General features: G+C 66.3%; 55 protein-coding genes, 1 tRNA gene and 2 pseudogenes (2 of these 58 running past the window's edge). 35 read left to right on the plus strand and 23 right to left on the minus strand.

Features of this window, described 5'->3' with window-relative positions; genetic code table 11:
* The 15 genes from holA to folD form a co-directional block, all read left to right on the plus strand.
* Window positions 1-485: the 3' portion of a DNA polymerase III subunit delta gene (gene holA / locus JF542_RS10990; protein ID WP_207075875.1), read on the plus strand. Its footprint begins 544 nt before the window's first position; only the last 485 of its 1,029 coding nucleotides appear in the window; its start codon lies beyond the left edge, outside the window; its stop codon occupies window positions 483-485.
* Between the two features lie 92 nt (window positions 486-577).
* Window positions 578-967, plus strand: coding sequence for a tol-pal system-associated acyl-CoA thioesterase (ybgC, locus tag JF542_RS10995; protein ID WP_007794373.1), 390 nt, complete (start codon window positions 578-580; stop codon window positions 965-967).
* 158 nt (window positions 968-1,125) lie between these two features.
* Window positions 1,126-1,821: a protein TolQ gene (gene tolQ, locus JF542_RS11000; RefSeq protein WP_007794370.1), complete on the plus strand. Its 696-nt coding sequence runs from the start codon at window positions 1,126-1,128 to the stop codon at window positions 1,819-1,821.
* Between the two features lie 3 nt (window positions 1,822-1,824).
* Window positions 1,825-2,307 (plus strand): protein TolR, encoded by a 483-nt coding sequence (gene tolR, locus JF542_RS11005; protein ID WP_040544365.1) that lies wholly within the window; start codon window positions 1,825-1,827, stop codon window positions 2,305-2,307.
* Window positions 2,308-2,317: 10 nt separating this feature from the next.
* Window positions 2,318-3,481 carry a cell envelope biogenesis protein TolA gene (locus JF542_RS11010; RefSeq protein WP_207075876.1) on the plus strand — a complete coding sequence of 388 codons (1,164 nt, stop codon included), beginning with the start codon at window positions 2,318-2,320 and terminating at the stop codon, window positions 3,479-3,481.
* A gap of 125 nt (window positions 3,482-3,606) precedes the next feature.
* Complete coding sequence (tolB, locus tag JF542_RS11015; RefSeq protein WP_207075877.1) at window positions 3,607-4,947, plus strand: Tol-Pal system beta propeller repeat protein TolB; 1,341 nt, start codon at window positions 3,607-3,609, stop codon at window positions 4,945-4,947.
* A gap of 153 nt (window positions 4,948-5,100) precedes the next feature.
* Window positions 5,101-5,625 carry a peptidoglycan-associated lipoprotein Pal gene (gene pal / locus JF542_RS11020; RefSeq protein WP_007794358.1) on the plus strand — a complete coding sequence of 175 codons (525 nt, stop codon included), beginning with the start codon at window positions 5,101-5,103 and terminating at the stop codon, window positions 5,623-5,625.
* A gap of 5 nt (window positions 5,626-5,630) precedes the next feature.
* Complete coding sequence (gene ybgF, locus JF542_RS11025) at window positions 5,631-6,461, plus strand: tol-pal system protein YbgF (protein WP_207075878.1); 831 nt, start codon at window positions 5,631-5,633, stop codon at window positions 6,459-6,461.
* Between the two features lie 10 nt (window positions 6,462-6,471).
* Window positions 6,472-7,818, plus strand: coding sequence for a tRNA lysidine(34) synthetase TilS (gene tilS, locus JF542_RS11030; protein ID WP_207075879.1), 1,347 nt, complete (start codon window positions 6,472-6,474; stop codon window positions 7,816-7,818).
* Window positions 7,819-7,904: 86 nt separating this feature from the next.
* Window positions 7,905-9,818 carry an ATP-dependent zinc metalloprotease FtsH gene (gene ftsH, locus JF542_RS11035; RefSeq protein WP_007794349.1) on the plus strand — a complete coding sequence of 638 codons (1,914 nt, stop codon included), beginning with the start codon at window positions 7,905-7,907 and terminating at the stop codon, window positions 9,816-9,818.
* Entirely contained in the window at window positions 9,815-10,591 is a 777-nt protein-coding gene (locus JF542_RS11040; protein WP_224886724.1) for a methyltransferase domain-containing protein, read from the plus strand. The genes ftsH and JF542_RS11040 overlap by 4 nt, the downstream gene beginning before the upstream one ends.
* Before the next feature lie 94 nt (window positions 10,592-10,685).
* Window positions 10,686-11,285, plus strand: a complete 600-nt coding sequence (locus JF542_RS11045; protein ID WP_207075880.1) for an MOSC domain-containing protein — start codon at window positions 10,686-10,688, stop codon at window positions 11,283-11,285.
* An 84-nt stretch (window positions 11,286-11,369) separates the two neighbouring features.
* Window positions 11,370-13,046, plus strand: coding sequence for a formate--tetrahydrofolate ligase (locus JF542_RS11050; protein WP_207075881.1), 1,677 nt, complete (start codon window positions 11,370-11,372; stop codon window positions 13,044-13,046).
* A 129-nt stretch (window positions 13,047-13,175) separates the two neighbouring features.
* Window positions 13,176-13,472, plus strand: a complete 297-nt coding sequence (locus tag JF542_RS11055; protein ID WP_007794335.1) for a chorismate mutase — start codon at window positions 13,176-13,178, stop codon at window positions 13,470-13,472.
* A gap of 11 nt (window positions 13,473-13,483) precedes the next feature.
* The gene (gene folD / locus JF542_RS11060; RefSeq protein WP_207075882.1) at window positions 13,484-14,386 is read left to right on the plus strand and encodes a bifunctional methylenetetrahydrofolate dehydrogenase/methenyltetrahydrofolate cyclohydrolase FolD; all 903 of its coding nucleotides are present in this window, start codon (window positions 13,484-13,486) and stop codon (window positions 14,384-14,386) included.
* A 46-nt stretch (window positions 14,387-14,432) separates the two neighbouring features.
* Here folD and JF542_RS11065 read toward each other — a convergent pair whose 3' ends face one another.
* The 3 genes from JF542_RS11065 to JF542_RS11075 form a co-directional block, all read right to left on the minus strand.
* Entirely contained in the window at window positions 14,433-14,840 is a 408-nt protein-coding gene (locus JF542_RS11065; RefSeq protein ID WP_007794328.1) for a PaaI family thioesterase, read from the minus strand.
* A gap of 40 nt (window positions 14,841-14,880) precedes the next feature.
* The gene (gene pdeM / locus JF542_RS11070; RefSeq protein WP_207075883.1) at window positions 14,881-15,543 is read right to left on the minus strand and encodes a ligase-associated DNA damage response endonuclease PdeM; all 663 of its coding nucleotides are present in this window, start codon (window positions 15,541-15,543) and stop codon (window positions 14,881-14,883) included.
* A gap of 304 nt (window positions 15,544-15,847) precedes the next feature.
* The gene (locus JF542_RS11075) at window positions 15,848-18,277 is read right to left on the minus strand and encodes a ligase-associated DNA damage response DEXH box helicase (protein WP_207075884.1); all 2,430 of its coding nucleotides are present in this window, start codon (window positions 18,275-18,277) and stop codon (window positions 15,848-15,850) included.
* 174 nt (window positions 18,278-18,451) lie between these two features.
* Here JF542_RS11075 and yghU point away from each other — a divergent pair, with 174 nt between their 5' ends.
* From yghU to JF542_RS11090, 3 genes are all read left to right on the plus strand, one after another.
* On the plus strand, window positions 18,452-19,312 hold the full coding sequence (gene yghU / locus JF542_RS11080; RefSeq protein ID WP_207075885.1) for a glutathione-dependent disulfide-bond oxidoreductase: 861 nt from the start codon (window positions 18,452-18,454) through the stop codon (window positions 19,310-19,312).
* Between the two features lie 91 nt (window positions 19,313-19,403).
* Window positions 19,404-19,898 carry a 5-(carboxyamino)imidazole ribonucleotide mutase gene (gene purE, locus JF542_RS11085; protein WP_207075886.1) on the plus strand — a complete coding sequence of 165 codons (495 nt, stop codon included), beginning with the start codon at window positions 19,404-19,406 and terminating at the stop codon, window positions 19,896-19,898.
* 73 nt (window positions 19,899-19,971) lie between these two features.
* On the plus strand, window positions 19,972-21,042 hold the full coding sequence (locus JF542_RS11090; RefSeq protein ID WP_207075887.1) for a 5-(carboxyamino)imidazole ribonucleotide synthase: 1,071 nt from the start codon (window positions 19,972-19,974) through the stop codon (window positions 21,040-21,042).
* 44 nt (window positions 21,043-21,086) lie between these two features.
* Here the strand turns inward: JF542_RS11090 and acpS are convergent, their stop codons facing one another.
* From acpS to JF542_RS11105, 3 genes are read right to left on the minus strand one after another with little or no spacing between them, the layout of a single operon-like run.
* A complete protein-coding gene (gene acpS / locus JF542_RS11095; protein WP_207075888.1) occupies window positions 21,087-21,491 on the minus strand; it encodes a holo-ACP synthase in 405 nt (134 codons plus the stop codon).
* Window positions 21,488-21,946 carry a nucleoside deaminase gene (locus JF542_RS11100; RefSeq protein WP_207075889.1) on the minus strand — a complete coding sequence of 153 codons (459 nt, stop codon included), beginning with the start codon at window positions 21,944-21,946 and terminating at the stop codon, window positions 21,488-21,490. The genes acpS and JF542_RS11100 overlap by 4 nt, the downstream gene beginning before the upstream one ends.
* Window positions 21,943-22,695, minus strand: a complete 753-nt coding sequence (locus JF542_RS11105; RefSeq protein WP_007794304.1) for a pyridoxine 5'-phosphate synthase — start codon at window positions 22,693-22,695, stop codon at window positions 21,943-21,945. The genes JF542_RS11100 and JF542_RS11105 overlap by 4 nt, the downstream gene beginning before the upstream one ends.
* Window positions 22,696-22,938: 243 nt before the next feature.
* Between JF542_RS11105 and JF542_RS11110 the strand changes: the two genes are divergently transcribed.
* A complete protein-coding gene (locus JF542_RS11110; protein ID WP_207075890.1) occupies window positions 22,939-23,400 on the plus strand; it encodes an NUDIX hydrolase in 462 nt (153 codons plus the stop codon).
* Between the two features lie 7 nt (window positions 23,401-23,407).
* Here the strand turns inward: JF542_RS11110 and JF542_RS11115 are convergent, their stop codons facing one another.
* Both JF542_RS11115 and JF542_RS11120 read right to left on the minus strand, forming a co-directional pair.
* Window positions 23,408-23,911: a flavin reductase family protein gene (locus JF542_RS11115; protein WP_007794297.1), complete on the minus strand. Its 504-nt coding sequence runs from the start codon at window positions 23,909-23,911 to the stop codon at window positions 23,408-23,410.
* 950 nt (window positions 23,912-24,861) lie between these two features.
* A complete protein-coding gene (locus tag JF542_RS11120; protein WP_007794294.1) occupies window positions 24,862-25,464 on the minus strand; it encodes a GcrA family cell cycle regulator in 603 nt (200 codons plus the stop codon).
* Window positions 25,465-25,585: 121 nt separating this feature from the next.
* On the opposite strand from JF542_RS11120, the gene JF542_RS11125 reads away from it, so the two are divergent.
* On the plus strand, window positions 25,586-26,395 hold the full coding sequence (locus JF542_RS11125) for an ABC transporter permease (RefSeq protein ID WP_007794290.1): 810 nt from the start codon (window positions 25,586-25,588) through the stop codon (window positions 26,393-26,395).
* On the opposite strand, the gene JF542_RS11130 is transcribed toward JF542_RS11125, so the two are convergent.
* A complete protein-coding gene (locus tag JF542_RS11130; protein WP_207075891.1) occupies window positions 26,316-27,275 on the minus strand; it encodes a DMT family transporter in 960 nt (319 codons plus the stop codon). The two genes, JF542_RS11125 and JF542_RS11130, sit on opposite strands and share 80 nt — an antisense overlap.
* Before the next feature lie 337 nt (window positions 27,276-27,612).
* Between JF542_RS11130 and leuC the strand changes: the two genes are divergently transcribed.
* Entirely contained in the window at window positions 27,613-29,034 is a 1,422-nt protein-coding gene (gene leuC, locus JF542_RS11135; RefSeq protein WP_007794282.1) for a 3-isopropylmalate dehydratase large subunit, read from the plus strand.
* Between the two features lie 37 nt (window positions 29,035-29,071).
* On the opposite strand, the gene JF542_RS11140 is transcribed toward leuC, so the two are convergent.
* Window positions 29,072-29,287, minus strand: coding sequence for a hypervirulence associated TUDOR domain-containing protein (locus JF542_RS11140; RefSeq protein ID WP_207075892.1), 216 nt, complete (start codon window positions 29,285-29,287; stop codon window positions 29,072-29,074).
* A gap of 76 nt (window positions 29,288-29,363) precedes the next feature.
* Here JF542_RS11140 and leuD point away from each other — a divergent pair, with 76 nt between their 5' ends.
* Window positions 29,364-29,969: a 3-isopropylmalate dehydratase small subunit gene (gene leuD / locus JF542_RS11145; RefSeq protein ID WP_007794277.1), complete on the plus strand. Its 606-nt coding sequence runs from the start codon at window positions 29,364-29,366 to the stop codon at window positions 29,967-29,969.
* 216 nt (window positions 29,970-30,185) lie between these two features.
* On the opposite strand, the gene JF542_RS11150 is transcribed toward leuD, so the two are convergent.
* Together JF542_RS11150 and JF542_RS11155 are read right to left on the minus strand one after the other, a co-directional pair.
* Window positions 30,186-30,866 (minus strand): 3-oxoacid CoA-transferase subunit B, encoded by a 681-nt coding sequence (locus JF542_RS11150; protein WP_007794274.1) that lies wholly within the window; start codon window positions 30,864-30,866, stop codon window positions 30,186-30,188.
* Window positions 30,866-31,519, minus strand: a complete 654-nt coding sequence (locus JF542_RS11155) for a CoA transferase subunit A (protein WP_007794271.1) — start codon at window positions 31,517-31,519, stop codon at window positions 30,866-30,868. The genes JF542_RS11150 and JF542_RS11155 overlap by 1 nt, the downstream gene beginning before the upstream one ends.
* Before the next feature lie 173 nt (window positions 31,520-31,692).
* On the opposite strand from JF542_RS11155, the gene JF542_RS11160 reads away from it, so the two are divergent.
* The 4 genes from JF542_RS11160 (at window position 31,693) to leuB (ending at window position 34,835) form a co-directional block, all read left to right on the plus strand.
* A complete protein-coding gene (locus JF542_RS11160) occupies window positions 31,693-31,887 on the plus strand; it encodes a hypothetical protein (RefSeq protein ID WP_207075893.1) in 195 nt (64 codons plus the stop codon).
* An 8-nt stretch (window positions 31,888-31,895) separates the two neighbouring features.
* Window positions 31,896-32,714: a hypothetical protein gene (locus tag JF542_RS11165; RefSeq protein ID WP_207076011.1), complete on the plus strand. Its 819-nt coding sequence runs from the start codon at window positions 31,896-31,898 to the stop codon at window positions 32,712-32,714.
* A gap of 26 nt (window positions 32,715-32,740) precedes the next feature.
* Window positions 32,741-33,646, plus strand: a complete 906-nt coding sequence (locus JF542_RS11170; protein ID WP_207075894.1) for an endonuclease/exonuclease/phosphatase family protein — start codon at window positions 32,741-32,743, stop codon at window positions 33,644-33,646.
* A gap of 85 nt (window positions 33,647-33,731) precedes the next feature.
* On the plus strand, window positions 33,732-34,835 hold the full coding sequence (leuB, locus tag JF542_RS11175; RefSeq protein WP_007794263.1) for a 3-isopropylmalate dehydrogenase: 1,104 nt from the start codon (window positions 33,732-33,734) through the stop codon (window positions 34,833-34,835).
* An 81-nt stretch (window positions 34,836-34,916) separates the two neighbouring features.
* On the opposite strand, the gene JF542_RS11180 is transcribed toward leuB, so the two are convergent.
* Entirely contained in the window at window positions 34,917-36,527 is a 1,611-nt protein-coding gene (locus JF542_RS11180) for a Na/Pi cotransporter family protein (RefSeq protein ID WP_207075895.1), read from the minus strand.
* Between the two features lie 137 nt (window positions 36,528-36,664).
* Between JF542_RS11180 and JF542_RS11185 the strand changes: the two genes are divergently transcribed.
* Both JF542_RS11185 and JF542_RS11190 read left to right on the plus strand, forming a co-directional pair.
* Window positions 36,665-37,642 (plus strand): DMT family transporter, encoded by a 978-nt coding sequence (locus tag JF542_RS11185; protein WP_207075896.1) that lies wholly within the window; start codon window positions 36,665-36,667, stop codon window positions 37,640-37,642.
* Window positions 37,643-37,686: 44 nt separating this feature from the next.
* Window positions 37,687-37,763 (plus strand) — tRNA-Pro (locus JF542_RS11190).
* Between the two features lie 71 nt (window positions 37,764-37,834).
* On the opposite strand, the gene JF542_RS11195 is transcribed toward JF542_RS11190, so the two are convergent.
* The 4 genes and pseudogenes from JF542_RS11195 to JF542_RS11205 form a co-directional block, all read right to left on the minus strand.
* Window positions 37,835-38,818, minus strand: a complete 984-nt coding sequence (locus JF542_RS11195) for a tyrosine-type recombinase/integrase (protein WP_207075897.1) — start codon at window positions 38,816-38,818, stop codon at window positions 37,835-37,837.
* A 17-nt stretch (window positions 38,819-38,835) separates the two neighbouring features.
* A pseudogene (locus JF542_RS24600) lies at window positions 38,836-38,970 on the minus strand (excisionase family DNA-binding protein); the annotation flags it as partial.
* Window positions 38,971-39,606: 636 nt separating this feature from the next.
* Window positions 39,607-40,953: an ATP-binding protein gene (locus JF542_RS11200; RefSeq protein WP_340689154.1), complete on the minus strand. Its 1,347-nt coding sequence runs from the start codon at window positions 40,951-40,953 to the stop codon at window positions 39,607-39,609.
* Between the two features lie 35 nt (window positions 40,954-40,988).
* Window positions 40,989-41,711: a response regulator gene (locus JF542_RS11205; RefSeq protein ID WP_207075899.1), complete on the minus strand. Its 723-nt coding sequence runs from the start codon at window positions 41,709-41,711 to the stop codon at window positions 40,989-40,991.
* A gap of 173 nt (window positions 41,712-41,884) precedes the next feature.
* Here JF542_RS11205 and JF542_RS24405 point away from each other — a divergent pair, with 173 nt between their 5' ends.
* The 6 genes from JF542_RS24405 (at window position 41,885) to JF542_RS11235 (ending at window position 47,616) form a co-directional block, all read left to right on the plus strand.
* The gene (locus tag JF542_RS24405) at window positions 41,885-42,592 is read left to right on the plus strand and encodes an EF-hand domain-containing protein (protein WP_242533713.1); all 708 of its coding nucleotides are present in this window, start codon (window positions 41,885-41,887) and stop codon (window positions 42,590-42,592) included.
* A gap of 1,219 nt (window positions 42,593-43,811) precedes the next feature.
* Window positions 43,812-44,030, plus strand: a complete 219-nt coding sequence (locus JF542_RS11215; protein WP_207075900.1) for a hypothetical protein — start codon at window positions 43,812-43,814, stop codon at window positions 44,028-44,030.
* Complete coding sequence (locus tag JF542_RS11220; RefSeq protein ID WP_207075901.1) at window positions 44,027-45,430, plus strand: TolC family protein; 1,404 nt, start codon at window positions 44,027-44,029, stop codon at window positions 45,428-45,430. Before JF542_RS11215 ends, JF542_RS11220 begins: the two co-directional genes overlap by 4 nt.
* Window positions 45,427-46,779 carry a multicopper oxidase family protein gene (locus JF542_RS11225; protein ID WP_207075902.1) on the plus strand — a complete coding sequence of 451 codons (1,353 nt, stop codon included), beginning with the start codon at window positions 45,427-45,429 and terminating at the stop codon, window positions 46,777-46,779. The genes JF542_RS11220 and JF542_RS11225 overlap by 4 nt, the downstream gene beginning before the upstream one ends.
* Window positions 46,780-46,838: 59 nt before the next feature.
* Window positions 46,839-47,135 (plus strand): copper-binding protein, encoded by a 297-nt coding sequence (locus JF542_RS11230; RefSeq protein WP_207075903.1) that lies wholly within the window; start codon window positions 46,839-46,841, stop codon window positions 47,133-47,135.
* Between the two features lie 175 nt (window positions 47,136-47,310).
* Window positions 47,311-47,616 carry an SHOCT domain-containing protein gene (locus tag JF542_RS11235; RefSeq protein WP_207075904.1) on the plus strand — a complete coding sequence of 102 codons (306 nt, stop codon included), beginning with the start codon at window positions 47,311-47,313 and terminating at the stop codon, window positions 47,614-47,616.
* A 94-nt stretch (window positions 47,617-47,710) separates the two neighbouring features.
* Here JF542_RS11235 and JF542_RS11240 read toward each other — a convergent pair whose 3' ends face one another.
* Window positions 47,711-48,145, minus strand: coding sequence for a c-type cytochrome (locus JF542_RS11240; RefSeq protein ID WP_207075905.1), 435 nt, complete (start codon window positions 48,143-48,145; stop codon window positions 47,711-47,713).
* Window positions 48,146-48,283: 138 nt separating this feature from the next.
* The gene (locus JF542_RS11245) at window positions 48,284-48,721 is read right to left on the minus strand and encodes a c-type cytochrome (protein ID WP_207075906.1); all 438 of its coding nucleotides are present in this window, start codon (window positions 48,719-48,721) and stop codon (window positions 48,284-48,286) included.
* Window positions 48,722-49,357: 636 nt separating this feature from the next.
* Here JF542_RS11245 and JF542_RS11250 point away from each other — a divergent pair.
* Window positions 49,358-49,792: pseudogene (locus tag JF542_RS11250) on the plus strand (DUF305 domain-containing protein); the annotation flags it as partial.
* Window positions 49,793-49,834: 42 nt separating this feature from the next.
* Here the strand turns inward: JF542_RS11250 and JF542_RS11255 are convergent.
* The 4 genes from JF542_RS11255 to JF542_RS11270 all read right to left on the minus strand — a co-directional run.
* Complete coding sequence (locus tag JF542_RS11255) at window positions 49,835-52,306, minus strand: heavy metal translocating P-type ATPase (RefSeq protein ID WP_207075908.1); 2,472 nt, start codon at window positions 52,304-52,306, stop codon at window positions 49,835-49,837.
* A 309-nt stretch (window positions 52,307-52,615) separates the two neighbouring features.
* On the minus strand, window positions 52,616-52,885 hold the full coding sequence (locus JF542_RS11260; RefSeq protein ID WP_207075909.1) for a hypothetical protein: 270 nt from the start codon (window positions 52,883-52,885) through the stop codon (window positions 52,616-52,618).
* A 127-nt stretch (window positions 52,886-53,012) separates the two neighbouring features.
* Window positions 53,013-53,792, minus strand: coding sequence for a recombinase family protein (locus tag JF542_RS11265; protein ID WP_207075910.1), 780 nt, complete (start codon window positions 53,790-53,792; stop codon window positions 53,013-53,015).
* Between the two features lie 978 nt (window positions 53,793-54,770).
* Window positions 54,771-55,145: the end of an MFS transporter gene (locus JF542_RS11270; RefSeq protein ID WP_207075911.1), read on the minus strand. 942 nt of this gene lie beyond the right edge of the window; the window shows 375 of its 1,317 coding nt (coding positions 943-1,317); its start codon lies off the right edge, out of view; its stop codon occupies window positions 54,771-54,773.

The raw sequence follows: 55,145 nt of genomic DNA on the forward strand, positions 1-55,145 counted from the left end.
TCCGGCAGGTGCTCGAGAAGGTCGCGCTCTACAAGCTCGACGATCCCGAGCCGCTGACCCCGGACGAGGTGGCGCTCTGCGCACCGGCCTCGATCGAGGCCGAGCTCGACGACATCCTCAACGTGGTGGCCGAGGGCCGAAGCGCCGAGATCGGGCCGCTGGTGCAGCGGCTCGAGGGGCAGGGGGTCAACCCGGTGACGCTGCTGATCATGGCGATGCGCCACTTCCGGGTGCTCTACGCGCTGGCCTCGGCGCAGGGCGGCCCGCAGGCGGGGGTGCAGCGCCTGCGCCCGCCGCTCTTCGGGCCGCGCCGCGACCGGATGCTGCGGCAGGCGCAGAACTGGTCCGCCGACCGGCTCGAGGCGGCGTTGGGCATGCTGATGGACACCGATCTCTCGATCCGCTCCGCGGGCCAGCGGGCGCCGGCGATGGCGCTGGTCGAGCGCGGCTTCGTGCGCCTCGCGTGGCTCAGCAACCGGCGCTAAAAGCCCTTGCCCTCCCGATGCTTGCCTGCCCGATGCTTGCGTGAGGGGCAACCTGAGCATAGGGTCGCGGCGCGAGCCAGGGGAGCCGACAGATGCAGCATGAGTTTCCGGTCCGGGTCTATTACGAAGACACCGACATGGCGGGGATCGTCTACCACGCCAATTACCTCAAGTTCATCGAGCGCGCGCGCTCGGAATGGGTCAAGGGCATGGGCATCGACCAGAACGCCCTGCGCGAGCACGAGGGCGTGGTCTTCGTGATCCGCCGCATCGAGGCCGATTTCCGCGCCTCGGCCCGGTTCGACGACGAGCTGGTGGTGCAGACCCGGGTGCAATCGGTCAGCGGCGTGCGGCTGGTGCTTCACCAGGAGGTACAGCGCGCCGGCGAGGCGCTGTTCACCGCCGAGGTGACGCTGGTCTCGATGACGCTGGACGGCCAGCCGACGCGGCTGCCTCAGGAGCTGCGCCGCAAGGTGCACTAAGGCCGCCCGCTCGGCGGAGATGCGCCGTCAAAACCCTGTTACAAAGGGCTTTCATGGCCCTGATGACGCCAATGTGTTGGCGTTCTCCCTGCAAATCCGCTAGAATCGTCGCTAACGAGAGCCCAGTGCACACGGGCCCGATGAGGAAGAGCAGGCTAATGGATCCACAAACCCTCCAGCTCGCGCAGGAGATCGACTTCTCCATGTGGGGGCTGTTCGCACGCGCCACCCTGACGGTGAAACTGGTGATGCTGATGCTGGTGCTGGCATCGGTCTGGGGCTGGGCGATCATCGTCGAAAAGATCGTCAGCTACCGCGCCGCTCGCCGCGAGGCGGCCAAGTTCGACCGCGCCTTCTGGTCCGGCGAACCGCTCGATGAACTCTATGACCAGATCGGACCCGAGCCCAAGGGGCGCGCGCAGCGCGTCTTCGCCGCCGGCATGACCGAGTGGCGCCGCTCGCATCGCGACGATGGCGGGCTGATCGCCGGGGCTCATGCCCGCATCGACCGCTCCATGGACGTGGCGATCCAGAAGGAATCCGAGGATCTGCAGCGCGGCCTGCCGGTGCTGGCCACCGTCGGCTCCACCGCGCCTTTCGTCGGCCTGTTTGGCACCGTCTGGGGCATCATGCACGCCTTCATCGAGATTGCTGCCCAGCAGGACACCTCGCTGGTGGTCGTGGCGCCCGGCATCGCCGAGGCGCTGTTTGCCACCGCGCTGGGTCTCGTCGCGGCGATCCCGGCGGTGATCTTCTACAACAAGCTGTCGGCCGATGCCGACCGCATCATCTCGGGCTACGAGGCCTTCGCCGACGAGTTCTCCACCATCCTCTCGCGCCAGCTGGACGCCTGATCCATGGGCGGAGGGGTGATGAAATCGGGCGGAGGCGGCGGCGGACGCCGGCGGCGCCGCAGCGGCGGCAGATCGCAGCCCATGGCCGAGATCAACGTCACGCCGATGGTCGACGTGATGCTGGTGCTGCTGATCATCTTCATGGTCGCCGCGCCTCTGCTGACCGTGGGTGTGCCGGTCGAGCTGCCCAAGACGGCGGCCAGCTCGCTGCCCTCCGAGACCGAGGAGCCGCTCGCGGTGACGATCACCGCCGACGGCACCGTGACGATCATGACCACCGAGGTCGAGATGGACGAACTGGTCAACCGCCTGCGTGCCATCGCCGTGGAGCGGGCCGACGACCGCATCTTCCTGCGCGCCGACGGGGCGGTGCCCTACCAGACGGTGGCGCAGGTCATGGGCGCGCTGAACCGCGGCGGCTTTTCCTCGATCGGACTTGTCACCGATAGCGGTGGTCCGGCGCTCGACGGCGCGGACGGCGGCTGAGGGGGCCTGATTGCGCAGGAGTTTCTCCATATCCGCCGGGGCGCACGCCCTGGTGCTGTTGTGGCTGCTGGTCGGCAACGTGTTCCGTCCGGATCCGCCGGAGTTCGAGGTCTCGAATGTGTCGGTGATCTCGGAGGCGGAGTTCTCGGCCATGGTCGATGCCGCGCAGGCGCCCGAGGTGCAGACCGAGGTGACCGCCCCGGTCGAGGCGCCGGAGCCTGCGCCCCAGCCCGAACCGACTCCGGAACCCGAACCCCAGCCGGAGCCGGAGCCGCAGCCTGCGCCCGAGGCGCCGGCCCCCGAACCCGCGCCGCAGCCCGAACCCGAGCCTGCACCGCAGCCGGCGCCAGAGCCAGAACCCGTGCCGGACCCGCTGCCGCCCGCCGCCGAAGCGGTGCCGGAGGTCTCTGCGCCCGAAAGCGCCACCCGCCCGGTGCCGCGCCCGGCCCCCCGCGTGGCGCCCGAGCCGGTCGCTCCGTCCGAGCCCGACGTGACCGAGGCCGAAGAGGTGCAGGAAGCCGCGCAGGAAGAGGCCGACAGCCCCGACGTGGCCGAGGAGGCGCAGGAAGCGACCGCGCCGCCCGAAACCGCGACCGAGATCGTGACCGAGGCCGAAGAGCCCGCCTCGGCGCCGCCCGCCTCGGTGCGTCCGCGCCCGCGTCCGCGCGACATCGCCACCGCGCAGCCGGCCCCCGAGCCGGAACCGGAGCCGCAGCCTGCGCCCGCGACACCGAGCGCGCCCGAGGCTGAGCCCGAGCCTGCGCCGTCGCAATCGACCGACTCCGCCGTCGACGCCGCCATTGCGGAGGCGCTGGGGGGCGGGGCCCCGACGCAATCCGACACGCCCGCTGGTCCGCCGCTGACCCGTGGCGAGCAGGATGCGCTGCGCATCGCCGTTCAGCGCTGCTGGATCGTCGACGTGGGCAGCGAGGCGGCCAGCGTCACGGTGACCGTGGGCATGGAGATGGAGCCCTCGGGCCGCGTGGTGAGCTCGAGCCTGCGCCTGATCGGCTCAGAAGGCGGCAGCGCCTCGGCTGCCGACACCGCCTTCCAGGCGGCACGGCGCGCGATCCTGCGCTGCCAGGGCGACGGCTACCAGCTGCCGCAGGACAAGTACGACCAGTGGAAGCAGATCGAGATGACCTTCAATCCCGACGACATGAGGCTGCGATGATCATGCGACCGGCAAGGTCTCGCCCATGGCGGCGGCGGAACTTGGCTGTTCCCGCCGCCGCAACGCACTATCCTGACCACATGGACGGCACGAGCAGAGGCCGGTCCGGCAAGGGGAGCTTTGGAATGAAACAGGTTTTGGCGCAGGCAATGGTCCTGGGCCTCGCCCTCGTGGCGGCGCTGGGACTGGCGCTGCCCAATGCGGCGCAGGCGCAGGGAGGTCCGCTGCGGATCGAGATCACCGAGGGCACCATCGAGCCCATGGCCTACGCGGTGCCGAGTTTCGTCGCCGAGACGCCGAGCGCGCAGCAATATGCCGAGCAGATCACCCAGGTGATCGCCGATGACCTGACCGGCACGGGCCTCTTCCGCGAGATTCCGCGCGACGCCCATATCAGCCGCATCACCTCGTTCGAGAGCCCGGTGCAGTTCGCCGACTGGAAGGCGATCAACGCGCTGGTGCTGCTGACCGGCGCGGTCTCGGAGCAGAATGGTCGGGTCACGGTGAAGTTCCGCATCTGGGACGTGTTCGCCGGCACCGAGCTTGGTGACGGCATGCAGTTCGCCGCCACCTCCGACGGCTGGCGCCGGCTGGCCCACAAGGTGGCCGACCAGGTCTATTCGCGCCTCACCGGCGAGAGCGGCTATTTCGACAGCCGCGTGGTCTTCGTCTCCGAGAGCGGCCCCAAGGATCAGCGCGCAAAACGCCTCGCGATCATGGATTATGACGGCGCCAACGTGCAGTACCTGACCGACAGCCGCTCGATCGTGCTGGCGCCGCGCTTCTCGCCCAATGGCGAGCGGGTGCTCTACACCAGCTACGAGACCGGCGAGCCGCAGGTGCACGTGCTCAATGTGGGCGCGGTGCAGAGCCAGATCATGTCGGCGGGTGGCGGCATCATGAGCTTCGCGCCACGCTTCTCGCCCGATGGCAGCAAGGTGGTCTACTCGGTGACCTCCGGGTCCAACACCGACATCTACATGCGCGATCTCGCCAGCGGCAGCACCACCCAGCTGACCTTTACCCCCGCGATCGAGACGGCGCCGAGCTTTTCTCCCGACGGCAGCCGCATCGTGTTCGAAAGCGACCGCTCGGGCAGCCAGCAGCTCTACGTCATGCCGGCCAGCGGTGGTGAGCCGACCCGGATCAGCTTCGGGCAGGGGCGTTACGGCACGCCGGTGTGGTCGCCGCGCGGCGATCTCATCGCCTTCACCAAGCAGAACCAGGGCCGTTTCCACATCGGCGTGATGCGCACTGACGGCAGCGAAGAGCGCCTGCTCACGGCCTCGCATCTCGACGAGGGTCCGACCTGGGCGCCCAATGGCCGGGTGCTGATGTTCTCGCGTGAGACCCAGGGCGCAAGCGGCACCTCCTCGCTCTACAGCGTCGACGTGGCGGGGCGGAAGCTGACCCGGGTGCGCACCCCCGATGGCGCGTCGGACCCGAGCTGGGGCCCGCTGCAGTGACCAAGGCGCCCGAAAAATCTTCTTCGAGAGATTTTTCGGGTCGGAAGACCGCGGACCAGGATTTTTCGGACGAAAAATCCTGGTCTTCGCACGACATTTGCAAGCCAACATGCCTGTGATAATTTGCCGGCAAGAAACGAGCAGGACAGTTCCATGACATATCTTTCCAAGGCCCTGATGATCGCCGCCGCGCTTGGCCTGGCGGCCTGCACCAGCGGTGACCGTTTCGGTGCCGGCAGCGGTGCTGACGGCTACGGCGCGGGCGCCGGCGCCAATGCCGGCATCGTGCCGGGCAGCGCAAACGATCCCCAGTCGCCGGCCTATTTCAACCAGACCATCGGCGACCGCGTGTTGTTCCTCGTCGACCAGTCGTCCCTGACGCCCGAGGCGCAGGCGACCCTCGACGCGCAGGCCGGCTGGCTGATGACCAATTCCGACTACCTCGCGGTGATCGAGGGCCACGCCGACGAGCAGGGCACCCGCGAATACAACATCGCGCTCGGCGCGCGCCGCGCCAACGCAACGATGGAGTACCTGATCTCCAAGGGCGTCGCGCCGAACCGGCTGAAGATCATCAGCTACGGCAAGGAGCGTCCGGTCGAGATCTGTTCGGAGGAGTCGTGCTACGCCAAGAACCGCCGCGCCGTCACCGTGATCTCCATGGGTCTCGGGAGCTGACCACCATGCGTCTCGCCGTTCTTGCCCTCTGTTTCGGTCTCGCCGGGGCCACTTCCGCGCCGGCCCAGGACAGTGAAACCCTGGCCGACATCCGGCAGGATCTCTCTCTGCTCAAGGGAGAGCTCCTGCGCCTTCAGCAGGAGCTCAACACCACGGGCACGAGCGGCGTACAGGTGAGCGGCAGCACGCTCGACCGCGTCAACATCATCGAGACCGAGCTGCAGCGCGTCACCGCGCTGGCCGAGGAACTGCAGCACCGCGTCGACGTGGTGGTGCAGGACGGAAGCAACCGCATCGGCGATCTCGAGTTCCGCCTCTGCGAGCTCGAGCCTGCCTGCGACATCGGCAGCCTCGGCGACACGCCGCTGCTTGGCGGGCAGGCGCCCTCGACCGGTGCCCCGGCGCCGGCCCCGCTGCCCGCACAGCCTTCGAATGGTGGCGGGGCCGAGCTCGCAATCGGCGAACAGAACGACTTTCGGCGGGCGCAGGAGGCGCTCGCCAGCGGTGACTTTCAAGGCGCCGCAGACCAGTTTGCGACCTTCCGCGAGACCTTTCCCGGCAGCCCGCTAGAGCCTGACGCGCTTCTGGCCGAGGGCAAGGCGCTGGATCAGACCGGCGACACCCGCACCGCGGCGCGCCGGTTCCTCGACGCCTATGCCAACTACCCCGAGAGCGACGCCGCGCCGGAAGCGCTGTGGCGGCTCGGCACCGCGCTTGGTGCGCTGCAGAGCGTCAAGGAGGCCTGCGTGACGCTGGCCGAGGTCGGCGCGCGCTATCCCGGCACCCCGGCGGTGGCCGAGGCCGAGGCCGAGATGGGGCGCCTCGGCTGCCAGTGAGACTGCGCGGGTGACGGCCGGAGCCGACAGCCTCGACCAGCGCTTCGCCGAGGCGATGGGCGCGGCGCTGGGACCGGATTTCCCTTCCGACATCGTGCTCGCCGTCTCGGGCGGGGGCGACAGCATGGCGATGCTGACGCTGGCGCACAACTGGGCGCATGTCTGGGGCACCCGGCTCTGGGTGGTGACCGTCGATCACGGGCTGCGCCCCGAGGCCGGGGACGAGGCGGCGCTGGTGCGCGACACCTGCGACGAGCTGGGCCACCCCCATGCCACGCTGCGCTGGCGCTGGGACGGGCAGGGCAACCTGATGGATGCCGCCCGCCGCGCCCGGCTCGACCTCATCGGCCGCTGGCGCGGCGGGCTCTCGCACGTGCTGCTGGCCCACACCCGCGACGACGTGGCCGAGACCTTCCTGATGCGGCTGGCCCGCGGCTCTGGAGTCGACGGGCTCTCGGCCATGACGCCCCTGCGCGAGGTCGCGGAAGCCGGGACCACGCCGCTTGACCCAGAGGCGTGCGACGGCGCCCGCCCGCCGGAGGCCGCCGTTCCAAGTGCGCTCACCATCGTGCGCCCCTGTCTCGACATGCGCCGTGCGGAACTGCGCCACTACCTGCGGGTGCTCAAGGGCCGCTGGGTCGAGGACCCCACCAACGAGGATGATCATTACGAGCGCGCCCGCATCCGCAAGCTGCTGCGCGGCCTTGAGGCGGAGGGGCTCGGGGCCGAGACCCTCGCCGCCACCGCCGGGCGCATGGGCCGGGCCCGCGAGGCGCTGCGCGCCCGGGCAGTCTGGGCTTGGGAACAGTGCGGGCAGGAGGGGGGCGCCGGCGACCTCGTGTTCGAGCGCGACCGGTTCGCGGCGCTCGAGCGCGACACCCAGCTGCGGCTGCTCGCGGCAGCGCTGCAATGGGTCGCCTCGGCGGAGTACCGCCCGCGCGCCACGGCGCTCGAGGGGCTGCTCGAGCGGCTGCTGTCGGGCGGGGCGGGCACGCTGATGGGGTGCGCGGCGCGGGCCGAGCGCGACCGACTGCGGGTCTGGCGCGAATACGCGGCGGTGGCCGGCACATCCGTCACGGTCGGCGATACGGCGCTCTGGGACGGGCGCTGGCGGGTTTTCCACCCCGATCTCAGGGGACACACGGTGCAGGCGCTTGGCGAGGAGGGCTGGCGTCAGGCCGCCCCGGCACGTGAGGCGCACGTGCCGCACGCATTGGCGCTGTGCTTGCCGTCGGTCTGGCAGGGCGAGACCCTGCGCGCCTGCGATGCGCTCGGGGTCGGGCCCGGGGGGACGACGACGTTGGAACAGGGCGAAACACAGGGCGCAGGTTTCAAAGGCTTCCTGCTTTCGCACTGAATTCGCATTGAACGTGCCGCCCTGATCCTTATGTTAGGCACATCGTGCTCTGATCGGGGCACGCGACGCATGTTTGGAGGCATTCCTTGGGCAACGCACGTAATATCGCCTTCTGGGTGGTCCTGTTTCTTCTGATCCTCGCCCTGTTCAACCTGTTCTCGGGCGGTGGCAGCACTCTGCAGAGCCGCGAAATCAGCTACTCGGATTTCGTCTCGGCGGTGGAAGACAACAGTGTCAGCTCGGTCACGATCGACGGTGAACAGATCCGCTACCGCAGCAGCGACGGCACCGACTACGTGACGGTGAAACCTCAGGATGCCCAGGTCACCGACCTTCTCATCGACAACGGCGTCACGGTGCGCGCGGAACAGCAGGAACAGTCCGGCTTCCAGGCCTTCCTGCTTTCGCTGCTGCCCTTCCTGCTGCTGATCGGCGTCTGGATCTACTTCATGAACCGGATGCAGGGCGGCGGCAAAGGTGGCGCCATGGGCTTCGGCAAGTCCAAGGCCAAGCTGCTGACCGAGAAGCATGGCCGGGTCACCTTTGACGATGTCGCCGGCATCGACGAGGCCAAGGAAGAGCTGGAAGAGATCGTCGAGTTCCTCCGCAATCCGCAGAAATTCTCGCGCCTCGGCGGCAAGATCCCCAAGGGCGCGCTGCTCGTGGGCCCTCCGGGCACCGGTAAGACGCTGCTGGCGCGCGCCATCGCGGGCGAGGCCGGCGTGCCGTTCTTCACCATCTCGGGCTCTGACTTCGTGGAAATGTTCGTCGGCGTCGGCGCAAGCCGCGTCCGCGACATGTTCGAACAGGCCAAGAAGAACGCCCCCTGCATCGTCTTCATCGACGAGATCGACGCCGTCGGTCGCAACCGTGGCTCCGGTTATGGCGGCGGCAATGACGAGCGCGAGCAGACCCTCAACCAGCTTCTGGTCGAGATGGACGGCTTCGAGGCCAACGAGGGCGTGATCATCATCGCCGCCACCAACCGCCGCGACGTGCTCGACCCGGCGCTGCTGCGCCCGGGCCGCTTCGACCGGCAGGTCATGGTCGGCAACCCCGACATCAAGGGCCGCGAAAAGATCCTCGGCGTGCACGCCCGCAAGACCCCGCTCGGACCGGATGTCGACCTGCGCATCATCGCGCGCGGCACCCCGGGCTTCTCGGGCGCGGATCTTGCCAACCTCGTGAACGAGGCGGCGCTGATGGCCGCCCGTGTCGGTCGCCGCTTCGTGACGATGGAAGATTTCGAGAACGCCAAGGACAAGGTCATGATGGGCGCCGAGCGCCGCTCCATGGTGCTGACCGCCGACCAGAAGGAAAAGACCGCCTATCACGAGGCCGGTCACGCGGTGGTGGGCCTCGCCCTGCCGCAATGCGATCCCGTCTACAAGGCGACGATCATCCCGCGCGGCGGTGCCCTCGGCATGGTGGTCTCGCTGCCCGAGATCGACCGCCTGAACTGGCACAAGTCCGAGTGCGAGGAAAAGCTCGCCATGACCATGGCCGGCAAGGCCGCCGAGATCATCAAGTACGGCGAGCCGAATGTCTCGAACGGCCCGGCGGGCGACATCCAGCAGGCCTCGGCGCTGGCGCGCGCGATGGTGCTGCGCTGGGGCATGTCGGACAAGATCGGCAATATCGACTACTCCGAGGCCCACGAGGGCTATCAGGGCAACACCGCGGGCCTCTCGGTCTCGGCCCACACCAAGGAGCTGATCGAGGATGAGGTGCGCCGCTTCATTCAGGACGCCTACGAGCGCGCCTACCAGATCCTCAGCGACCGCAAGGAAGACTGGGAGCGTCTGGCGCAGGGTCTTCTCGAGTACGAGACCCTCACAGGCGAAGAGATCAAGCGCGTGATGAACGGTGAGCCGCCGCATAGCGGTGACGGCGCCGACAACTCGGACGACGATACGCCCAGCGTCACCGCGATCCCGAAGACCAAGCCGAAGCCCAAGCCCGCCGGCGAAGGCGGCATGGAACCCGAACCGACCGCATGAGCGCTTCGCTGCAGAACGACTGGGACCCCGGACTCTATCACAGGTTCCGGGGTCTTCGTTTGCGCCCCGCCATCGACCTGCTGCGCAGCGTCGGCCCGCTTCCCGAGGGTGCGGTGATCGACCTTGGTTGCGGCAGTGGCGCGGTGGGACCGGCGCTGCAGCAGCTTGGTCGCAAGTTGATCGGCGTGGATCTGAGCCGTGCGATGCTGGATCAGGCGCGGCGCACCGGCTGCTACGACGAACTGGTCGAGGACGACGTGTCGCTCTGGCTCCCCTCGGAGCAAGCGGCGCTGATCTTTTCCAACGCCGCGCTGCAATGGGTCGGCGATCATGCCAACCTGTTGACGCTGCTGGCCGCCAAGCTTGCCCCCGGCGGCACGCTGGCGGTGCAGATGCCGCATCAGAACAATGCCCCGTCGCACCGCTTCTGGCTGAGCCTCGCCGAAGAGCTGTTCCCGGGCCGCATCGACCATGACGCCCAGCCCGAGGTCCTGTTGCCGGCGGAGTATCACCGTCTGCTCAGTCCGCTCGGCAAGGTGGCGATCTGGGAGACGGAGTATTATCAGGATCTCGCGCCTGACGGCGAGGGCCACCCGGTGCGGCGCTTCACCGAGGCGACCTTCGCGAGGCCCGTGCTCGCAGTGTTGAACGAGGACGAGCAGGCCCAGCTCATCACCGCCTACGAGCGGGTGATCGGCAGCGCCTATCCCACCGGTCCCGATGGCCGCGTGCTGTTCCCGTTCCGCCGCCTGTTCCTCACCCTCACCGTCTGACCTCTTCCGCGAATTATTCGTGAATTCGCATGAAAGCGGTTGAGGCTCCCGGCGCTTTCCGCAACCTCCTCGCACTTCCAAGGAGATGCCACGCATGCCCGCTTTGAAGACCACCGATTTCCACGCCAAGATCCTCTGGCTGGGCCGCGTCCCGCTTGAGGGCGACGGGCTGCGCTCCGAGCCGGTCGAGGCGCTCGACCTGCGCTTCGAGGGCGCCTTGGGCGAGCGGCATTCGGGCCTGACGCGGCCGTCCTGCAGCCGGGTGCTGTCGCAGCACCAGCGTGGCACCGAGATCCGCAACGTGCGCCAGCTCGCCATCGTCTCCGTCGAGGAGCTGGCGGCGATCGCGGAGCGCATGGGGCTCGCGCGGATCGAGCCGGAATGGATCGGCGCGTCGATGGTGGTCGAGGGTCTGCCCGATTTCTCGCATATCCCGCCGTCGTCGCGCCTGCAGGGCCCCGATGGCACCACGCTTGCGGTCGACATGGAAAACCGCCCCTGCGTGCTGCCAGGGCGTGAGATCGAGAAGGAGCGCGACGGCTTTGGCGCGCGCTTCAAGCCCGCCGCCGATGGCCGGCGCGGGGTCACGGCGTGGGTCGAGCGGCCCGGGCGGCTCGCGGTCGGCGAGACGCTGCAGCTCAGCATTCCCGACCAGCGGGTCTGGGCGCATATCGAAGCGGTGCGCAGCCGCTGAACGCGACCGATTTCCAGGTGTTCTCCGCGCCCGCGATGCGGCACAGTTGCCGCAAACATCGCGAAGACCGAAGGGACCCACGTCATGGCCGCAAAACCCGATATCGAGATCGCCCGCGAGGCCGATAAACGGCCCATCCAGGAGATCGGCGGCAAGCTGGGCATTCCGCCGGAGCATTTGCTGCCCTACGGCCATGACAAGGCGAAGGTGGCGCAGGACTTTATCGCCGGGCTCGAGGGCCGCAAGGACGGCAAGCTGATCCTCGTCACCGCGATCAACCCGACGCCGGCGGGCGAGGGCAAGACCACCACCACCGTGGGGCTTGGCGACGGGCTCAGCCGGATCGGCAAGACCGCCGCGATCTGCATCCGCGAGGCCTCGCTGGGGCCGAATTTCGGCATGAAGGGTGGCGCCGCCGGCGGCGGCTATGCTCAGATCGTGCCGATGGAGGAGATGAACCTCCATTTCACCGGCGATTTCCATGCCATCACCAGCGCCCACAACCTGCTCTCGGCGATGATCGACAACCACATTCACTGGGGCAATGAGCAGGAGATCGACCTGCGCCGCGTGGTCTGGCGCCGGGTGCTCGACATGAACGACCGCGCCCTGCGTCACACGGTGACCTCGCTCGGCGGTGTCGCCAACGGCTTCCCGCGCGAGACCGGCTTCGACATCACCGTGGCCTCCGAGGTCATGGCGATCCTCTGCCTTGCCGATGACCTCGCCGACCTGCAGCGCCGGCTGGGCGAGATGATCGTCGCTTATCGCCGTGACAAGACGCCGGTGTTTGCCCGCGACATCAAGGCCGACGGCGCCATGACCGTGCTGCTGCGCGATGCCATGCAGCCCAACCTCGTGCAGACGCTCGAGCACACGCCGGCGTTCGTGCATGGCGGGCCGTTTGCCAACATCGCCCATGGCTGCAACTCGGTGATCGCCACGCGCACGGCGCTCAAGCTTGCCGATTACGTGGTGACGGAGGCCGGCTTCGGCGCGGATCTCGGGGCCGAGAAGTTCTTTGACATCAAGTGCCGCAAGGCCGGGCTGCATCCGGACTGTGTGGTGCTCGTCGCGACCATCCGCGCGCTGAAGATGAACGGGGGGCTGGCAAAAGAGGAGCTCTCGGCCGAGAACGTCACAGCCGTGCGCGAGGGCTGCGCCAACCTTGGCCGTCACATCCAGAATCTGAAAGGTTTCGGTGTGCCGGTGGTGGTGGCGATCAACCATTTCACAGGAGACAGCGAGGCCGAGATCGCCGCCGTTCAGACCTATGTCGAGGGGCAGGGGGCCGAGGCGCATCTCTGCACCCACTGGGCCGAGGGCGGCAAGGGCACCGAGGTGCTGGCCACCCGGGTCGCCGAGATCGCCGATGCCGGGCAGTCGCAATTCGCCCCGCTCTATCCGGACGAGATGTCGCTCTGGCACAAGATCGAGTGCGTGGCCGAGCGTATCTATCACGCCAGCGAGGTCACCGCCGACACCCGCATCCGAGCCCAGCTCGAGGAGTGGGAGGCGCAGGGCTACGGGCACTTGCCGGTCTGCATGGCCAAGACGCAGTACTCCTTCTCGACCGATCCCGGCCTGCGCGGCGCGCCCGAGGGTCACGTGGTGCCGGTGCGCGAGGTGCGGCTCTCGGCCGGGGCGGGCTTCGTGGTGGCGATCTGCGGCGATATCATGACCATGCCGGGCCTGCCGCGGCGGCCGGCAGCCGAGGCGATCCGGCTCAACGCGGCGGGCGAGGTCGAGGGCTTGTTCTGATCGGCGCCACGCGGCGCCTATCGGAACGGCTTTTGCCGCATCGAGACTGCATTGCGCCGCTTGGGGACGTTGATCATTCGCAGCCGTCGCGGCATTAGGGGCGTGACGGACTAGCTGGAGAGCACGGTAATGCGCGACCCCGCCACCCTTGGTGACATGACCGAACTGCGCGCCGAGGTGGATGCCACCGACGCCGCGCTCTGCGATCTGCTGGCGCATCGCGCGCGGCTGATCTCGCGCGCCGCCGAACTCAAGAAAGCCAACGGATGGCCCGCCCGCATCGGTGGCCGGGTCGACGAGGTCATCGATAACGCGCGCCGCAACGCCGAAGCCCAGGGCTGGGATCCGGAACTGGCCGAGGTGCTTTGGCGCGAACTTGTGGAGTGGTCGATCGAGCGCGAGAAAGCCGCGCTCGGGCGCGAATGAAGGAGAGCTGCATGGCGGCGAAGATCATCGACGGCAAGGCCTTCGCGGCCACGGTGCGGGAACAGGTTGCAGCGCATGTTGCGCGTCTCAAGGACGAGCACGGCATCACGCCGGGGCTCGCCGTGGTGCTGGTGGGCGAGGACCCCGCCAGCCAGGTCTATGTCCGCAACAAGGGCAAGCAGACCGTCGAGTGCGGGATGCAGAGCTTCGAGCACAAGCTTGACGCCAGCGTCTCCGAGACCGAGCTTCTGGCGCTGGTCGAGAGCCTCAACGCCGATCCGGCAGTGCATGGCATCCTCGTGCAGTTGCCGCTGCCGGATCACATGAACTCTGATGCGGTGATCAACGCCATCGACCCGGCCAAGGACGTGGACGGCTTCCACATCTCCAACGTCGGTCTGCTGGGCACCGGCCAGAAGAGCATGGTGCCCTGCACCCCGCTTGGCTGCCTGATGATGCTGCGTGACCAGCTCGGCTCGCTGTCCGGGCTCGACGCGGTGGTGATCGGGCGCTCCAACATCGTCGGCAAGCCGATGGCGCAGCTGCTGCTGGGTGAGAGCTGCACCGTGACCATCGCGCATTCGCGCACCAAGGATCTTCCCGAGGTGGTGCGCCGCGCCGATATCGTGGTGGCGGCGGTGGGCCGGCCCGAGATGGTGCCGGGCGATTGGATCAAGCCGGGCGCCACGGTGATCGATGTCGGCATCAACCGCATCCCGGCGCCCGAGAAGGGCGAGGGCAAGACCCGGCTGGTGGGCGATTGCGCCTATGAGAGCTGCGCCGAGGTTGCCGGTGCCATCACCCCGGTGCCGGGCGGCGTCGGTCCGATGACCATTGCCTGCCTGCTGGCCAACACCGTCACCGCCTGCTGCCGTGCCAATGGTCTTGCAGAGCCGGAAGGCCTCACCGCCTGATGAACGCAAACCCGCCGGGGCGCCCTGCTTGTCCCGGCGGTTTCGCTCAGACCGGAACCATCGTCCCGGTGAGCAGCGCCGCGTGGGTCTCGACCCCGGCCGTCACCGCGTAGACATCCGCCGTCACGATCACCAGCCTCCGCCCGGGCTTCACCACCCGACCGCGGGCGATCAGCCGCGCGCCGCGCGCCGGGGCAAGCAGGTGGATCTTCATCTCGGAGGTCACCACCTCGCGGTCCTCTGGCATCACCGTAAGCGCCGCGTATCCCGCCGCGCTGTCGCCGAGCGCGAAGGCCAGCGCTGCGTGGGCGAAGCCATGCTGCTGCGAGGTTTCGGGCGTGATCGCGGCCTCGATCTCGACGGCGCCGGGCGTCACGGCGACCAGCCGGGCGCCGAGCGTGGTCATCATGCCCTGCCGGGCAAAGCTCTCGCGGATGCGGGTGTCGATCTCCATGCCGCCCAAGGGGCCACGGCAAGGCCCCCTTGGCAAGCCCTCAGCGCGGCATCGGGATGGCGACGGGGCGCGGGCCGGTGAGGATGGCGCGGGCATCCCTGGCCATCAGATCGCAGAGCGCCGCGCTGTCGCTGCGCAGACCCCCGGTATAGGCGCCATAGGCCGGCAGGATCAGCCGGACGGCGTCGAACAGGAAACAGGGACGCGACAGCGTCCTCCCGCGCAGCTTCAGCCGTGCCTTGGGATGGTAATGCCCCGAGACCTCGCCTGCCGCGCCGTGCGTGGCGATGTGCCGGAACAGCAGCCCTCCGATCCGCAGCTCGGCCAGATGGGCACCGCCAAGCGCCACCGGTCCCGGATCGTGGTTGCCCTCGATCCACACCCAGCTGCGCCCTGCCTGCAGGCGGGCGATCCACACCCGGTCCGCCTCGGGCAGTTCGCCCTCGACCTGCGCGGTGTCGAAGCTGTCGCCGAGGCAGATCACCCGCTCGGCCCCGGTGGCCTCGAGATCCGCCTCGAGCCGCAGCAGCGTGTCGCGGGTCTCGTAGGGTGGAAGGGCGGCACCGCCCACGGCCGAGAGCCGGGCGGATTTGCCGAAATGCAGGTCCGAGACCACCAGCAGCCGCTCATCGGGCCAGTGCAGCGCTCCCGAGGGCAGCGCCGCGAGCATGGCGTCGCGAAACCGGAAGGGAAGGGTGTTCATGGCCTGTTCCATGGGGCCTGAATGGCCGAACCGTTCGCACGAAGCAAGGGCCGGGGACGCTCAGTTCAGCCGGCGACGAGGTGGACGAGGGCGATCACGCCCTTGATGATGAAGAACCACAACAAGCCTCCGATCAGCAGACCGGGGGCGATCCACCAGCCACGAGGCAGCTGGCGCTTTTTTTTTCTCTTTGTGGCTGTTCTGCGTCATCGCTTTTGTCTTCGATCCACTCGGCTGATACAGCCGCAAGCGTCGCGGGGTAAACCCCGATTGCAGAGTTTCCCCCCTGTTCGCGCAAACCCGGCTAGGACGCGACCATCGAGCCGGGTAGCTGCGACAATCCTGCCTCATTAAGCAGCGCCGAGACCTCTTCCTGCAGCAGCCGTTCATCGGCCATCCCGGCGATCGGGATGCGCCCCGGCTCGAGGAACAGCGGCGCCGAGAGTGGCGAGACGCGGCTCAGGCGCAGCAGGTCGATGCGATCCTCGACCCGTTCGCACATCTCGCGGATGCGGCTGAAATCCACCAGCCCGCGCATCGCTTCCTCGCGGGTGATCTGCAACAACAGGTGGTCAGGGTCGTATTTCACCAGCGTGTCATAGAGGATGTCCGAGGACATCGTCGCCTGCCGTCCGCTCTTGCGCTGGCCGCCGGTGTTGCGCTCGATCAGCCCGGCGATGGTGGCCGAGGCGCGGAAGGTGCGCTTCATCACAGCGTTGCCCTGCAACCATGTCTCGAGTCCGGCCTCGAGCTTGGCGAGGTCGAAGAGCGGCTTGGGATCGGTGACCGCATCGAGCCCCCAGATCAGCACCGCGTAATCCGAGGCGACGAAGCCCATCGGCGCCAGCCCCTCTTCCTCCATCCGCTTGGTCAGCAGAAGGCCCAGCGTTTGCATGGCGTTGCGCCCGGCAAAGCCATAGGCCACGAGCTGCTCGCGGCCGTCATGCGGAAAGCTCTCGATCAGCAGGCGGCCAGGTTCGGGCAGGCGGCTGACCTCGCGCTGAAGGCCCAGCCACTCGGCGGTGTGGTCCGGCAGCTCGGGCCAGCGCTCTTGCCCGAACATGCGCAGGATGCGCTGCGACAGTTGTGTCGAGGTGGCGAACTTGGTGCCGTTGAAGGTGGCGATCTTGGGCTTTCTCGCAGCATCGCGCGAAACCTCGACGGTCATCTCGCGCAGCCCCTCGTAGCGCACGATCTGGCCCCCGATCAGGAAGGTGTCGCCCCGGCTCAGCGAGGCGGCGAAGCCTTCCTCGATTTCGCCCAGCGGTGCGCCGCCGCGGCCGCGCCAGCGCACCTTGAGCGTGTCGGTGTCCTGAATGGTGCCGATATTCTGCCGGATGCGGGCAGCCGAGCGCGGGTCGCGCAGCTGCCAGAGCCCGTCTTCTCGCTGCAACAGCCGCTGCCAGCGGTCATAGGCGCGCAGCGCGTACCCGCCGGTGGCGCAGAAGGCGAGGCAGGCGTCGAACTCGGCGCGGTTCAGGTCGGCATAGGCGCCGGCCTGTGTCATCTCGTCGTAGAGGGCATCGGAGTCGAACGGCCCGGCGCAGGCGGCGATGAGGATATGCTGGCAGAGCACGTCGCGCGGGCCGCGCCCGCGCCATTCGCCGTCGAGCTCGCGATCCTTCACCGCCTCGAGCGCTGCGACGCATTCCACCACCTCGAAGCGGTTGGCCGGCACCAACAGCGCCTTCGACGGCGCATTGTAGCGGTGATTGGCGCGCCCGATGCGCTGCACCAGCCGCTTGACGTTCTTCGGCGCGCCGATCTGGATCACCAGATCCACATCGCCCCAGTCGATCCCGAGGTCGAGCGAGCCGGTGCAGACGATGGCCCGCAGCTCGCCGCGCACCATCGCCGCCTCGACCTTCTCGCGCTGGCCGCGATCGAGCGAGCCGTGGTGGATGCCGATGGGCAGCGCGTCCTCGTTGGCGAGCCAGAGGTTGTGAAAGAAGATCTCGGCCTGGGCGCGGGTGTTGTGAAAGATCAGCGTGGTCTTGTGCTGCTTGACCTGCTCGAGCACAGCCGGGATGGCATAGGCCGCGCCGCCGCCGGACCAGGGCGGCGCCTCGTCGGTGACCAGCATCGAGATGTTGGGTTCGGGGCCGGGATCGGCCTGCAGGATCTCGCAGGGATCGGGATGGCGCGCCAGCAGCCGGGCGATGGCCTGAGGGTCCTCGACCGTGGCCGAGAGCCCCACCCGCCGCAGCCCCGGGCACATGTCCTGCAATCGCGCCAGCGCCAGCATCAGCTGGTCGCCGCGCTTGCTTTCCGCCAGCGCGTGGATCTCGTCGACGACCACGCGCTGCAGCCCGGCGAACATCCGCGGCGCATCCTCGTAGGAGGTCAGCAGGGCGAGGCTCTCGGGCGTGGTCAGCAGGATCTGCGGCGGGTCGGCGCGCTGCCGTCGCTTGCGTGAGGACGGCGTGTCGCCGGTGCGGTCCTCGACGCGGATCGGCAGACCCGCCTCTTCGATGGGGATCAGCAGGTTGCGCCGGATGTCGGCGGCCAGCGCCTTCAGCGGCGAGATGTAGAGCGTGTGCAGCCCCTCGCGCGGCACCTCGGCGAGCTCGGCCAGCGTCGGCAGGAAACCCGCCAGCGTCTTGCCGCCCCCCGTGGGCGCGATCAGCAGCAGGCACGGATCAGAGGCGTGGGCCAGCATCTCTTGCTGGTGCGGATGGATCTGCCAGCCGCGCCGGTCGAACCAGCCCTGAAGGGAGGGGGGGAGCATCGTCATGGCCCATAGATAGGGCGGCGCCCGCAAATGCGACAGAGCCGCCGGAAATTCGCTTGCCGGGAAGGGCTGCGCGGCCTCGCGCGACCTGCCTGTGCCCCTCCGCACAGGGGCGGCACTGGCATTCCTGCTCAGTGACGTTACCTTCCGCCCAAACAGCGCAAGGGAAACGCAGACATGACCGAAGAGTACACCCCGCCCAAGGTCTGGAAATGGGAAAAGGACAATGGCGGCACCTGGGGCTCGCTCAACCGCCCCATCGCCGGTGCGACCCATGACAAGGAGCTGCCGGTCGGTGAGCATCCGTTCCAGCTCTACAGTCTTGCCACGCCGAACGGCCAGAAGGTGACGATCCTGTTCGAAGAGCTGCTCGAAGCTGGCTTCTCGCAGGCCGAGTACGACGCGTGGCTGATCAAGATCGGCGATGGCGACCAGTTCGGCTCGGGCTTCGTCGACATCAACCCGAATTCCAAGATCCCGGCGCTGCTCGACCGCTCGGGCGACAAGCCGGTGCGGGTGTTCGAATCCGGCGCCATCCTTATGCACCTCGCGGAGAAGTTCGGTGCCTTCCTGGGCGCGCCCGAGAACCGCGCCGAGATGCTGTCGTGGCTGTTCTGGCAGATGGGCAGCGCGCCCTACCTCGGCGGCGGCTTCGGGCATTTCTACGCTTACGCCCCCTACAAGATGGAATACCCGATCGACCGTTTCACCATGGAGGTGAAGCGCCAGCTCGACGTGCTCGACCGGGCGCTGGCCGAGCGCAAGTTCATCACCGGTGACGATTACACCATCGCCGACATGGCGATCTGGCCCTGGTATGGCCGCACCGTGAAGGGCGGCTCCTATGACGCGGGCGAGTTCCTCGACGTGCAGAGCTACAAGAACGTCATCCGCTGGGCCGACGAGGTCGGCGCGCGCCCGGCGGTGCAGCGCGGACGCATGGTCAACGCCATGAGCGGCGAGCCCAGCGAGCAGCTGCGCGAGCGTCACGCGGCCTCGGATTTCGAGACCAGGACGCAGGACAAGATCGGCGACTAAGACGGTGCAAAACGGCCGCCCCTGACGCATGGACACGGGGCGGCCAGCCGCTATAGTGCGGGCTTCTTTTTGCGAGAGGTCAGGGCAGGAAATGGCGGAAGACACGGTCAAGGTCGGCATCATCATGGGCAGCCAGTCGGACTGGCCGACGATGGAAGAGGCGGCGCGGATGCTCGACGAGTTGGGCGTGGCCTACGAGGTCAAGATCGTCTCGGCCCACCGCACGCCGGACCGGCTCTGGACCTATGGCAAGGAGGCCGCCGGGCGCGGCCTTCAGGTCATCATCGCGGGCGCCGGTGGTGCCGCGCACCTGCCGGGCATGATGGCATCGAAAACCCGCGTGCCGGTGATCGGCGTGCCGGTGCAGACCAAGGCGCTGTCGGGCGTCGACAGCCTCTATTCCATCCTGCAGATGCCGCGCGGCTTCCCGGTCGGCACCATGGCCATCGGCGGCGCCGGTGCGGCCAATGCCGGGCTGATGGCGGCGGGCATCCTCGCGTTGCAGGATCCGGCGCTGGCCGAGCGCCTCGACGCGTGGCGCGCGGCGCTCTCGGCCTCGATTCCCGACGAGCCGGTGCGCGACTGATCCGCCGGCGCGGCTTGTCAGCGGCTTCGTTTCGCGCAAGAAGCGGCGCAAGACCACGATTCCGGAGGCTGACATGACCGAACCACTTCGACAGGGCGCCACCATCGGCATTCTCGGCGGCGGACAGCTGGGCCGCATGCTCTCGGTCGCGGCCAGCCGACTGGGCCTGCGCTGCCACGTCTACGAGCCCGGCGAGGCCCCGCCCGCCGGTCACGTGGCCGACGCGGTGACCACCGCGCCCTACGAGGACACTGCCGCGCTCGAGGCCTTTGCCGCTTCGGTCGATGTCATCACCTACGAGTTCGAAAACATCCCCACCGCGGCGCTCGATACGCTGCAGGCGCTGTGCCCGATCCGCCCCGGACGCGAGGCGCTGCGGGTGAGTCAGGACCGGCTGACGGAAAAGACCTTCCTCACCGATCTCGGGCTCAAGACCGCGCCCTTCGCAGACATCACCGATGCCGAGAGCCTGACACAGGCGCTCGAGATCATCGGCACGCCGTCGATCCTCAAGACCCGCCGCTTCGGCTATGACGGCAAGGGGCAGGCGCGGATCAACACGCCCGAGGAGGCGGCAGCAGCGCTCGAGGAGATGCGCGGCGCACCGGCGATCCTCGAGGGCTTCGTCGAGTTCTCCTGCGAGATCTCGGTGATCGCGGCCCGCAGCGCCGACGGCGCCGTGGCCTGCTTCGATCCGGGCGAGAACATCCACAGCGAGGGCATCCTGCGCACCACCACGGTGCCGGCGCGGCTGTCGCAGGCGCAGCGCACCGACGCGGTGCTGCTGGCGGCCAAGATCCTCAACGCGTTGAACTATGTCGGCGTGATGGGGGTGGAGCTCTTTGTCACGCCGCAGGGGCTTCTGGTGAACGAGATCGCGCCTCGGGTGCACAATTCCGGCCACTGGACCCAGAACGGCTGCACCATCGACCAGTTCGAGCAGCACATCCGCGCCGTGGCCAACTGGCCTCTGGGCGATGGCAGCCGCTTTGCCGACGTGCAGATGGAGAACCTGATCGGCGACGATCTCGACAAGCTGCCGGAACTGGCGACCGAGGCCGACACCGCGATCCATCTCTACGGCAAGGACGCCGTGAAGGCCGGGCGCAAGATGGGCCACGTCAACCGGATCATTCGGGGCTGAGGACTTTCGGTGCGCGCCCCGGCGGGCGCGCACCTGTCGAGGGGTCAGCTCTGGATCGGGCGTGCCTCGATCACCACGAAGGCCTGCGCCCAGGGGTGATCGTCGGTCAGCGTGACGTGGATGATCGCCTCGTGACCCGGCGGGGTCATGCTCTCCAGTCGTTCCTGCGCCCAGCCGGTCACCGCCATCACCGGCTGTCCGGTGTGCAGGTTGGTGACCGCCATGTCCTTCCACGCGATGCCCATGCGCAGACCGGTGCCGAGCGCCTTGGAGCAGGCCTCCTTGGCGGCCCACCGCTTGGCATAGGTGCCGGCCACGTCCTTGCGACGCTCGGCTTTCGTCTGCTCGGTCTCGGTGAAGACCCGGTTGCGGAAGCGGTCGCCGAAGCGCGCGAGCGTGCGCTCGATGCGCTCGATATTGGCCAGGTCGGTGCCGATGCCGAGGATCATGCCTCGCCCCGGTAGATCTGGCTCAGCCGCTCGGCGCCGAGCCCGCCATGCCAGTCGAAGGCGTGATCGCAGGCGCGGGCATAGTCGGCGATGGTGAGGCTGGGGAACTGGAAGAACGTCGGCGCCAGCTCCTGTGTCATGGCAAAGACCAGCCGGTCGATCCCGGCCCAGCGCATCGCCGCGAGGCACATCTCGCAGGGCTGCATCGACGCGATCAGGGTGCAGCCGTCGAGCTTGGTGCTGCCAAGCTTGCGGCTGGCGGTCTCGATGGCGACGATCTCGGCATGGCGCGAGGCATCGCAGCGCTCGGAGACCTCGTTGGCCGAGAGCGCCAGAACCTCGTCGCCGCGCAGCACGGCGGCGGTGAAGACCGGTCCCTCGCCGGGGCTGAAGCGCTCGAGCGCGGCGGCGATCACCGCGTCGAGCGTCTCGCGTTCTGCCGTGGTCGGCGTCATGCGCGGGCGTCGTCCATCAGCCGGCGCATCTCCTCGATGGAGGGGCCAAGGCCGCGGAACAGCGCTTCACCGATCAGGAAGTGCCCGATATTCAACTCCACGATCGCCGGGATCTGCGCGATCGGGGCGACGGTCTCGTAAGTCAGCCCGTGCCCGGCATGGACCTCAAGCCCCAGCGAATGGGCATAGGCCGCCATCTCGCGCAGGCGTTCGAGCTCCGCATCGCGCTCGGCAAACTTGCCCTCGTAGTGAAAATCGCAATAGGCGCCGGTGTGCAGCTCGACCACCGCCGCGCCGATCCGCGCCGATGCCGCGACCTGCGTCTCGTCGGCACCGATGAACAGCGACAGCCGGCAGCCCGCCGCGCGCAGCGGCTCGATGAAATGCGCCAGACGGTTCTCGTCCTTTGCCACCTCGAGCCCGCCCTCGGTGGTGCGCTCCTCGCGTTTCTCGGGGACGATGCAGACCGCGTGCGGCTTGTGGCGCAGCGCGATGGCCTGCATCTCCTCGGTGGCCGCCATTTCGAGGTTGAGCGGCAGCGACAGCGTCTCCATCAGCCCGTCGATATCGGCATCCGAGATGTGCCGGCGATCCTCGCGCAGGTGGGCGGTGATGCCGTCGGCACCGGCCTCTTCGGCGATCTTCGCGGCGCGCAGCGGGCACGGATAGGCGCTGCCGCGGGCGTTGCGCACGGTGGCGACGTGGTCGATGTTGACGCCCAGCCGCAGGCGTCCGGCATATTCGGTCATTTCGCTTCCTCGCGAGGCAGTAGTCGACGGGCGGACCCTAGCCGCTTCCGCATTGCGGGGGAAACCGATTTCAGGGGAGCTCGGGGGATTTCAGCGCCGCTCGGGGGCGAGATTTTCACATGATTGACGCCGGGTTGGGGTCGGGCGGCAAAATAAACGTCGTCACATCATGAAAGTGTCATACTTTATCTACGGACAGGCTGTATTTCAGTAAAACACTTTAGAGCAGATAAACGGAGCCTCATGACCGATATAGGCGAGCAGATCGGCGCCCTTCCCATGCATTGGGACAAGAAGGGCAACCTTCATGTCCTCATGGTCACGTCTCGCGATACCGGGCGCTGGGTGATGCCGAAAGGCTGGCTGATGGACGGCAAGAAGCCCTGGGCCGCCGCCGAGATCGAGGCGCTGGAAGAGGCCGGGGCCGTCGGGCATATCGGCAAGGAAATCATCGGCACGTTCCATTACGACAAGGGGCTCGACGATGGCACCAGCCTGCCCTGCCGGGTCGATGTCTATCCGATGATCGTCGACAAGCTGAAGCGGCGTTGGAAAGAGCGCAACGAGCGCACGCGGCACTGGTTCACACCAAAGGCCGCCGCCAAGCGGGTGCAGGAGCCGGAACTGGCCGAGATGCTGCTGTCGCTGGTCGACAAGCCGCAAAAGCAGCCGGTCATCAAGCAGCTGCTCAAGAAGGCGGGCTAGCCGCGCCTCAGTCTGGGGTGAAGGCGCCGAACACGCCGGCCGAGAACGTCAGCGGCGCACCGGGATGGGTTGTCACCCGCAGCACCCGTCCCACGACGATGGAGTGATCGCCCGCATCGTGCTGCGCCTCGGTGCTGCACTCGAACCGCGCGAGGCAGCCCTCGATCAACGGCACACCGTCGGCGCTCGCGGACCAGTCGGCGAGATCGAAGGACTCTGCATTGCGGGCAAAACCGCGGCAGAGCGCGGCCTGATCGCGGCTCAGCACGTGAATGGCAAAGCGCTCGGCGGCCATGAACGAGGCGTAGCGCTGCGAGTCCTTCGCCGGCGACCACAGCACCAGTGGCGGGTCAAGCGAGACGCTGGCGAAGCTGTTGGCGGTGATGCCGATCGGGCCGTCCTTGGTGGCACAGGTGACCACGGTGACCCCGGTGACGAACTGCCCCAGAGCGTTGCGGAAGGCGCGGGGATCGGCTCCGGCAGGATCGAAGCTCTGCGGGATCTGGCTCATGCCGTGCCCTCTTGCCGTGTCGCCGTCGCGTCTCGCACGCCGTCTCTCCTCGTCTTGCCTCTGTGGTCTTATCGTCACGCGTGGGTAATGCGTGCTTCGGTCGGGCGGGGCAAGCAACGAAACTGTTTGCTGATGCACAGCCCCTCTCGCTCAACCTTGCGCACGAGGCGGTGAAGTCAAGCCGCCCGCGCCCTTTATTGCTTTGCTTTCCGACGCCTGCGGGGTGATTCCAAGGGGCAGGGCGGGCCGGGGAGGGGTGTTGATTTTCGACAACAATCCCGGCGCCGACGGGGGCCGGGGGCGGCGCGGCGCCGATAGGCACTGGTGGCGCGTGTCCCGTTGCGGTAGTCAGTTACCAGAAAATAAAGGCCGCCAAACGATAAAAACCGGTGGCCACGAGTGGAGCAGTGTCGTCATGAAAACGATGGATATCGTCAACCGCACCCGGTCGGGTGTGGCCCGGAAAGGCTGTGCCGGTTCGTTCGCAACCGCGCTGCAACCGTCCGGGAGGGTCTGACAGACAGTCCACTCGCCCGTCCCCCGCTCGTCATCGAGACGCCTCTGCCAAACTCCCCTCGGGGGCGGCGCCGACGTGCTGCGCGATGATCCGAGCGAACTGAATTGCCGCCCCGGTGGATGCACCGCCTGCGTCCCGGGGTCCAACTGGCGGGAGCGTCGATCCTCGACGTTCCCGCTTTTTTTGTGCTTTCCCTGCCGTTGAGCTCGGCCTTCGCCGGCCGCATGGATCAGGGGGGGGGGCGGCATCGACGCGTCGGGCCGGCAGCCCCCACAATGCCACGCACCACAGCGCACGGTCGCGCAAAGACGCATTGCGCATCAACCAGTTAACCTGCCATGGGCCGTGTCATGCACGGCCAGAGTTGTCCCGGCCGATGAACTCGGCCGGTGCTCTGGCGCGCTGCTCTCGTTTCTGGAGACGGAGACGCGCCTCAGCGGCGACGGTCGCGGCGCGACGACATCGGCTGGAACGCCACGCCCACATGCGCCTCGCAATAGGGCTTGCCCTGCTGCACGGGCAGGCCGCAGAACCAGAAATCCTCGGTCGCGGGGTCGCCCACCGGCCACTTGCAGGTGCGCTCGGTCAGCTCCATCAGCGTCAGGCGCTTGGCCTTCTTCTCGATCTCGCTGACCTTGGCCAGGGCCTCGGGGCTGATCTCGTTGGCCGAAGGCTGCGGCGGCAGCGGCTGGCCGGCCGGAATGATCTGCTTGCGCGCCGGCGACACGGCCGGACGGGTCTCGGGCACGGACGCCGCCTCTTCGCGCGGCGCAGTCTCGGCCGCAGGCGCCGCCGGAGCGGGCTTCGGCTTGGGCGCCGGCTTGGCGTCCTTGACCGGCTTCGCCTCCTTGGCGGGTGCCGCGGCGGCCGCCGGTGCAGCACCGGAGCCGGTCCGGTTCGACAGACCGAGGCGGTGGACCTTGCCGATCACGGCATTTCTCGTGACACCGCCGAGCTCTTTCGCGATCTGGCTGGCGGATTGTCCCTCCGCCCACATCTTCTTAAGCAGCTCGACGCGCTCATCGGTCCAGGACATGACGTATCCTCATTGAAAAAGGCGGCCCTCTAACCGGACCGCCTGGAAATTCCGCGGGTGGCCCTATTGTAGTCATCGCATTCCGAGTTACAAGCCAAGCCCGCAGAGGAAAGGCCCACGCATGACCGATTATCCGCACAGAGATCCCGGCGAACGCCGCTTCGGGCAGGTGAACTGGCTCGGGCTCTACACGCTCTGCAGCCGCGAGGTGATGCGCTTCGTCAACGTCTGGACCCAGACGCTGCTGGCGCCGCTGGTCACCGCCGGGCTGTTCCTGATGATCTTCACCATCGCCATCGGTCCCCGTCGCGGAGACGTGATGGGCGTGCCCTTCACCGACTTCATCGCGCCGGGGATCCTGATGATGACGGTGATCCAGAACGCCTTTGCCAACACCTCTTCCTCGATCGTGGTCTCCAAGGTGCAGGGCAACATCGTCGACACGCTGATGCCGCCGCTGGCACCGTTCGAGCTGGTGTTGGGGTATCTCGCAGGCGGCGTGGCGCGCGGGCTGATCGTTGCCGTGGCGATCTCGGCCGGGCTTTTCGTGACAACCGGGCTGGTGCCGCAGCACCCGCTGATCCTGCTGGTCTTCGTGATCCTCGGCGCGGCCTTCCTGTCGGCGATGGGGATGCTGGCCGGGCTCTGGGCCAACAAGTTCGACCAGATGGCGGCGATCACCAACTTCATCGTCACGCCGCTGGCGTTCCTGTCGGGCACCTTCTACTCGGTCGAGGCGCTGCCGCCGGGGCTTTACGAGATCACACACGTGAACCCGGTCTTCTACCTGATCGACGGCGCCCGCTACGGCATGATCGGGGTCAGCGACAGCACCCCGGGCTTCGGTTTCGTCATCGCTCTGGTCGCGACGGCGGCGGTGTTGCTGGCGGCATGGGGGCTGTTCCGGACGGGTTGGCGGCTGAAGGCCTAGGACCAACCGGCCTGAGCCGCGCCTCGCGCCAGGCCAGCAGTCCGGCGCCGGCCACGATGATGGTCGCGCCGAGCAGCGAGATCGCATCGGGCCGCACCGAGAACAGCAGGAAATCGTAAAGCGCCGCGAAGACCAGCGTGGCGTACCAGAACGGCGACACGAAGCTGGCATCGGCGCGCCGGATGGCCTGGATGAAGCAGGTCTGCGCCGAGGCCATCAGCACGCCCACGCCCGCGAGCGCCGCCCACTGTGCAGGGGTCGGCATCTGCCAGACCGCGAAGGCCGCGGCACTGGCGATGCAGGTGCCGATGAAATTGTTGATCAGCAGGATCTGGAACGCACCTTCGCGCCCCGAGAGCCGCTTGATCACCACCAGCTCCGCCCCGAGGCAGAGCGCCGCCCCCAGCGCCAGAAGTGCCGCCGGCTGGAACGCCTGCGGTGTCGGGCGCAGCAGGATCATCGCCCCCACCAGCGCGATCACCGCCGCCGAGACCCGCACCCGGCCGATCTTTTCCCCGAGGAACGGGATCGCCAGCAGCATCCCCACCACCGGGTTGAGAAAGCTGATCGCGGTGGCGTCCGAGAGCGGGATGAAGGCAGCGGCGGCGAACATGAAGCTCACGCCGCCCCAGCCGAACAGCACCCGAAGCGTGTGTACCGGCAGCGCCGGCCGGGTCATCTGCGGCCGCAGGATCAGCGCCGCGGTGGAAAACACCATGAGGGCGAAGACAAAGCGCCCCTGGCTGACCTGCAGCGGGTGCAGCGCCGGTCCCAGCGTGTCGGTGCCGAGCATCTTAGCCAGCAGGGTGGTGCCGGCGACGAAGCCGGAGGCGAGCAGGGTCAGGGCCGCGGCGAGCGGCGGGTTCGGGCGCACATCCATGCCTGCCCGTCTGCGCCCTCGGCGAGGGTTTGGCAAGCATCGGGGCGGTGCTGCAGCCCGGAAGGGTGTCGCCAGGCCAGGTCCGGGTGGCGTGGCGCTCCGGGGCGCGTGCCTGCGTGCTGCGGCGGCGCCCTCTTGATCGGGGCGGGGAGACCTTGTATCCCGCCTGTCATGACTCGGGTTCTCGACCTCGGCGACCGCGCGCGTCTGCGTGAACGGTTCTACGGCGCCACCTTCACGGTGCTCGCGCGGCTATAAGCCTGTCATCGCCCGCCCCGGCGCGGGACAATGATGCCTCGCGCCCAGCCCAGCTATTCCCAATTCCGGAGAGGAACCCATGTCCGGCAAGACACTCTACGACAAGATCTGGGACGCCCATGTCGTCCAGCAGGACGAAGACGGCACCTGCCTTCTGTATATCGACCGCCACCTCGTGCACGAGGTGACCTCGCCGCAGGCCTTCGAGGGCCTGCGGATGACCGGTCGCACCGTGCGCGCGCCGCAGCGCACCATTGCCGTTCCCGACCACAACGTGCCGACCACGGTTGACCGCGAGAACGGCATCGAGAACGAGGAAAGCCGCATCCAGGTCGAGGCGCTCGACAAGAACGCCAAGGATTTCGGGGTCAACTACTACCCCGTCAGCGACGTGCGCCAGGGCATCGTTCACATCGTCGGCCCCGAGCAGGGCTGGACCCTGCCGGGCATGACCGTGGTCTGCGGCGACAGCCACACGGCCACCCACGGCGCCTTCGGCGCGCTGGCGCATGGCATCGGCACCTCCGAGGTCGAGCACGTGCTCGCCACGCAGACGCTGATCCAGTCCAAGTCGAAGAACATGAAGGTCGAGATCACCGGCCAGCTGCGCCCGGGCGTCACCGCCAAGGACATCACCCTGTCGATCATCGGCCACACCGGCACCGGCGGCGGCACCGGCTATGTCATCGAGTACTGCGGCGAGGCGATCCGCTCGCTGTCGATGGAAGGCCGGATGACGGTTTGCAACATGGCCATCGAGGGCGGCGCGCGTGCCGGCCTGATCGCGCCCGACGAAACCACCTTCGAATATGTGAAGGGCCGCCCGCACGCGCCGAAAGGCGCCCAGTTCGAGGCCGCTCTGTCGTGGTGGAAGACGCTCTATTCCGATGACGACGCGCATTGGGACAAGGTCGTCACCATCCGTGGCGAGGACATCGAGCCGGTCGTGACTTGGGGCACCTCGCCCGAGGACGTGCTCGGCATCTCGTCCAACGTGCCGTCCCCCGAGGACTTCACTGGCGGTAAGGTCGAGGCGGCCAAGCGCGCGCTGCAATACATGGGGCTCGAGGCCGGTCAGAAGCTCACCGACATCAAGATCGACACGGTGTTCATCGGCTCCTGCACCAACGGCCGCATCGAGGATCTGCGCGCTGCGGCGGCGATCCTGAAGGGCAAGAAGGTCAAGGACGGCATGCGCGCCATGGTCGTGCCGGGCTCGGGCCTCGTCCGTGCCCAGGCCGAGGAAGAGGGCCTGGCGCAGATCTTCATCGACGCGGGCTTCGAGTGGCGCATGGCGGGCTGTTCGATGTGCCTTGCGATGAACCCCGACCAGCTGGCCCCCGGCGAGCGTTGCGCGGCGACGTCGAACCGCAACTTCGAGGGCCGTCAGGGCAAGGGCGGACGCACCCACCTGATGTCGCCCCAGATGGCGGCGGCAGCGGCGCTCACCGGTCACCTGACCGATGTGCGCGACCTGATGGAGGCACCGGTTACGGCCTGACGGCCGGGGCGTGGCCCCGGCTCCGGTCAGGAGGCGGTCACGAGGCCTTGCGAAGCTCGGTTTCCGACTTCAGCACCTCGTCGCCGTCCTCCTGCTCGATCCGGTAGGCTGGTTCGTCGTCGGAGGCGTCGCGCGTGACCTCGCTGCCCTTGATCTTGAGGGTGGTCTTGCGCGTGTACTTCTTGACGACCTTGCCGGTCCCGGTGCCGTTGCCCCAGTCCCATTCGACCTTGCTACCTTCGCTGTAAGACATCGCTGAACTCCTGGTATATCCTGGCGGCAAACGCCGGCCCTGCGGCGCCGGTTCCGCCCTCCGAAAGGACCCCGAGATGGAAAAATTCGAAAAACTCACCGGGATCGCGGCGCCGATGCCGCTGGTCAACATCGACACCGACATGATCATCCCCAAGCAATTCCTGAAGACGATCAAGCGCTCCGGCCTAGGCGTGCACGCCTTCGACGAGATGCGTTACCTCGATGACGGCTCGGAAAACCCCGATTTCGTGCTCAACAAGCCGGCCTACCGCGAGACCCAGATCCTCGTCGCGGGCGACAATTTCGGCTGCGGCTCCTCGCGCGAGCACGCCCCCTGGGCGCTGGCCGATTTCGGTATCAAGGCGGTGATCTCCACCTCCTTCGCCGACATCTTCTACAACAACTGCTTCAAGAACGGCATGCTGCCCATCGTGCTGCCGCAGGAGGCCGTGGACGTGCTGATGAAGGACGCCGAGAAGGGCGCCAACGCCCGCATGACCATCGACCTGGAGAACCAGGTCGTGACCACCTCGGACGGTGAGGAATTCCGCTTCGAGATCGACAGCTTCAAGAAGCACTGCCTGCTGGAAGGGCTCGACGATATCGGCCTGACCATGGAGAAGGTCGGCGCGATCGACAGCTTCGAGGCGCAGGCCGGACAGAGCCGCCCCTGGGTCTGAGCCGATCGCGACTGCGATCAGGAAGGCGGGGGCCGCGTGTCCCCGCCTTTCTCTTTTCTGAAGACTTGCGCCTCTGGCACCGCCCGGCCTGCCTCCGGCGGGGATATTTTTGGCCAGAAGAAGACAGGAGCGCTTCGCCCCATGCGTCTTCTGGCCTGAAATATCCCGGGGGAGGCGCCGCAGGCGGCGGGGGCAGCGCCCCCATTGTCGCGGCGGTCAGCCGGTGCGCGACAGGTCCATTTCGGGCACGTCGTCGCCGATCACCAGCTCCGCGTCAGTCGCCGCGACCACCTGCTCGACGGTGACGCCGGGGCCGGTCTCGAGCAGGTGCAGCCCGTCTTCGCGTGGCTGCATGACGGCGAGCTCGGTCACGATCAGGTCGACGCAGCGCTGCGAGGTGACCGGCAAGGTGCATTCCGGCACGATCTTCGAGGTGCCCTTGGCGCTGTGGATCATCGCCACGATGACCTTCTTGGCGCCGGTCACGAGGTCCATCGCGCCACCCATGCCCGGAACGAACTTGCCCGGGATCATCCAGTTGGCGAGATGGCCCTTGGCATCCACCTGCAGCCCGCCCAGCACCGTCAGGTCGAGATGGCCACCGCGGATCAGCCCGAAGGAGAAGGCGCTGTCGATGATCGAGGCGCCGGGCACGGCGGAGACGAAGGTGCCGCCGGCATCGGTCAGGTGGCGGTCTGTCATGCCCTCGGGAGGGCGGTGACCCATGCCGACCACGCCGTTCTCGGCCTGGAAGAACACGCCGAGGCTTTCGTCGAGGTGGTCGGAGACCAGCGTCGGGATGCCGATGCCGAGATTGACCAGCGATTTCGGCCGGATCTCGAGCGACACCCGGCGGGCGATGATTTCCTTCGGGTCCATGGTTTCGAAATCGCGCATCACATCGCCCTCTTGATCACGTGGTCGACCAGCACGCCCGGGGTCTTGACCGCGTCCGGGGGGATCACGCCGATCGGCACGATCTCTTCCGGCTCGGCGATCACCACATCGCCGGCCAGCGCCATGATTGGATTGAAGTTCGTCGCCGACAGCATGTAGGCGAGGTTGCCGACATAGTCGCAGCTTCGTGCCGCGATCAGTGCGAAATCGGCGCGTAGAGGTGGCTCCAGCAGATAGGTCTTGCCCTCGACCTCGACGGTCTGTTTGCCCTCGGCAATCAAAGTGCCAAGACCTGTCGGGGTCAGGATGCCGCCAAGCCCCATGCCGGCGGCGCGGATGCGCTCGACGAAGGTGCCCTGCGGCACCAGTTCGACCTCGAGCTCTCCGGCCTGCATCTTCTCCTGCACCACCGGGTTCACGCCGATGTGGCTGCCGATGAACTTCTTCACGCAGCCGGCGCTGACCAGCGGGCCGACCCCGGTATGGGGGCGCGCGGCATCGTTCACGATCATCGTCAGGTCGCGCTTGCCGGATTCGGCCAGCGCGCGCACGATTCCGTCGGGCGTGCCGACACCCATGAAGCCCGAGAGCATCACGCGGGCGCCGTCGGGGATCATCTCCACGGCCTCCTGCATGCTGATTGCCTGGTGCATGGTGGTCTTCCTCCTGTTCCGCTCGCAACTGTCGGGCTCGGTAAAGACCTTTCCACGGGCACTGGCCTTGCGGTAGGTCAAACACTTCGCGAATTCGCCTATTCCGTGTTTCCGGAGCCCCATGTCCATATCTTGTGGGTGCTGGCGTCGGCGCCACAATCGAGGCGCGTCTGATGCAAAAACGCACCGATCTGAACACGAAACCGCCCGAATCCGAGTCCTTTGCTGCATGGATCCTTGCCGCAGCTCGGGAAAGTAGGCAAAAATTGGGCAATATTGAGGCATACCGTCCGCGTGGCGGCGTCTGGCAAAACAAGGCGCATGGCAAAGAACCGTGCCCGGCCGGACATAAGGGGCAAGACGATTGATCAAGCGTATGGTGAAAGCCGGGACGCGCGCCGTCCTGATTGCGTCGCTGGTGGCAATGCCAGCGTTGCTCCTGCCGCAGACCACGGCGGATGCGACCCAGATGATCGCGCTTCTGGCGCTGGTGGGCGCGCTGCTGACCTTCGTCGAGTATATCGGCGATTACCCCTCGATCATCGAGTTCCGCGATGCGCCGCCGTTCAACCGGCTGCGTTTCCTGGCGCTCTTTGCGACGGTGCTGATCCTGACCCTGATCTGCCGCGGCGAGGTGTCCCCGTCGGCGCTCAGCGAGGGCCTGCGCGCGCTTGGCCGGGGCATCGGGAACGTGCTCGATTTCCCTTACTCGCCGGTGCGGCTGATGGTGCTCGGCGCCTCGGCGGAGATGACGCTCGAGCAGGTCGACATGATCCGGACCCATGCGGGGATTGCCTATCTCGTGTCCATGCTGGCGACGGTGACCTTCGTGCTGATCGTGCGGGTGCTGAACTGGCCGATCCGGAAGGGCGCCTTCAACTTCTGGGTCAACCTGCCGCTCTTCGATCCGACCGCAGGCGGAGACGTGCTGCGCCGCCTGAAACGTGATGCCCACGTTAACATCGCCTTAGGGTTTCTTCTGCCATTCCTGATCCCGGCATTGATGAAACTGGCGTCAGAGGCGTTTGCCCCGATCTCCTTGGCGAACGTCCACAGCCTTATCTGGATCACGAGCGCATGGGCCTTCCTGCCGGCAAGCCTGATCATGCGCGGCGTCGCGCTGATGCGCATTGCCGAACTGATCGAGGAAAAGCGCCGCCGCGCCTATGCGCAGGCGGATTTGCAGGCGGCCTGAGCCTTCTCCTGTCGCTGTGGCTGACCTTGCCGCTGCTGGCCGAGCCGCTGCGGCTGGCCATCTGGAACGCCGACCTGTCCCGCGAAGGGCCGGGGCTCCTGCTCCGCGATCTGCGCGACGGCGAGGGCGCCGGGCTGGTGGCCGAGGTTGCCGCCGTGGCCCCCGACGTGTTGCTGCTCACGGATATCGACTTCGATCACGATCTCGTCGCGCTGGGTGCACTGGCCGCGCGGCTGGAGGAGGCGGGGCTGTCCTATCCCCATCGCTTTGCGCAAAGGCCCAATACCGGCGTGCCAACGGGGCTTGATCTCGATGGCGACGGTCGTCTCGGTGGTCCGAGGGATGCGCAAGGCTACGGATGGTTCTCGGGGCAGGGCGGCATGGCGCTGCTGTCGACGCGTCCGTTGCAGTTGAAGGCGGACTTCACGGCGCTGCTCTGGCGCGATCTGCCGCGCAGCCGGATGCGCGGGGGCGATCCTGCGGCCGAGGTCCAGCGCCTGTCCTCGGATGCACATTGGGTGATCGGGATCGAGGGGGGGCCGAGCCTGCTGGCCTGGAACGCCACGCCACCGGTCTTTGATGGGCCGGAGGATCGCAACGGCCGGCGCAACGCCGACGAGGCGGCGCTGTGGCGGCGCTATCTCGACGGCGCGTTTGGCGTGCCGCCGGACCTGCCCGTGCTGATCGGCAACGCCAATCTCGACCCCGAGCGCGGCGAAGGCCTGCGAGAAGAGATGCGCGGCCTGCTGAAGGATCCGCGCCTGCAGGATCCGCTGCCGGGCGAGGCGACGGTGGCGTGGGATCAGACCGGGCCGATGCGGGTAAGCTACATCCTGCCCGCCGCCGGCCTGACGGTCCGTGATGCCGGGGTGCGCCCGGCCGTCGAGGGGCAGCGGCACCGGCTGGTCTGGGTGGCGCTCGATCTGCCCTGACAGGCGGCGCCGACCCCCGCCTTTCTTGACCATCCCGCCCCCAGCGGCTACGCGGATCGGGACATTCCGAGGAGAGGATATTCCCATGAGCAACCCTTCGCTTCTCATCCTGCCGGGCGACGGCATCGGCCCCGAGGTGATGGCCGAGGTCCGCCGCATCATCGACTGGTACGGCGACAAGCGCGGCCTCGCCTTCGATGTGAGCGAAGACCTCGTGGGCGGCGCGGCCTATGACGCGCACGGCACGCCGCTGCATGACGACACCATGGCCAAGGCGCAGGAGGTCGACGCCGTCCTGCTCGGCGCCGTGGGTGGCCCGAAATACGATGTGCTCGACTTCTCGGTGAAGCCCGAGCGCGGCCTGCTGCGCCTGCGCAAGGAAATGGACCTTTACTCCAACCTACGCCCGGCCCAGTGCTTCGACGCGCTGGCGGATTTCTCGTCGCTCAAGAAGGACGTGGTCGCCGGTCTCGATATCATGATCGTGCGCGAGCTGACTTCGGGCGTCTATTTCGGCGAGCCGCGCGGCATTTTCGAGGAAGGCAACGAGCGGGTCGGCATCAACACCCAGCGCTACACCGAATCCGAGATCGACCGCGTCGCGCGCTCGGCCTTCGAGCTGGCCATGCGCCGCGGCAAGAAGGTCTGCTCGATGGAGAAGGCCAACGTCATGGAATCGGGCATCCTCTGGCGCGAGGTGGTGACCGAGGTCGGCAAGGATTACCCCGAGGTCGAGCTCAGCCACATGTACGCCGATGCTGGCGCCATGCAGCTCTGCCGCTGGCCCAAGCAGTTCGACGTGATCGTCACCGACAACCTCTTCGGTGACCTGCTGTCGGATGCCGCGGCGATGCTGACCGGCTCGCTCGGCATGCTGCCCTCCGCTTCGCTCGGTGCGCCGATGGAGAACGGCCGTCCCAAGGCGCTCTATGAGCCGGTGCACGGCTCGGCGCCGGACATCGCAGGCCAGGGCAAGGCGAACCCGATCGCCTGCATCCTCTCCTTCGCAATGGCGCTGCGCTACAGCTTCGATCAGGGGGCCGAGGCCGAGCGTCTTGAGAAGGCGATCGAGACCGTGCTCGCCGACGGTGTCCGCACCGCCGACCTGCTGGGCGAAGAGGGCGTGACCCCGGTCTCGACCTCGGGCATGGGCGACGCGATCCTCGCGGCGCTCGACGCCAGCCTCTGAGGTGCGCGGGCCTGAGGGCCCTTGACCGATCTGATGTGACGCGGGCGGCACCCTTGGTGTCGCCCGTTGTCGTTTGCGGGCTCAGTCGGATCTGGCGGTGGCCCGCTGAAGACGGTCGGAGACCGGTGTCTCGGGGCGGTCGCTGGCGGCGAGGTCGCCGTAATGGGCGGCGCGCGTAGCGTGGTGCGCGGCGTGGCCGAGCCAGCGCATGGCATCGGTGAGGCCGAACACGTCGCGCACCTCCACGAGACCCGCATGTTCGCGCAGCAGCACCGAGCGGCGCAGCCGCCGGGTGCGCCCGGTGATCAGCTGTTCGAGCCGCTCCAGTCGCGCGGCGTCGGCGCGGGGCGGGTCGTCCGCCGCATAGCGCAGCGCCGCGCCAAGGGCGAGCGCCGGGCGGCGCAGGCCGGGGTCGCCGAGCAGCGGGCGCATCTGGTCTTCGCGGGTAAGCCGGTGGGCCAGCCGGGCCAGATGATCGTATTGGTGCAGAAGCGCCGCGTAGCGGTTGGCGGCAAGGGCATCTTCCGGCGCCGGGCTGATGCGTGCCAGAAAGCCGTGCAGGTCGTCGAGCGCGGGCTGCAGCCGCAGCACCGCCTGCGCGGGCAGCGGCCCGCCCTGCGGACGCAGATGGTCTCCGGCGGCGCGGAACAGTGCGCGCCGAATGCGCAGGGCGCAGCCGCCGGCCCCGTCCATCGCCGCGTGGGCATCGCCCAGCAGGCGACGGTCGAGCGTCTCGGTGAGTGTGGCGGCGCGGCCCGGCACGAGGCGCTCGATCAGCCGTGCAAAGGGCGCGGTGGCCGGCAGCATGACCAGCGCGCCAATGACGTTGAACAGGGTGTGGAATGTCACCAGCGCGGCGGGGTCATCCGGGGCGAAGGCGCGCGACAGCAGCGGCACGACGAGCCCCAGCATGGCAAAGGCCACGGCGCCGGTGACGATGTTGTAGGCGGTGTGGGCGATGGCGGTGCGGCGCATGTCGCGCGAGCCGCCGACGGTGGCGAGGATCGCGGTGAAGGTGGTGCCCACATCCATGCCGATGACCAGCGCTGCACCTTGCCCGAGCGTGATCGCGCCAGAGGACAACAGCACCAGCGTCGTCGCCACCCCGGCGCTCGAGGATTGGATCACCACCGTCACGCCCGCACCGATGAGCAGCAGCAGCGCCCGACCGGCCCAGCTGTCGGGCGGCAGGATCTCGGGTGAGAGCCAGCTCTCGAAGCCGGCGGTGGCGTCCTTCATCATGTCGAGCCCGATGAAGATCAGGCTGAACCCGGCCAGCAACGCACCGAGCCGCGCCAGCCGTCCGCGCGCCATCGTCGCGGTGAGCGCGCCGACCAGAAGCCCGGGCAGGGCGATGGTGCCGAGCGAGAGCTTCAGCCCCAGCAGCGCCACGATCCAGCCGGTGATGGTGGTGCCGATATTGGCGCCGTAGATCACCCCGATGGCCTGCGGGAAGCTCAGGAGTCCGGCGCCCACGAAGCCGATCACCGTCACCATCGTGGCCGAGGACGACTGGATCACCGCGGTGGTGGCCGCGCCCGAGAGCGCGCCGGTCAGCGGCGAGGTGGTGAAGCGGGCGAGGATGGCGCGCATCTGCCGGCTGGCGATCTCGCGCAGCGCGCCGGTCATCGACTGCATCCCGAACAGGAACAGTCCGACGCCGCCGAGAAGGCTCAGTATCTCGATGCTCATGCCACGATCTCCCGCGAAATCATCGCACTCGTGCGAATCCGCCGCAAGCGCGGCGCTTGGGCGCAGCGACCTCTTGTTGAGCCCGCAAAGCGGTGTAAGGCTCGAGTCATCTCCGTTTTGTAGAGTCGATCACCGTCATGGGTCACAATGCCAAAGGCGCGCTTCTCGCGCTGCTCTCCTTCGCGCTCTATTCTGCCCATGACGTGGTGGTGAAGCTGCTGGGGTCAGTCTACAGCCCGTTCCAGATCGTGTTTTTCTCGGTGCTGTTCAGCTTCCCGCTGGTCAGCCTCATGCTGATCCGCGACACCACGCCGGGGCATCTGCGGCCGATCCACCCGTGGTGGACCGCGCTGCGCACCGTCTCGGCGGTGATCACCGGGCTCTGCGCCTTTTATGCCTTCTCGGTGCTGCCGCTTGCCCAGACCTACGCGATTATCTTCGCCCAGCCGCTGCTGATCACCGTGCTGGCGATTCCCATCCTTGGCGAGCAGGTGCGCCTGCGCCGCTGGATCGCGGTGCTGGTGGGACTGGCCGGGGTGATCGTGGTGCTGCGTCCGGGCGCGACCGAGCTGACCCTTGGCCACGCCGCGGCGCTGGTGGCGGCCTGCTGCGGCTCGCTGTCCTCGATCGTGGTGCGCAAGATCGGCCACGAGGAGCGCTCGGTGGTGCTGCTACTCTACCCGATGATGACCAACGTCGTGCTGATGGCCTGCGCGCTGCCCTTCGTCTACCAGCCGATGCCGATCGAGCATCTCGGCGGGGTCGGGGTGATGGCGGTGCTGGCGCTGATCGCCTCCTTCGTGCTGATCGGGGCCTACAGGGCCGGCGAGGCGGTGATCGTGGCGCCGATGCAGTACTCGCAGCTGATCTGGGCCACGCTCTACGGCGCGCTGATCTTCGACGAATGGCCCGACGAGATGACGCTCGCGGGCGCGGTGCTGATCATCGGGTCGGGGGTCTACATCGTGCTGCGCGAGGGCCGCGGCAAGGCGTCCGAGAACACCCCGGTGCTGCGCACGCGCACCCGGTTCGAGACCGGCACCAGCCTGCGCATCGGGCCGCTTCTGAGGGCAATAAGGCGGCGCGAGAAAACCGTGCAAAAGAGCACGCAATGACCCTTGCCAAGGTCGGCGGGCTGGGGTATTCCGCCCGCCACGGTCGGAGTGTAGCTCAGCCTGGTAGAGCACTGTCTTCGGGAGGCAGGGGCCGGAGGTTCGAATCCTCTCACTCCGACCAATGAAACAAGGCGCCCTCGGGCGCCTTGTTCGTTTCTGAGACAGTTCTCTCTGGTTCGTTGAACCAGACACCTAGTCGAACTCCAGAGCCCTCGCTGCTTTACGAAGGTGTTCGGGGCTGTATCGAGCATAGGTCGACGCAGTGATCCTCGAATCGGAATGTCCGAGATACTGAGCGATCTCGTCCATCGAGTTGCCCGCTTCCGCCAAGTGCACGGCTGCGGTGTGCCGCAGGACATGCGGAGATACGTCAGGCAAGCCGGCTTCCAGCGCTGCGGTTCTGAAGCCCTTCTTGATCGTGTTGACGGGGCCCCCTGCCCATTCCACTACATGGTCAGACAAAGCTGCCTTCTTCGCTTCCACAAGCGCCAGACGGAGGCTATCAGTCATCGGAACGATGGCTCGCCCCTTCCTCTGCCCTTCGCCTGTCCGGAGGTTGATCTGGCGACGCTCGAAGTCCACGCGATCCCAGGTCAATTCCAAAACCGCGGTCACCCGCGCGGCGGTTGAGAGCAACAGTCTAATGGCGAGCTTGATGTGCGGCGCGCATTCGGTCTCGAGAAGTCGCTGGATCTCCTGGCGCGTCAGATACCTTTCCTTGGGGTCAGGCTTACTGGGACGCTCGACATAAGGCGCTCGCTCGATCAACCCTGTCTTCTCTGCCCAGTTCAAGCAGGTTCTCAGCTTGCCGAGCTGCGTCCAGATTGTTCCATCCTTCACGCCCGCGCGTCTCCGGTCCGCGATGTAGGCCTTGCAGTCCTGAACAGCAATCTGATCAGGGCGGAAGGCACCGAACCAAGGCAAAACCGAGCGACCCGTATACTCCATGCTCTCGTGAACCGGGCGACCTATGACCGTCTCGCTGTAGGCTTTCCAGATTGCCTCCACTGTCAGTTCACTCGTTCGCGCTGTCTGTGCGAGGATGATGTCGCGTGCTTCGGCTTCCGCGGTTTCAAGGCTGCGTGCTTCAAGACGATACCTGCGTCTGCGTCCATCTTCCTCTCGCCAAGTGACGACGAAGCGACCGTGAAGTCGACCGATGCGGTATTCATGCACTGCTCATATTCCTCTACTGCCTGCGCCGGGATGCGAAACTGTCTGCCGACCCTGAAGTTCTTGATCTTTCCTGATTTACAAAGCTGACGAACGGTTTCGGAGCTGCAGCTCCAGCGTTCAGCCAGGGTGAGAGGTGTAAAAGGGGGCGACATCGATGCACTCCATTCTGCTCGTGATGCCTTCACTATAGCGGTGCGCGAGCCAGACTGCTTCGAGGGCGATCACGTATCCGTGAACGCCCTTTCTTGCCACCACCCCACTCTCGCGGCGCGCATCTTGGAGGGTAACTCGAACGCTGCTTGCCGGATTCTAGGGAAGGGCGCCGATGCCATCCCAGGCGCACCGATCAGGCGGAGGAGCTACGGGAGGCAGTCAGTCGGGCGGCTGAAAGTGCGGAGACCTTCGATGCAGGCCATGACCTCGTCCAGGGCCGCTTCGGTTCTTGGCGCCAGAGACCCGGAGAGCGCCTGTAAGAGCCTTTACGATCCTTGGGTGGGTTGCCCCCCCTGTGTCCGAAACGCCCCTCAGCGACGCGCGCTGCGTTTCCTGCGGCTAGTTGTGGCGCGCTAGGGCGCATCGAGCCAAAGGCGAGCCACTTTCCGGTCAGCGAGCGATTCAGGACCTCGCCGCTGCGCTCGCCTATACTCTTGAAAAGCTATGACACCGAGTTCTTGGAGATGCCGCTCACGGCGTCATGTAAGGTGCCGCTGGAAGAATGCTTCAGCTAGAGGTCTCTCTGCCTTTCCAGCCTCTGTCTCGTAAAACGTTGCGCTATGATGCAGGGAGCATCACACAAGCGGCAAAGAGACGGTGGCCGTAAGCCCGCCGCCGCGCCGGTTCCTGAGCGCGATCTCGCCGCCATGGGACTGCACAATTGTCCGTGCGATGGACAGACCCAAACCTGCCCCACCCGTGTCGCGAGAGCGAGACGTCTCCAGCCGCACGAACGGATCAAAGACGTGCTCAAGTTGATCCTGGGGGATCCCCGGTCCGTCATCCTTGACTGCGAAACATGCGGTCTCGCCATCACGCCAAACACGAATGTCGGCTTGGTCCCCGTAGCGCACAGCATTCTCGATCAGGTTTCGCAATGCGCGGCGCATCGATGTTTGTCGGAGGCGCACAGGGACCGGATCGGAAGCGGTCTGGAGCTTCACAACATCGGCAGAAGCCCCCATGTCTGCGACGAGCGCCACGACCAGCGCTGAAAGGTCGACGGTCTCGACAGGCTCGGAATTCGAGACGCCCCGTGCGAAGGCAAGCGTGCTTTCGACCATGTCCTGCATTTCCTCTGCGGTTGCGATGACCCGCTCGCGGGTCTCGTCTTCCTCGATCAGCTCGGCGCGGACTCGCAGTGCCGTCAGCGGCGAGCGCAGATCGTGGCTCAACGCTGCGAGCAGCCGCGTCCGGTCATCGACGAAGCGTCGGATCCGTTCCTGCATCCGGTTGAAAGCCAATGTCAGGCTGCGCATCTCCTTCGGCCCAGACGGCGAGATGGATCGAGCCTCAGCGCCGCGACCGAAGTCTTCGGCCGCCAGCGCGAGCGCCCTCAGCGGACCCGTCAGCTGCCCTAAGGCGATCCAGACAGTGGCGCCAATCAGAATCGCCGAAACCCCGAAGGTCGCGACGGCTGTCCAGGCAATCTGATAGGGCGGGCGGTGGAAACGGGTATCGACGTTGAGCCAGTCTCCATCTGCCATTGCGATGGAAATCTTCATCTCCACGGATGATATCGGGACCGGTTGCATCGCCCGGTGCATCCGTTCCATCTGGACGGGCATGCCTGGCATCGGCGACGGCTGGTCATCGGTCTGGTGAAGCTCCAAGCGAACCTCAGGCAAGGGGCTCGTCCCGATCTGTGCTGCGATCTGCCCAGACATAAGCTCGGTGCCGTGGTTCGTGTGGTCCACGGCTGGCGCGGCGGCCAGTGAAAAGCGGACAAGTGGAGAATTGGCCGCCCGCAGGATCGAGGCATGCAGATCTTCCGGAGCTTCGGCGATCAGCCGGGCCACGTTTGCCGCGCGGCTGGCGGCTTCCTGACCGAGCGCAGTCCGCAGGGCCATTTCGCGCTCGTCGGCGAAAAGCCAGGCAACAAGCGCTTGTGCCAAAGCCAGGGTCAGCATGATCAGCAGCACCAACTGCCCACGCATGGACCTGGGGAGAAACCGTCTCATGTCTCGGTCTTCACGTCGGCTACGAAGCAGTAACCTCCGCCGCGAACGGTGGTGATCAAACTTGGCGTGCCTGGGTTTTCTTCGATCTTCCTGCGTAGTCGGCTCACCTGGTTGTCGATGGTGCGATCAAAGACGTGGGCGGAACGGCCGGAGGTCAGTTCCAACAGTTGATCACGGCTGAGCACGAAGCGCGGCCGCTCGAGAAAGACCGTGAGCAAGCGGAATTCAGCGGTGGTCAGGTGGACCTCACGCCCGTCGGCATGGCGCAGTTCCTGCCGGTCGGTATCGAGCGTCCAGCCCGCAAAATGCACCCTGCGGCTGGACAAGGTGCCGGCATGCGGCTCCGCCCTCCCGCTGCGTCGCAGAATCGCCCTGATCCGTGCCAGTAATTCGCGGGGATTGAAGGGTTTCGACAGGTAATCGTCCGCGCCGACCTCGAGCCCGATGATCCTGTCGGTCTCCTCTCCCAGCGCCGTCAGCATGAGGATCGGAATGGTCCCCTCGGCGCTCAATCGGCGGCAGACTGATATACCGTCCTCGCCCGGCATCATGACGTCTAGCACAACGAGGTCGAAGCGGCCGGCCTTGAGCTTCTTGTCCATGTCTTCGGCGTCGCGCGCCGCGCTGGCACGCATGCCGTTGCGCTCTAGATACCGGCTCACCGCATCGCGAATTTCGCGATGGTCGTCAACGATGAGGATGTGCGGGGCGTCCGTCATGCCCCTTGCATACCCCATTCGAACGAGCGCGCAGTTCGAAAATGTTCGCAGCAGGTAATAGGACCCAGCCGTTGCGACAAACCGATACAAATCTCTTCGAAATTGGGATCATGCTGCGACATGAGCACCCCATTTTAAGCGTGTCGAAACGACGAAGCACAGGAGATGTGGTCATGAAACGCTCAGGGAAACTCGCAATCGCAGTGGTCGCCTTCGCCGCAGTCGGCGCGGCAATCACAATTCCAGCGCTCGCCCACGGGCCACAGAATGACGGCTGGGTGCAGGGCGGCCCGGGCTCGATGATGGGCAGCGGGCAAAGCGGCTCGGGCATGATGCGCGGCTCGGGCGATTACAACGAAATGCGTCAAGGCGCCATGGGTCCGGCCATGATGGGTGATGCGGGCTTCATGGAACACATGATGGACATGCACAGCCAGAGCGGTGGCTTTGGAGGTCCGGGCACGATGAACGCAGCGCCCGGCATGGGCATGATGGGCGGCTCCTTCGGCCCAGGCATGATGGGTGAGACTGGGATGATGGGCGCGCTGTTCCAAGACCTCGACACCGATGGTGACGGCACAGTGACATCGAACGAAGCCCAAGATGGGCTGCAGGCAGCGCTCGCGGAAAATGACAGCAACGGAGACGCGACCCTCTCATTGGAGGAGTTCGAAGCGCTTCACAGCAACATCATCCGGCCGATGATGGTCGACCGTTTCCAAGCCCTCGACGCCGATGGCGACGGCCAGGTGACAGAGGGGGAATTCACGGCCCCTGCCGACTGGATCGCTCAAATGCAGAACCGCCGCGCCACCTTCCGTCGAGATCGTCAGTGGCTGCGGAACAGCGGCGAGGCGAGCCCGCCTGAGAACAACAATTGATCAACGAGATGGCCGGACCACTTCAGGACCGGCCACGCCTCACCGCAGGAAAGGAGACAGACGATGATGCACGTCCTGACACGCAGTTTTCTGATCGCCGCCGCGATTGCGGTCCCTTCGATCACTATTGCACACGGCTCAGGCCCCGGCGGCGCGCAAGCTCCCGGATGGTCAGGCCAGCAGACAGCACCTTGCGCAACTCCCGGAGCGGCGGCGCAGCCCTGCGGCACCGCTCCCGGCACCGAGGCATACGGCCCGTGGGGCAACGGCATGTCTGGTCCCGCTGCCGGTCACGGCCCGCAGATGATGCAGGGCTTTGACGGAACTCCCCCTCAGGATGGTAGCTGGGGACCCGGCCATTCCCATGGGCCCGGCATGAACTGGCGCGACTGACGCGGAAGGGCCGCGCCTTGCCTCGCATTGCGCTCAACACATGAAAGGACATGTTCATGATAGGTGCTTCCCAACACGGCTGGGGTATGGCCTTCGGCAGCTTTTGGATGATCTTGCTGGTTATCGTGCTGCTCTTGGCGATCATTGCGCTCTTCAAGTATCTGATGCAGTGACGTCTCTGCGCGAAGGAGGGGACCCCGCCAAGAGCTGAAACGTGGGTGGGCCTTAACTGTCTCACGACTTGCAGTCGTCGGTCCCCTCCATTGAAGCAACGTGCCTTTAGGCAACTGGACCTTCCGAGATCTCGTGCTACTGGGCCCTCAATCGGCCGACAACTGCCGCTCTGACACCGACGTGACTTGTCAGCTCGTCCGTCTTGGTGCATCGATCTACCTATGGTGAAACGTCTCTTGCTCCTGATCGTTCTCTCGCTGTCCGGACTGATGCTCGTGATCTCTCCGGTCGCGGCAAGGGAGACGTCGTCACATGCTCCTTGCCGTGCTTCGATGGCGGTTGCGGAGCATGCCCAGGCACACGACATGCATCACGGACATTTTGCGTCGTCGTCGCAAACGCCTGAAGCCACGCATCAGATCGCGGATGGTCCCACCTGCTGCGACCACGGATGTCTGCCTGACGCCACCGCGTTTTCCACACAGCCCAAGCCGTTCTCCAAAGTGTCGTCCGTCCTGTCCACTTGGAGCGACAGCGACAATGTCGACCTGACAGGTCCGCTGGGCCTGAGGCGACCACCGAAAGCCTGATTTTCCCGTCATGGCGCGCACCGGCGTGCCGGTCCTGAAAATCATCCTTTCGGAGTTTATGAATGAAAACCCTCTTCGCGGCCGCCGTGCCGCTGCTGCTTGCGGGCTGCGCAGAGCCCGTGGCCCTTCCCGTGGCCGGGCCGCTGACCCGCGCCGCCTCTTCCGACACGTTCACGCCAGCGCCATCAGGCCCGGCGATGAACTACACCGCGCATAGTATCGCGGAACCCGCTGATTGGCGGCAACTCAACGATGCGCAGGCGCCGGGAGCCGGGTCATGAATTGCCCGAGAGCGGCCGCGCTGTTGCTTCCCCTCCTGATCGCGGCCTGCGCCGATCAGGCGACCATCGCCACCGCCTCTGCGCCCCAGGCCGGCTTCGCCTTCGTGACCGATGGCGCGCGGCGTGCCACCGGGACCGAGAGTGCCTGGACGCAATCCGCTGCCGAGATCGCCGCGACCGAAGCCCGTGTGCGCAGCCTGATCGCCGGAAAAACCATCGGCCCCGACACCGCGGTGCAGGTCGCCTTGATGAACAATCGCGGACTTCAGGCGGCCTATGCCGAACTCGGGCTTTCTGCGACAGATCTGTGGGAAGCTGCGATCGGCACGCCAGCCAGCCTCGAGCTCTCGCTCGGAAACATCGGAGAGGTCGGTCTCGCCCGCTCGCTCGAGGCGACGATGACCGGTGCGATCCTTGATCTCGCCACGCGAGACGCGCGCACCGCGATCGCGGAAACCCACTTCCGCCAAGCCCAGCTGGCCGCGCTTGGAGAGACCGTGGCTCTTGCGGCTGAGACCAGGCAGGCCTGGATCGACGCTGTGGCCGCCTTCGAGGCGGCCTCGCTCATTGCCCGAGCGCAGAACACTGCCGATGCAGCCTCGGAACTCGCCGCCGAACTGGGGCGGACCGGTGCGATGAACCGTGCCGATCAGGCACGGGAGCATGTCTTCACCGCCGAGCTTGCCGGAGAGCGTGCGGATGCCCGGCTCGAGGCGCAGCTCGCCAAGGAGCGACTGACGCGCCTAATGGGATTGTGGGAGAGCGACATCGCCTACTACGTTCCCGATGCGCTGCCGTCGCTGCCAGGGAGGCAACCGGGGCGCAGCGATGCCGAGCGGCTAGCGATGCAGCACAGGACCGACCTCGCGATCAGTCGCCTCGAGCTCGAGGCCGTGGCGCGGGAATACCGGCTGGACAGTGCAACGCGGATGCTCAGCGACATCGAGATCGTCGCCGGAGCTGAGGCCACTCGTAGCGACGAAGGCGACACCGAGACCGAGCGCGTGCTGGAGGCCAGTCTTGAGATTCCCATCTACGACACAGGTAAGCTGATCTCGCGCCGGGCGGAGCTTGCCTACATGCGCGCGGCCCACGAGTTGGCTCGGCGGGCGGTCGACGCGCGCTCCGAGGCGCGCTCCGCCCACGCCGCGGTAACGGGCAAATACCGCATTGCGCGGCACTGGCGTGACGAGGTTCTGCCGCTGCGCCGCGAAATCGATGCCGAGGCGCTCAAAAGCTACAACGGCATGCTGACCTCGACTTTCGAGCTGATCTCCGACGCCCGCGACGGGCTCGAAGCGCAGCTCTCGACCGCTGAAGCGAAGGCCGATTACTGGCGCGCCGAGGCGGATCTTGCCGCCGTCATCTGGGGTGGTGCATCCATGGGAGACAGCGAATGAACCGCAGACAACTCCTCGCAGGCGGCGCCGGTGCCGTCCTGGCCTCGGCGGCCGCCGCCGAAACCCGCTTCCGCGATCTGCCCGAGGCGGCCGCGACCGACAGCCCCTACACGCAGGTTCCGCCACGCCCCGGAGACGGGCCGGACTACAACCCGGTGGTCACGCTGAACGGCTGGTCGCTGCCGTGGCGCATGAACGGCAACGTCAAGGAGTTCCACCTTGTCGCCGAGCCGGTCGAGCGCATCATGGCTGATGGCATGATGGCGCGCCTCTGGGGCTACAATGGCCAGTCCACTGGCCCCACCATCGAGGCGGTCGAGGGCGAGCGCGTCCGGATCTACGTCACCAACCGCCTGCCGGAACACACGTCGGTGCATTGGCACGGCCTGATCCTGCCCTCGGGGATGGATGGTGTCGGGGGCCTCTCGCACCCGGCGATCCCGCCGGGCAAGACCTTCGTCTACGAGTTCGACCTGACCAAGTCCGGCACCTTCATGTATCATCCGCACGCGGATGAGATGGTGCAGATGGCGATGGGGATGATGGGGCTCTTCATCGTGCATCCGCGCGACCCGGCCTTCATGCCGGTGGATCGCGACTTCGCCTTCCTGCTGGCGGCCTATGACATCGATCCAGGCACCTACATCCCGCGCGTCGCCGAGATGACCGACTTCAACATGTGGACGTGGAACAGCCGGATCTTTCCCGACATCGACCCGCTCGTGGTGAACAAGGGAGACCGGGTGCGGGTGCGCTGCGGCAACCTGACGATGACCAACCACCCGATCCACATGCATGGCTACGATTTCGAGGTGACCTGCACCGATGGCGGCTGGGTGCCAAAGAGTGCCCGCTGGCCGGAGGTGTCGATCGATATTCCCGTGGGCGCCATGCGCGCCTACGAGTTCGACGCGGTTCATGAGGGCGACTGGGCGATCCACTGCCACAAGTCGCACCACACGATGAACGCGATGGGTCACGATCTGCCGACCTTCATCGGCACCGACAAGCGCAGGCTGACCCAGATGATCCGCCGTCAGCAGCCGGGCTACATGCCGATGGGCACCGCTGGGATGGCCGACATGGGCGAGATGTCGATGGAGCTACCCGACAACACGGTGCCGATGATGGCCGGCTGGGGCCCGTTCGGGCCGCTCGAGATGGGCGGCATGTTCTCGGTGGTCAAGGTCCGCGAGGGCATCGCCCCCGACGATTACTCGGATCCCGGCTGGTATCAGAACCCGCCGGGCACGCAGGCCTGGGAATGGACCGGCGAGCTTCCCGAGGAGGCCCGCAACAACAGCCCGGCCACCATCCTGACCGCGAAGAACCACCTCAACCAAGACTGACTTTATCCGGCGCCCCGGTGCGCCGGGTGCCTCACACAACGTCTCGAAAGGAGACCCCCATGAAGATCCTTACCGCCCTTGCCGTCACCCTCGCCATGTCCGGTGCCGCGTTCGCCCAGATGTCGCACGGTGACATGCCAATGAGCCACGGGACCATTACCAAGATCGACACCAAGTGGAACAAGGTTACCATCGATCACGGCCCGCTCGAGAGCCTCGACATGCCCGCCATGAAGATGGTCTTCGACCTCGCAGATCCGTCAATGATGGACAGCCTGACAGAAGGTCAGGAGATCACCTTCTCCGCAGACCGGGTGAACGGCAAACTGACCGTCACCGAGATCGCGACCGAGTGACACGCTGACGGCCCACACATGGCCGGCCCTGAAAGACACCAAGGCCCGCTTCGGCACATGCCGGAGCGGGCCATTCTGTGTCGGCTCGGGATGGAGGGCGTTTGCGGCATCTCAAGGTGGCGTGGGGCTGATGAGGGCAAACTGACCTCCCGACTCATGGACAAGGGAGGATGCCATGAAACGTCTCATCGCTCTGTTCTCCGTGCTGGCCGTGCCTGCGCTGGCTGATCAGGGAGAGTATTACGGCCACATGATGGATTGGGGCTACGGCCACAGCATCGGCATGCTGTTCGGCCCAGTCCTCTGGCTCGTTGTGCTGGGACTGGTCGTTGCGGGTGTCATCTGGCTGGTGCGTCGCACCGATGGCGAACCGGCACCGCGCTCAGCGACCGATGCACGCGCCGAGCTCGATATGCGCCTTGCCCGCGGCGAGATCGATGCGGAGGATTACGAGGCCCGCCGAGAGCTGCTGTCGAAATGACCTAAGGGCGGAACTCGATACGAGCCCGGCCCGGGAGGCGCCCCGAGCCGGAACGAGAGGGAGCGCGCATCGAGCGCGCGCCACCCTCAGAGGCTTACTCGCGGAAGGTCGCGTGGCAGGCCTTGCAGGTCGCCCCGAGCTGACCGAGCACCGGGCCGAGATCCGGCGGTGCGGAGACGCTGCCGGCGAGCCGCTCGGCCACCGTCTCCGCATCCCGCGCGTGTTTGGTGAAGCTGTCCCATTGCTCCCAGATCACTGGCAGCGCTTCGGATTTCGGGTCCGTTGCCGGGGTTTCGAACATCGCCGGCACCTGAGCGGATTGCGCGGCGATCTCGATCAGCGCCGCGTTCACGGCGTCCGCGTCGAAATCCGATTCCCCCTTGGCCATGCTGCCGATCACCTTCATCTGGTCGCTGATGCTGCTCATCACCATCATGCGGGCCATGACATCCTTGTTGGTGACCCCGCTATGCGCGAGTGCAGCGGTGCCAGCCGTGATCAAAGCCAGTGCGATTGCCGTCTTCTTCATTCCTGTTGGTCCTTCTTCCTATGTTTGATAAATATTTGCCTGCCCGCCCTGTCAGGCGACCTCGATCCACGTGGTCATGCCGGATGCCGCATGAGGCCGGCGCAGACCGCACGGCGGGTAATGGTCGGTCCGATCATCTCAGTTGATCCCGTTGACACGCTGCAACTCACGCACATACGTGACGATCGCGGCAACATCGCCGCGCGTCAGCCCCTGCTGCGGCGGCATGTTCCCGAACGACCAATGATGCGCCTGCACGCCGCGCTCGACCGCCATGAAGAACGCCATATCCGCATGATGCGAGGGCTCGTAGATCTTGTGAACGAGAGGCGGGCCGGAACCATCGACTCCCGCACCGTTGTCGCCGTGGCAGGCGGCGCAGACCGCGTCGAAGGCGCGTTCTCCAATCTGCGCCTCGGATGAGAGGCGGTCGGGGAGCGAGACGCTTACAATGGCGCCTTTCTCCAATGGCGCTTGGCTGGTGGTCGGCGTGTCCTGCTGGCCTCCCGTAAAGAAGAGGGTTGCGCCGATTGCGGCGGCCGCGACAACGGCGCCGATAAGAATTGTCTTGTTCATTCGAGTGTCCTTGACCGCACGAGGGTCGGGCCCTGCGCGTCGGCTCCTGTCCTATCTGATAGGCCTGGGGGGCGGGCCTGTGTCCGAGTGATGGAAGATCAGACGCGGGGAGGTGGCAGGTCGCAGATCGGCGGGACAGCCGCCCCGGTTTCGGCGGCTGGCAAGGGGAAACGATCTGAATCAGTCGCAAACGCGACAGGGAGGCCCGCGCTGCCGGGAAGCAGGGCCGCCGAGCAGGAGGCCATGTGGTGGCATTCGGGTGCACCGACATGGTCATGGCCCGGCGCACCATCGACCTCGGGGCAGTCCGGACAGCCATGAGCGTGATGCCCTGCCGTCTCACCTTCAAGGACGGACATCGCCGTGCCCGCCTGCGGAAGCGCGGCGAGGGCAAGGAACCAGGTCAGCAAAATGAGGGCAAGGATGCGCAAAGCTGCTCCGCTCATGATCGGGCGGGAGTGTGCCCCGAGCCTGCCGCTCCGGTCAAGCCTCCGCGCCACGGCTTCACGGGCGCTTTTTCGGCTGCCCTCGCAGAATGTCCTCCCGAGAGGCTTGGAGGCATGCTTGGGCCTCCAAGATCTAGGAACTCTACGAAGGGCTCGCCGTTGATCTGTAGTTCTTACAGGAGAGTCTGCCATGTCATACGGTCGTTTCGCTGCGATGATCATCACCTCGACGGTCGTGATGTTCGTTCTGATGTATCTGAACACCTATGCACTCGATCACGTCACGTTCTCCGAGACGCGCACCTACATGGCGCTGCTGATGGGTGCCGTGATGGCAATCATCATGCTGGGTTTCATGCTGTCGATGTATACCAATCGTGTGGCCAATATCGCGATCTTTGCCGGTGCTGTGGTCGCCGCTGCGACAAGCCTATGGCTGGTCCGGTCGCAAGCCACTGTCGGGGATGTCAGTTACATGCGCGCAATGATCCCGCACCACTCCATAGCGATCATGACCTCGCGCCGCGCCAATATCGAGGATCCGCGAGTGCGCGAACTCGCCGACGGGATTATCGAGGCGCAGGTTAAAGAAATCGCAGAAATGAAGGCGCTGATCGCGGACCTGACCAGGGAGACCGCGCCAGAGTGATACGGCGGTCCGGTCCGCTCAGAGCTTTGTCGCCTTCAGACGCAGTGCGTTTCCGATCACCGATACCGAAGACAGGCTCATAGCCGCCGCCGCCACGATCGGCGAAAGCAGGACACCAAGGAAGGGGTAGAGGATGCCTGCCGCAAGTGGCACGCCCGCGGAGTTGTAGACGAAGGCGAAGAAAAGGTTCTGCCGGATGTTGCGCATGGTCGCCTCGGCAAGGTGGCGCGCTCGCACGATGCCGCCGAGATCCCCTTTTACCAGCGTGATTCCCGCGCTTTCCATCGCGACATCCGCGCCGGTGCCCATGGCAATGCCGACATCGGCAGCGGCCAGTGCAGGGGCGTCGTTTACCCCGTCGCCGGCCATGGCGACCGACAGCCCCTCCTTGCGCAGCTTCTCGATCAGCGCGTGCTTGTCCTCGGGGCTGACCTCCGCATGCACCTCGTCGATATTGAGCTCCCGCGCAACCGCTTCAGCGGTGGCCTTCGCATCGCCGGTGGCCATGACGATGCGCAGCCCGGCCTCGTGCAGCGCCCGGATGGCCTTGGGCGTGCTCTCCTTCACCCGGTCGGCAACCGCGACCAGCCCTGCGGGGCGCCCGTCCACGGAGACGAACATTGCCGTCTTCCCTTCCTTTTGCAGCGCTTTCGCCCGGTCCAAGAGTGAACCGGGCTTGACGTCCTCATCCTCCAGCAGCGCCGCGTTGCCGAGTGCGACGCGCTGGCCGCCGACGCTTCCGGTCACCCCTTTGCCGGTGACCGCCTCGAAGTCCAAGGCCTCCCACTCTGGAGCTCCGGTCGCAAGAGCACCGCTCGTGATGGCCTCGGCCAGCGGGTGCTCGGAGCCCCGTTCCAGTGCGGCAGCGAAGGCAAGCAGCTCGGCCTTGTCCATGCCCTCCGCAGGCTCGGCGTCGGTCAGCGTCGGTTTGCCCTCGGTCAATGTGCCGGTCTTGTCCACGACAAGGACGTCGACCTTTGAGAAACGCTCCAGCGCTTCGGCGTCACGGATCAAGACTCCAGCCTGAGCACCGCGTCCGGTCGCTACCATGATCGACATCGGCGTGGCGAGCCCGAGCGCGCACGGGCAGGCAATGATCAGCACCGAGACCGCTGCGACGAAGGCGTATGAAAGCGCGGGGGATGGCCCCAAGAGCACCCATGCGAGGAAGGCCAACGCAGCCACGCCCACGACGGCGGGCACAAAATAACTTGCAACGCGGTCCGCCATGGCCTGGATCGGCGCACGCGAGCGCTGAGCCTTCGAGACCATTTCGACGATGCGCGACAGCGTCGTCTCGGAGCCTACGCTCTCTGCTCGCATCAGGAAACTGCCAGACTTGTTGAGCGTCCCGCCAGTGACAGGTTCACCCTCGGTCTTCTCCGCGGGGACCGGCTCGCCGGTTATCATGCTCTCATCGACCGAGGACCGGCCTTCGGTCACCACGCCATCCACCGGCACGCTTTCGCCAGGCCGGACGCGCAGAATGTCGCCAGAGGCGACCTCTTCCAGCGGCACATCCTCTTCGGAGCCCTCCGCCAAGCGGCGCGCGGTCTTGGGGGCGAGATCGAGCAGGGCGCGGATTGCGTCGCCGGTGCGCTCGCGTGCGGCGAGCTCCATGACCTGCCCGACCAGCACAAGGACGAGGATCACCGCGGCCGCCTCGAAATAGACCGGCGTCATCCCCATGCGATCGCGCATCGTCTCGGGAAAGAGCTCCGGTGCCAGCAGCGAGACCACCGAAAAGACATAGGCCGCCCCCGTCCCAAGCGCGATCAGTGTCCACATGTTGGGCGAGCGGTTCACGATCGACGCCCAGCCACGCTTGAAGAAAGGCCAGCAGAGGATCACGACCGGTGTCGCCAAGGCGAACTGCAGCCAGCCGAAGAGCCCGTGGCCGATCCAGGTCCCGAAGGGGATGCCGACATGTGCACCCATTTCGAGCACGAAGACCAGCGCCGCCAGCGGCGCCGTAATGTTGAGGCGGCGTTTCATGTCGACGTATTCGGGGTTGGGGCCGCTGTCCGCCGACGGCCTCATCGGCTCGAGCGCCATGCCGCACTTAGGGCAATCGCCGGGCGCATCGCGGATGATCTCGGGGTGCATCGGGCAGGTATATTTGGTGCCCTCGGGCATCGCTTGGGGAGCAGACCGCTCGCCGAGGTAGGCTTGTGGATCAGCCTCGAACTTTGACAGGCATCGCTGTGAACAGAAGTAGTGTTTCTCGCCCTTATGCTTGAGCATGTGCGCAGCTGTCGAACGGTCCACCTTCATGCCGCAAACCGGGTCGGTGGTCTTGAGGTATGAGTTTGGATCCGCGCGGAACGTGTCGCGGCAGCCCTCTGAGCAGAAGTGGTAGCGGTGTCCATCATGCTCAAGGCGGGGCTTGGCCGCCTCAGGGTCCACGATCATGCCGCAGACCGGGTCGCGGATCACCTCGTCTGCAGAAGATGCGGGAGAGCCGCCGTGATGATCGTGGGTCTGAGCCATGTGAGCCTCCGTTTAGTGCGCTGGATGCTCCGTTATTTAGAGGGGTTCCAGTAGAGGTCAGGTCAAGAAGTCTCGGTGCGACGTCGCAAACGAGGTGAAGTTGCTTGGCCAGATAGTGTCTGCGTCGAGAGGAGCCTTCATCCTTGAACCTACTCGGCGCCAGAATGCATCCCCTTCACATCCACGCTTAATTCCTAGGACTTCGTATTTACCTGGGCACTTTCACCGGATCGCGCCGGGACGTCGAGCCATTCCTCGCCGCGGATCGCTGCCTCGGCCGCAACAGCGCGCGGGCATCGGTGATGCTGATCACGCGAAGCCGGTCAATTTCAAGATCGCAGCCGTGAGACCTATGACGGCGAAGGCAGCGCCAAATGGGACAAGGAGCGACTTCGCGGTGACACGTGTTTGATCCTCAAACTCTTTCCAAGAAAGCGGTCTTCCGTATCGCAGATCGCTCACTTCCACGCGGAGTTGTTTGACCTCTGCGCGCAGCTGCTCGATCGATGATTTTGTATCGCCTTCTTCGCACCGGGTGTGTGCCGCATCACCGGAGCAGCATGGTGGTGAACTCGTCATCTCGCTCTCCTGTGTTCGATGAAGACATCCTGTGGGTCACCGAGAACAAAGTCCAGAAAGTCCACCATGCACTCATCGACGTCGCCGGAAGACGGGTCGCCAGGACCAAGCCCGACCTCCTACGGCACTAGAAGGCGCCGAAGAGGGGGGTGAGCATCCGATACTTTGCGCGCTCCTGCTCGAGAAGCTTCATGGCCTTGGCGCGAGGCGCGCGCACTCGAGAAGCAGTCCAGTCATTGCTATGCCCGGTCCGGATACCTCGGTCGTTCAAGAGCTTCGCGACCTCTTTATGGGTCAAACTGACCGGATCGGCCTGGTGGCGCAGCACATCAGCGATTTTGTGAATGAGCGTCTCACTCGTGTTCGACCACGTCTTCACCCCGAGCGGCTGCACGCTGTAGATCTCCGGATTCCCGAAGACTGCACCTTCCGCGCGCTTCTTCGCCATCTCCTCCTTTGTGCGCCGGGAGATCTCATTTGCCACATGCTCACTGCGCTTATGACGTGCAGCGCGAGAGGCTGCATCCAGCGAGCTGGCATCCTCGACGCAGACGATCTGTTTCTCATCCGGGAGAACATCGCGAATCTGCTTCTCGAACCCAGCGTGGCGGGTCAAACGGTCCCACCTCCAGACGATTATTTCAGCCTCATCGCACACCGCGTGTTTGAGCGCATTCTGCAGGCCCTGGCGCGCATGGAAGCTTTTCTCCCCGCGACCGGATGCAACGTCCTCGTAGAACTCGAGAAGGACGTAACCAGCCTTCTCGGCGAAGGTCTCGATCGCGATCCGCTGGGCTTCAAGGCTCATGCCGAACTTTCCCTGCCTCTCCGTCGAGACGCGTGCGTAGCCAACCGCCAGCTTCCTGTGTGCCTTTGCGTTGTGCTGCTCGTCCGTCATCGTGCTCATCTGCGTGGTCTTCCTCATCTAGACGTGTGCTCATGTAGCTAGAGAGCATTATAGCAAGCAGAGAGCTGGATTGATGGAGATGCGTGCGATTTCCTATCCGAGCCCCCTTAGGATCCCACATCGCTCCGGAGGTCGTGCGCTTTCCTTAGGGTAGATGGCGTCTGTGTCTCGTTGCTCTTGAGGGGCTGGTCAAGGTGGAGGTGCCGCGATCGCCGTCTACGAAGAGCTGGCCGCGGTTCGCGTCATCCCAGCCCTCCTTTGGACGATCCAGGTCCATCGTCTCCATATGGTCTCCCAAGACATGCGGGACATCCGGTCTTGAGATGGCAGAGTAGCGCATCACACTGGTGCCGCTTCAAGTGCAGCAGCTCGGACGCAGTGCGGCACGATCAACAGGTGCACAGGCGCTCTCTGCGCCGTCCTGAGTGCGTTCCTCATAGTTGTCGCTCGATCAGGCCTACGAGATGTAAGGGGCGCGCCTGGCGCGCTCCTCCGCCAGCCCCTTGTTTTTATGGTTCCGTAGGTCCAGACCCTTACATTCTTCAGCCGAAAACCCGTTTTCGCAGCTACTTTTGTCAGGATAGCGCAAGGTTAGTGTAAGGGTCCGGAGGTGATTTTCGGGTTCGGAGAGGATTCTCGCGCCCGTTTTCGGTCTGCGACCGTGTCCGAGGTAAGGGTTTGTCAGGGTAATGTAAGGGTCGTGCAGGGATCCGGCGAAAACGCCGAGCTTGAGCCAATTCATGCCTATAAGACGCTGTGCATTCGCCAGCCTGAGAGTGCGTCAGGCGCACTACTCGACGACATCAGGAACGGGTCGGTTCACATACGCTAACCTGACCTCTGATCTCTATGCGCGCTTCCAAGCGTTGGTGAGGGACTCTGGAATGGCGGACGAGCGGAAGCTCTCTATGAAGCGAACGAAGACCCGGTTCTACTGCCAAGCCGTTTTCTAGGTCATGGCATTTGGATCCTGACGGCTCAAGCAGTCGGCCAGTGGCGATGGATGTCGTCGATCACGTATGCATGGCGATGCTGCCGATGGCCCTGCAGGTGAGGATGGTCCGGAGGAAGGTCTTCGTGACTGTGTTCAACCTCGCTCGGATCACCGGCAGGCCAGAGGCGTAGCGCAGCTATGATCCCCATGCTGGCCAGTGCCGCCAGAGTGAGTAGCGCCGTGACCGTGCCGAAGGCTGTCATGAGCCAGCCCGAAAGCGGGTATCCGACCAGCCAGCATGCGTGGCTCAGAGCGAACTGGGCGGCGAAGAGGGCCGGACGGTCCTCGGCATGGGCAGAGCGGCGCAGGAGTCGGCCCGAGGGCGTCTGCACGGCGGAGTAGCCCATGCCCACCACGAG

Origin of the sequence: Salipiger bermudensis (assembly GCF_017309175.1) — a bacterium.
Classification (GTDB): Bacteria; Pseudomonadota; Alphaproteobacteria; order Rhodobacterales; family Rhodobacteraceae; genus Salipiger; species Salipiger bermudensis.

Bases quoted from the DNA above. Each gene is read 5' to 3' on its own strand.
- ybgC (WP_007794373.1), top strand. From the start codon at position 578: ATGCAGCATGAGTTTCCGGTCCGGGTCTATTACGAAGACACCGACATG.
- tolQ (WP_007794370.1), top strand. From the start codon at position 1,126: ATGGATCCACAAACCCTCCAGCTCGCGCAGGAGATCGACTTCTCCATG.
- tolR (WP_040544365.1), top strand. From the start codon at position 1,825: ATGGGCGGAGGGGTGATGAAATCGGGCGGAGGCGGCGGCGGACGCCGG.
- tolB (WP_207075877.1), top strand. From the start codon at position 3,607: ATGAAACAGGTTTTGGCGCAGGCAATGGTCCTGGGCCTCGCCCTCGTG.
- pal (WP_007794358.1), top strand. From the start codon at position 5,101: ATGACATATCTTTCCAAGGCCCTGATGATCGCCGCCGCGCTTGGCCTG.
- ybgF (WP_207075878.1), top strand. From the start codon at position 5,631: ATGCGTCTCGCCGTTCTTGCCCTCTGTTTCGGTCTCGCCGGGGCCACT.
- JF542_RS11040 (WP_224886724.1), top strand. From the start codon at position 9,815: ATGAGCGCTTCGCTGCAGAACGACTGGGACCCCGGACTCTATCACAGG.
- JF542_RS11045 (WP_207075880.1), top strand. From the start codon at position 10,686: ATGCCCGCTTTGAAGACCACCGATTTCCACGCCAAGATCCTCTGGCTG.
- JF542_RS11050 (WP_207075881.1), top strand. From the start codon at position 11,370: ATGGCCGCAAAACCCGATATCGAGATCGCCCGCGAGGCCGATAAACGG.
- JF542_RS11055 (WP_007794335.1), top strand. From the start codon at position 13,176: ATGCGCGACCCCGCCACCCTTGGTGACATGACCGAACTGCGCGCCGAG.
- folD (WP_207075882.1), top strand. From the start codon at position 13,484: ATGGCGGCGAAGATCATCGACGGCAAGGCCTTCGCGGCCACGGTGCGG.
- JF542_RS11065 (WP_007794328.1), bottom strand. From the start codon at position 14,840: ATGGAGATCGACACCCGCATCCGCGAGAGCTTTGCCCGGCAGGGCATG.
- pdeM (WP_207075883.1), bottom strand. From the start codon at position 15,543: ATGAACACCCTTCCCTTCCGGTTTCGCGACGCCATGCTCGCGGCGCTG.
- JF542_RS11075 (WP_207075884.1), bottom strand. From the start codon at position 18,277: ATGACGATGCTCCCCCCCTCCCTTCAGGGCTGGTTCGACCGGCGCGGC.
- yghU (WP_207075885.1), top strand. From the start codon at position 18,452: ATGACCGAAGAGTACACCCCGCCCAAGGTCTGGAAATGGGAAAAGGAC.
- purE (WP_207075886.1), top strand. From the start codon at position 19,404: ATGGCGGAAGACACGGTCAAGGTCGGCATCATCATGGGCAGCCAGTCG.
- JF542_RS11090 (WP_207075887.1), top strand. From the start codon at position 19,972: ATGACCGAACCACTTCGACAGGGCGCCACCATCGGCATTCTCGGCGGC.
- acpS (WP_207075888.1), bottom strand. From the start codon at position 21,491: ATGATCCTCGGCATCGGCACCGACCTGGCCAATATCGAGCGCATCGAG.
- JF542_RS11100 (WP_207075889.1), bottom strand. From the start codon at position 21,946: ATGACGCCGACCACGGCAGAACGCGAGACGCTCGACGCGGTGATCGCC.
- JF542_RS11105 (WP_007794304.1), bottom strand. From the start codon at position 22,695: ATGACCGAATATGCCGGACGCCTGCGGCTGGGCGTCAACATCGACCAC.
- JF542_RS11110 (WP_207075890.1), top strand. From the start codon at position 22,939: ATGACCGATATAGGCGAGCAGATCGGCGCCCTTCCCATGCATTGGGAC.
- JF542_RS11115 (WP_007794297.1), bottom strand. From the start codon at position 23,911: ATGAGCCAGATCCCGCAGAGCTTCGATCCTGCCGGAGCCGATCCCCGC.
- JF542_RS11120 (WP_007794294.1), bottom strand. From the start codon at position 25,464: ATGTCCTGGACCGATGAGCGCGTCGAGCTGCTTAAGAAGATGTGGGCG.
- JF542_RS11125 (WP_007794290.1), top strand. From the start codon at position 25,586: ATGACCGATTATCCGCACAGAGATCCCGGCGAACGCCGCTTCGGGCAG.
- JF542_RS11130 (WP_207075891.1), bottom strand. From the start codon at position 27,275: ATGGATGTGCGCCCGAACCCGCCGCTCGCCGCGGCCCTGACCCTGCTC.
- leuC (WP_007794282.1), top strand. From the start codon at position 27,613: ATGTCCGGCAAGACACTCTACGACAAGATCTGGGACGCCCATGTCGTC.
- JF542_RS11140 (WP_207075892.1), bottom strand. From the start codon at position 29,287: ATGTCTTACAGCGAAGGTAGCAAGGTCGAATGGGACTGGGGCAACGGC.
- leuD (WP_007794277.1), top strand. From the start codon at position 29,364: ATGGAAAAATTCGAAAAACTCACCGGGATCGCGGCGCCGATGCCGCTG.
- JF542_RS11150 (WP_007794274.1), bottom strand. From the start codon at position 30,866: ATGCGCGATTTCGAAACCATGGACCCGAAGGAAATCATCGCCCGCCGG.
- JF542_RS11155 (WP_007794271.1), bottom strand. From the start codon at position 31,519: ATGCACCAGGCAATCAGCATGCAGGAGGCCGTGGAGATGATCCCCGAC.
- JF542_RS11160 (WP_207075893.1), top strand. From the start codon at position 31,693: ATGCAAAAACGCACCGATCTGAACACGAAACCGCCCGAATCCGAGTCC.
- JF542_RS11165 (WP_207076011.1), top strand. From the start codon at position 31,896: ATGGTGAAAGCCGGGACGCGCGCCGTCCTGATTGCGTCGCTGGTGGCA.
- leuB (WP_007794263.1), top strand. From the start codon at position 33,732: ATGAGCAACCCTTCGCTTCTCATCCTGCCGGGCGACGGCATCGGCCCC.
- JF542_RS11180 (WP_207075895.1), bottom strand. From the start codon at position 36,527: ATGAGCATCGAGATACTGAGCCTTCTCGGCGGCGTCGGACTGTTCCTG.
- JF542_RS11185 (WP_207075896.1), top strand. From the start codon at position 36,665: ATGGGTCACAATGCCAAAGGCGCGCTTCTCGCGCTGCTCTCCTTCGCG.
- JF542_RS11205 (WP_207075899.1), bottom strand. From the start codon at position 41,711: ATGACGGACGCCCCGCACATCCTCATCGTTGACGACCATCGCGAAATT.
- JF542_RS24405 (WP_242533713.1), top strand. From the start codon at position 41,885: ATGAAACGCTCAGGGAAACTCGCAATCGCAGTGGTCGCCTTCGCCGCA.
- JF542_RS11215 (WP_207075900.1), top strand. From the start codon at position 43,812: ATGAAAACCCTCTTCGCGGCCGCCGTGCCGCTGCTGCTTGCGGGCTGC.
- JF542_RS11220 (WP_207075901.1), top strand. From the start codon at position 44,027: ATGAATTGCCCGAGAGCGGCCGCGCTGTTGCTTCCCCTCCTGATCGCG.
- JF542_RS11225 (WP_207075902.1), top strand. From the start codon at position 45,427: ATGAACCGCAGACAACTCCTCGCAGGCGGCGCCGGTGCCGTCCTGGCC.
- JF542_RS11230 (WP_207075903.1), top strand. From the start codon at position 46,839: ATGAAGATCCTTACCGCCCTTGCCGTCACCCTCGCCATGTCCGGTGCC.
- JF542_RS11235 (WP_207075904.1), top strand. From the start codon at position 47,311: ATGAAACGTCTCATCGCTCTGTTCTCCGTGCTGGCCGTGCCTGCGCTG.
- JF542_RS11240 (WP_207075905.1), bottom strand. From the start codon at position 48,145: ATGAAGAAGACGGCAATCGCACTGGCTTTGATCACGGCTGGCACCGCT.
- JF542_RS11245 (WP_207075906.1), bottom strand. From the start codon at position 48,721: ATGAACAAGACAATTCTTATCGGCGCCGTTGTCGCGGCCGCCGCAATC.
- JF542_RS11255 (WP_207075908.1), bottom strand. From the start codon at position 52,306: ATGGCTCAGACCCACGATCATCACGGCGGCTCTCCCGCATCTTCTGCA.
- JF542_RS11260 (WP_207075909.1), bottom strand. From the start codon at position 52,885: ATGACGAGTTCACCACCATGCTGCTCCGGTGATGCGGCACACACCCGG.
- JF542_RS11265 (WP_207075910.1), bottom strand. From the start codon at position 53,792: ATGAGCACGATGACGGACGAGCAGCACAACGCAAAGGCACACAGGAAG.